Source organism: Hydrogenophaga sp., from assembly GCF_036675665.1.
In the GTDB taxonomy this organism is placed as follows: Bacteria; Pseudomonadota; Gammaproteobacteria; order Burkholderiales; family Burkholderiaceae_C; genus Hydrogenophaga.
This window is the reverse complement of sequence record NZ_JAKFEO010000022.1, coordinates 1-55749: the sequence shown is the minus strand read 5'-3', so window position 1 is coordinate 55749 and position 55749 is coordinate 1. Positions and strand designations below refer to the sequence as shown.

Here is a 55749-nt window from a genome sequence, read left to right as displayed (position 1 = left end):
TCGCTGCCGCCTGTGCGGCCGTGGCGCAAACCGCCTACCCGACCAAGCCGATCACCATGGTGGTGCCGTTCCCGCCCGGTGGCGTGGCCGACACCGTGGGCCGGCCGGTCGCCGAGGCCATGGGCAAGCACCTCAACCAGACGGTGGTGGTGGTCAACCGCGGTGGCGCGGGGGGTGGCATCGGCATGGCCCAGGTGGCCAAAGCCGCGCCCGACGGCTACACGATGTTGATGGCGCTGTCGTCGGTGGTGGTGCTGCCCGAGGCCGACAAGATCTTGAACCGCGCGCCGATGTACGAGCTGGACCAGCTGGTGCCGATCGCCCGCATCACGGCCGACCCGACCGTGCTGGTGGTGCGCGCCGACAGCCCGTGGAAGACCTATGCCGAGTTCATGGCCTACGCCAAGGCCAACCCGAGTCGCGTGACGTTCGGCTCATCGGGCAACTACGGCACCATGCACGTGCCGATGGAGCAGCTCAAGGCGGCCACGTCCAGCTTCATGCTGCACGTGCCCTACACCGGCGCTGGCCCGGCGCTGCTGGGTTTGCTCAGCGGTCAGATCGAAGCAGTGGCCAGCGGCCCGGCCAGCGTGGCGGGCCAGATCAAGGCGGGCAAGCTGCGTGCGCTGGCGCACTGGGGTGAGGGCCGCCTGGCCCTGCTGCCCGATGTGCCGAGCTTCAAGGAACTCGGCGTGCCGATCAGCTATTCGCAGTGGTCGGGCATCTTCGTGCCCGCCGGCACGCCGCCCGACGTGGTGGCCAAGCTGCGTGAGGCCGCTCGTGCGGCCACCAGGGACGAGCGCACCATCCAGATCATGACCACGGCCGGCACGTCCTTCCAGCACCAGGACGCACCGGAGTTCGATCGCTTCGTCAAGGAAGACGCCAGCACCATGCTCAAGGTGGTGCAGCAGATCGGACGCGTCAACTGACGCCTTGTGTTCGTGCTTGTAAAGGCGGCTGGACAGGGTGAATTCCCTAGGTTGAGAAGTTCGTAAGTTCGCTAACAATCACGCCATCGCAAAAGGCAGGTTGGCGGCGTGCAGCAGGCCGACAACACAAGACACAGGAGCACGGATTTCCAGCAGTCCCGCGGGCCGAAAGGCCTGCGGGTTTCTCGTTGGGGATCGACATTCATGAGCAACGAATACATTCTCGAGACGCAGGATCTCACCCGCGATTTCAAGGGATTTGTCGCGGTTGACAAGGTCAACCTCAAGGTCAGGCGTGGCTCCATCCACGCGCTGATCGGCCCCAACGGTGCCGGCAAGACCACCATGTTCAACCTGCTCACCAAGTTCCTGCCCGTGACCTCGGGCAAGATTTTCTACAAGGGTGAAGACATCACCCACCACAAGGCGGCCGAGGTGGCACGCACCGGCATGGTGCGATCGTTCCAGATCTCGGCCGTGTTCCCCCACCTCACCGTGCTGGAGAACGTGCGCATCGGCCTGCAGCGCAAGCTGGGCACCAGCTTTCATTTCTGGAAACCCGAGTCCAGCCTGTACGCGCTCAACGACGAAGCCATGGCGCTGCTGGAGCAGGTTGACCTGGGCAGCTTCGCGCAGACCCAGACGGTGGAGTTGCCCTACGGCCGCAAGCGCGCACTGGAGATTGCCACCACCCTGGCGCTCGACCCCGAGCTGATGCTGCTGGACGAGCCCACGCAGGGCATGGGCCATGAAGACGTGGGCCGGGTGGTCGAGCTCATCCGCAAGGTGGCGGCCAACCGCACCGTGCTCATGGTGGAGCACAACATGAACGTGATCGCCAACCTGTCCGACACCATCACGGTGCTTGCGCGCGGCTCGGTGCTGGCCGAAGGGCCCTACGAAACCGTGTCGAAAGATCCGCGCGTGCTCGAGGCCTACGTGGGCACGGTGGAAGAAGCATGAGCAAGGTATTGCTGAAGGTCGCCGACCTCAACACCTGGTACGGCGAATCGCATGTGCTGCACGGCATCAACTTCGAGATCCGCGAAGGTGAACTGGTCACGCTGCTGGGCCGCAACGGCGCGGGTCGCACCACCACCGTCAAGTCCATCCTGGGCCTGGTGGGCAAGCGCACCGGTTCGATCCAGATCGACGGCGTGGAAACCATCCACATGCCGACCAACAAAATTGCCAGGCTGGGCCTGGGCTATTGCCCCGAAGAGCGCGGCATCTTCTCGTCGCTGAGCTGCGAGGAAAACCTGATGCTGCCGCCCAAGGTGGGCGAGGGCGGCATGAGCGTGGAAGAAATCTACGCCATGTTTCCCAACCTCAAGGAGCGCCGCAACAGCCAGGGCACGCGCCTGTCGGGCGGCGAACAGCAGATGCTGGCGATGGCGCGCATCCTGCGCTCGGGTGCCCGCATCCTGTTGCTCGACGAGATCACCGAGGGCCTGGCACCCGTGATCGTGCAGACGCTGGGCCGCGTGATCCGCGCGCTCAAGGCCAAGGGACTGACCATCATCCTGGTCGAACAGAACTTCCGGTTCGCCGCCCCGCTGGCCGACCGCCACTACGTGATCGAACATGGCCAGATCGTGGCCACGGTCAACAAGAACGAGCTCGAGAGCAAATCCGACATGCTCAATGAGTATCTGGGCGTCTGACGCCCTTCCACCAAGAGGAGACTTTCCATGAAACGCAAACTGATTTCGACCGCCGTCACCACCGCCATTGCCACCGTGCTGGCCGGCGGTGCTTCGTTCGCCGTTGCCCAGCAAGGCAAGTTGACCGGTGATGCCGTGAAGATCGGCGTGCTCACCGACATGTCGGGCGTGTACGCCGACTACGGCGGCCCCGGTGCCGTGGCAGCGGCCCGCATGGCCGTGGCCGACTTCGGCGGCACCATGTTCGGCAAGCCGATCGAGGTGGTCAGCGCCGACCACCAGAACAAGCCCGACATTGCCAAGAACGTGGCCCAGGGCTGGTTCGACCGCGACGGCGTGGACATCTCGGTGGAAAACCTGAACTCCGCCGTGGCCCTGGCCGTGCAGGCCCTGGGCAAGGAAAAGAACAAGATCACGATCACCACCGGCGCCGCCTCGGCCCGTCTGACCAACGCCGATTGCGCACCCGCCACCGGCATCCATTACCTGATGGACACCATTGCCTTGTCCAACGTGGTGGGCAAGGCCATCGTGAAAGACGGCGGTGACAGCTGGTACTTCCTGACCGCCGACTACGCTTTCGGCCACTCGCTGGAGAAAGACACCGGCGACGTGGTGAAGGCCGCGGGCGGCAAGGTGATGGGCGCCGTGCGCCACCCGCTGTCCACCGGTGACTTCTCGTCCTTCCTGCTGCAGGCGCAAACCTCCGGCGCCAAGGTGGTGGGCCTGGCCAATGCCGGTGGCGACACCGTCAGCAGCATCAAGGCCGCGGCCGAGTTCGGTCTCACCAAGAAGCAGAGCCTGGCTGCCTTGCTGATGTTGATCACCGACGTGCACGCCATCGGCCTGCCCACGGCTCAGGGCCTGTACCTCACGGAAGCGTGGTACTGGGACCTGAACCCCGAGACCCGCGCCTGGGCCGACAAGTACGCCAAGGTGATGAACAACCGCAAGCCGAACTCCAACCATGCCTCGGTCTATTCCTCGACCATGCATTACCTCAATGCGGTGAAGGCCGCCGGCACCGATGACACCGATGTGGTGATGGCCAAGATGAAGGCCACACCGATCAACGACATGTTCGCCAAGGGCGGCAAGATCCGCGAAGACGGCCGCATGGTGCACGACATGTACCTGTTCCAGGTCAAGAAGCCTTCGGAGTCCAAGGGCGCGTGGGACTACTACAACCTCAAGGGAACCATCAAGGGCGATGACGCCTTCCTGCCGCTGGCACAGAGCCAGTGCCCTGCCGTGAAGAAGTGATCCGAACGGAGTTGAACTGAGTCGACCGGGCGGGCCGTGATTCACGGCCCGTCCCCTTTCACCGGACTGCAATGACTGAACTATTTGGTGTGCCGATCGCGGCCTTCATGGGGCAACTCATGCTGGGGCTGGTCAACGGCTCTTTCTACGCGATCCTGTCGCTGGGCCTGGCCGTGATCTTCGGCATGCTCAACATCGTCAACTTCGCGCACGGTGCCCTGTACATGGTGGGCGCCTTTTTTGCGTGGATGTTGCTCAATTACGCGGGCGTGAACTACTGGTTTGCCCTGCTGCTCGCGCCCATTGGCGTGGGCGCCATCGGCGCCCTGATCGAGATGACCATGCTGCGCCGCCTGCAGCAGCTCGACCACCTCTACGGCCTGCTGCTCACCTTCGGCCTGGCGCTGATCTTCGAGGGCGTGTTCCGCGAGTTCTACGGCTCGTCGGGCCAGCCTTACGAGCTGCCCGACATCTTCCGCGGCGTCTTCGACCTGGGCTTCATGATGCTGCCCAAGTACCGCGCCTGGGTGGTGTTCGTCTCCATCTTCCTGTGCCTGTTCACCTGGTACGTGATCGAGAAGACCAAGCTGGGCGCCTACCTGCGCGCCGGCACCGAAAACCCCAGCATGGTCCGCGCCTTCGGCATCAACGTGCCCCTGATGGTGACGCTCACCTACGCCTTCGGCGTGGGCCTGGCCGGCCTGGCCGGGGTGATGGCCGCGCCCATCTACCAGGTGAGCCCGCTCATGGGCTCCAACATCATCATCGTGGTGTTCGCCGTGGTCGTCATCGGTGGCATGGGCTCCATCCTGGGCTCCATCCTCACGGGTCTGGCGCTCGGCCTCATCGAGGGCCTCACCAAGGTGTTCTATGCGGAACTCTCGTCCACCGTGGTCTTCATCATCATGGTCATCGTCCTGATGATCCGTCCGGCAGGTCTGTTCGGCCGGGAGAAATAATGTCCAAAGCCACCCGCAATGTATTCGTGGTGCTGTTCCTGGCACTGCTGGCGGCCCCTTTCGTGGGCTACCCCATCTTCCTCATGAAGGTGCTGTGTTTCGCGCTGTTCGCCTCCGCGTTCAACCTGCTGATCGGCTTCACCGGCCTGCTCTCGTTCGGCCACGCCATGTTCTTCGGCTTCTCGGCCTACGTGGCCGGCCACGCCGCCAAGGTGTGGGGCCTCACGCCGGAGCTGGCGATATTGGCCGGCACGTTGAGCGCGGCCTTCATCGGGCTGGTCACGGGCTGGCTGGCGGTGCGCCGCCAGGGCATCTACTTCGCCATGGTCACGCTGGCGCTGGCCCAGATGGTCTATTTCATCTGCGTTCAGGCGCCGTTCACCTACGCGGAAGACGGCATCCAGAGCATTCCGCGCGGCCAGCTGTTCGGCCTGATCGACCTGACCGACGACACGGTGATGTACTACGTGGTGGCGGCCATCTTCGCGGCGGCCTTCGCGCTCATCTACCGCATCATCCATTCGCCGTTCGGGCAGGTGCTCAAGTCGGTGCGTGAGAACGAACCCCGCGCGCTTTCGCTGGGCTACAACGTCGACCGCTACAAGCTGGTGGCGTTCGTGCTCTCGGGCACCATCGCGGGCCTGGCCGGCGCGACCAAGTCGATCGCCTTCGGCATCGCCACCCTCACCGACGTGGGCTGGCAGATGTCGGGTGAAGTGGTGCTGATGACGTTGCTCGGCGGCATGGGCACCATCCTCGGCCCCACCGTGGGCGCGGCCGTGATCGTCACCATGCAGAACTACCTCTCGGGCCTGGGCTCCATGGTCTCGATCATCATGGGTGCGACCTTCGTGGTCTGCGTGCTCATGTTCCGCCGCGGCATCGTGGGCGAGATCGAGCACCGTTTCGGGGCAAAAAAGGGCTGAGGCCTCGCCCCGGGCTGTGCCCGGACAACAAAAAACCGGCCTCGGCCGGTTTTTTGTTGTCTGGCGCTGTCTGTCTCAGGCGGCCGCGGTCTGGTGCGATGCCGCTTCGCGCGAGATGTGCGCCACGGTCTGCTGGGGTGAACACTCCGACCACAGCGCGCGAGCGCAACCTTCACACTGGCCACACTGCGTGGCCACGCCCAGCTCGAGCTGGATGTCGTCAAACCCCATGCCCGAGCGTGCGCAATGGGCAATGGTCTTGTCGCTGATGCGGCGGCAGATGCAGACAATCATGGTGCTGGATGGGTCTCGTGAATCTGAACGAATGATAATGAATCGCATTCAGATCCGCAAGACCGCTCAGCGGACCAACCCGGCCGGCAAAAAGGTCAGCTGACGGAGCCCATCTGGCTTTGCAGGTAGTTCTGCAGGCCCACCTTGTCAAGCAGTTCGATCTGGGTTTCCAGGAAGTCGATGTGCTCCTCGGTGTCGTCCAGGATGCCCTGCAGCAGATCGCGCGAGACGTAGTCGCGCACCGTTTCGCAGTGCGCGATGCCGGCCTTGATGGTGTGCTGCGCGCCGGTTTCCAGTGCCAGATCGCTCTTGAGGATCTCGGGCACGTCCTCGCCAATGCCCAGCTTGCCCAGGTCCTGCAGGTTGGGCAGGCCGTCGAGGGTGAAGATGCGGTCCATGAGCTTGTCGGCATGCTTCATTTCACCGATGGATTCTTCGTATTCCTTGGCCGCCAGCTTGTCCAGGCCCCAGTGTTTGAGCATGCGGTAGTGGACGAAATACTGGTTGATCGCGGTCAGCTCGTTCTTGAGCTGCGCCTGCAGATGCGCGATGGCCTGGGGATCGCCTTTCATGGGAATACTCCTTGTGTTTGGTGTTGTGAAAGGCGTTGATTGTCACCGGCGTGCTGCGATGCGGGAAGTGCAGCCCGGGCGCAGTGCAGGCCATCCAGGGATGGCAGGCGTTTCAGGCACAAAAAAACCGGCCGAAGCCGGTTTTTCCCATGTCCGAGCGGTCGGCTTCAGGCCGAGAGGAAGCCCCGTCCGGCGCCGCCCACGGAGGCTGCGCCGACCTGGCGGCCATAGGTGGGTTGCTGGCCGTGCTGGGGCAGCAAGCTGGTCACGGCGCGCTGGCTCTGGGCGTTGGCGCGCAGCACGGCCTGGCGCAGGCGGGCAAAACGTTCGGCCGCCGTCAGCAGGGCTTGTTGCTGTTCGCTGCCCGGCTCACCCAGGGCGATGGTGGGCGGCGCCTGTTGCAGCACCTTCTGCATGGCCGCACTGGCCAGCGCCACCGCAGGCGCATCGCCACGCAGCAAGGCGGCCTCCAGGGCATCGAGTTCCACCTGCAACGCGCCGATCCAGGGGTGGTAGTTGGTCGAGGAGGTGCTCATGACAGGCCCGGATGGTGGTTGGGGAGAAATCAGGTGCGCGGGCCGAGCATTTCGGCTGCATTGGCCAGCATCTTGTCGGCAATGGCTTCGGCGTTGACCTGGAAGCTGCCGTTGGCGATGGCCGCCTTCATGGAAGCCACCTTGTCGGCGTTGAACACGTCGCCACCCGAGACCGCGCGGGCCTCGGTGGTGGAGGACGAGAGGGTCACGGTCACGCCGGTCTGGGGCTTGGCCGCGCTGGCGGCCGATGCCGCAGCGCTGGCTTCGGCCGCCGCGGGCGCGGTGGCCTTCTGGGGGCCGCCGGCCACAGAACCAATGTACGAATCCGGTGATGAATCGACTTTCATGTCACGCTCCAAACCCCGAAGTCAGGGCCTTGTCCTGACTGTATCGACCCTGATTTCCAGAACTTTAATCAAACGCTTGTGGTGTTCGTCACGATTTCGGGGCCATCTGCACGGGCCTGAGCAAAAAAGGCCTCAATCACAGGGCCAGTTCGACCGTCTGGGCGTCGCGCACCACCCCGGTCACCACCCGTCCGCCGGGCAGTTTGACGCGGGCGGATTCGCCCACCATGCCCGCCGTGAGTGCCCGGCCGGTGGCTGAAACGCTGAAACCACCACCTTCGCCGCTCACCCGCACCTGGGTGCCCGGCGCAAAGGCCTGGGGGGCGCGCACCATGTTCTCGCGCAGCGCCAGGCCGGCGGTCAATGGAAAGGCCGCCAGCTGACCCACCCAGCGCTCGGGCACGGCCAGCACGCCGGAGCGCTGCTCTGCCCAATCGATTTCGGCGACTTCAGCGTCTTCTTGAGTGAGGGTGTCGCCCGCGGCCACCGCATGCTTGAGCACCCAGGCCGGCCCCCAGGCTTTCACGGTGACGGGCACGAACACGTTCCAGCGCGTGGGGCCGTCCACGCAGCGCAGGCCGACGCGGCTGCGTCCCCACAGCCGTGAGCCCTTGGGCAGATGGGGCTCGACCCGGTTGCAGGGCGCCAGCTTCAGGCGCGCGTCGAGCGAGCCCATCACCACCTCGGCGCGCAGCGGCATGGCGGCGTCCTTGGGCAAGGCGGTGGCCAGGGCGGGTGTGAGGAAGTCGTGGGCCATCTTCTCCAGCACAGCCGGCTCGTTGGCCTGGGCGTTCCAGCCGCACAGCGTCAGTGCGGCCAGGGCCATGAGACGGGCTGTGATGGAGGAGAAGAAGGAAGAGGGCAGCAGCTTGGGCATGGCCTGCACTGTAGGGCGCCGCCGGTTGCGGGAAAGCCGGGAAAAGGCGGTCTTAGGGGTCTTTGTTCCGGCCATTGAAGACCCTCAAGATTTCCATAATCCGTTCAACGCCCTGGTGTCCGTGCCCTCTGAGGAAGGCCAGTCACCCGCCCCGCAACCCGTGCCATGAGGTGAACATGCTTGAACAGATGACCGCCCGGCTGGACTTCCATGCCAACGCCCTGCTGCTGCGCTCACAGCGCCAGCAGGTCATAGCGAGCAACATCGCCAACGCCGACACCCCCGGCTACGTGGCGCGCGACTTCGACTTTGCCGCCGCGCTCAAGAACGTCTCGGGCATGCAGGGTGGCGCTGGCGTGAGCGTCACCAGCGCGGGTCACATGCAGTTGGGCACCAGCAGCGCTCAAGACCCCAGGCTGGCCTACACCGTGCAGACCCAGGCCAGCCAGGACGGCAACTCGGTCGACCTGGACCGTGAGCGCGCCAGCTTCGTGGACAACAGCGTGCGCTACGAGTCCACGCTGCGTTTCATCAACTCCCACGTCAAGACCATGCTCAGCGCCATCCAAGGCCAATAGATATGAACACCCCCCGCGTCGCTTTCAGCGCCACCCCCCTCCAGGGGGGCAACACCTGCGGCCTGGCAAAGCCAGTTCCGCGGTGTTCTTGGTTTGCACCTTTTCACGCGATGCGTGGTTGAAAGGAATTCTCATGTCGATGTTCTCCATCTTCGGTGTGTCGGGCAGTGCGGTCAGCGCGCAGTCCCAGCGCCTCAACGTGGTGGCCAGCAACCTGGCCAACGCCGATGCGGTGGCCGGGCCCGATGGCAAGGCCTACAAGGCGCGGCACATCCAGTTCCAGACCATGCCCATGGGCGGCGCGGGCAACGCCGGCGTGAGGGTGAAAGACATCACCGAGAGCCAGGACCCGGGCCGTCGCGTGCACAACCCCACGCATCCCAGCGCCGACGCCGAAGGCTATGTGAACCACTCCAACGTGAACCCGGTGGAAGAGATGGTCAACATGATTTCGGCCTCGCGCTCGTACCAGAACAACGTCGAGGTCATGAACACGGCGAAGTCGCTGTTGCTCAAGACCCTGCAGATGGGCCAGTGAGCCCCTTGATTCACAGGAACTGACCCATGTTCATCCAGCCCATCGACACCACCAGCCTCGGCAACACCGTGGGCAGCACCACCGGCACCGCGGCCAAGAACAACATGGACCCGGCGGCCTCGCAGGACCGGTTCCTCAAGCTCCTGGTCGCGCAACTCAACAACCAGGATCCGCTGAACCCGATGGACAACGCGCAGATGACGACCCAGATGGCGCAGATCAACACGGTCAGCGGCATCCAGGAACTCAACGCCACGCTCAAGGGCATGGCCACGCAGTTCGGCTCCATGCAGGCCTTGCAGGGCACCTCGCTCATCGGCCGCGAGGCCCTGCTGCCCGGTGAATCGCTGGTCTTCAAGGACGGTCAGGGCAAGGCGGCCTTCTCGCTCGAAGGCAAGGCCACCGACGTGAAGGTCGACATCATGGGCACCAACGGCGAGGTCATCAAGACCATCGAGATGGGCGCCCTCAACGGTGGTCTGCACGGCTTCAACTGGGACGCCGAGGGCGTCGATCCCGACACGGTCAAGGGCTTCCAGGTGCGCGCGTTCAGCGGCAGCGAGCGCGTGGACAGCGTGTCGCTGCAGCGCCTCTCGGTCGATTCGGTGAGCTTCTCTGGCGGCTCCATCTACATGCTGCTGCAGGACGGCAGCACCCGCGCCTACAACGACGTGCTCGCGTTCATGTGAAGCGCTGACGCACCGCCTCTCCACACCCCCATTTTCCCCACCCCAAGGACATCACCATGGCATTCCAGCAAGGACTCTCCGGCCTGAACAGCGCCAGCCGCAACCTCGACGTGATCGGCCACAACATCGCCAACGCCAACACGGTGGGCATGAAGAGCTCGCGCGCCGAATTCGCCGAGCTGTACGCGAGCTCGGTCAACGCGGCGGGCGGTGCCAACAAGGGCATCGGCGTGACCGTGGCCACGGTGTCGCAACTCTTCACGCAGGGCAACATCACGGTCACCGGCAACGACCTGGACCTGGCCATCAACGGCAACGGCTTCTTTGAAGTCAGCCAGCCCAACGGCACCATGGCCTACACCCGCGCGGGCATGTTCAAGCTCGACCGCGAAGGCAACATCGTCAACCAGCAAGGCGGCCAGCTCATGGGCTACCCCACCGATGTCGCGGGCAACCGCCTGAGCTTCGACAGCCAGCCGCTGTCACTGCCCACCAGCGCCCCGATCCCCGCGCGCCAGACCAGCGGCATCGTCGCCCAGTTCAACCTGGATGCGCGCGCGCCGGTGGCCGCCAGCGTCACGCCGCCCACGCCGCTGACGACCTACGGCACCTCGGTGGTGGCCTACGACCCGCAAGGCATGGAAGTGCCGGTGGCCCTGGCCTTCACCAAGACCGGCAACAACACCTGGGAGGTGTACAGCAGCGTCAACGGCAGTGCACCCGCCGCGTTCGCGCCGCCCCTGGTGCTGAACTTCAACGCCGACGGCTCGCTCGACCCCGCCTCCATCACACCCGCGCCCACGCTCACGCTGGCCTCGCCCAACGACCCCACCGTCACCTTCCCGGTCACGCTGGACATGACGGCGGCCAGCCAGTTCGGCACCGACTTCGCCGTCTTCGACCTCGACCAGGACGGTTACTTTCCGGGCGAGTTCGTGGGCCTGAGCATCGACGAAGCCGGTGTGGTCACCGGCCGTTATTCCAACGGCGAGACGCGCGCCGCCGGCCAGGTTGCGCTGGTGAACTTCCGCAACTCGCAAGGTCTGTCGCCGTCGAGCGGCGGCAACTGGGGCGCCACCTTCGCTTCGGGCGAGCCGGTGCGCGGTGAACCCGGTTCGGGCAACTTCGGTGGCATCCGCTCCGGCGCGCTGGAAGACTCCAACGTCGACCTCACCGCCGAGCTGGTCAACATGATGACCGCGCAGCGCGCCTACCAGGCCAACGCACAAACCATCAAGACGCAGGACCAGGTCCTCAGCACCTTGCTGAACATGCGCTGATCAAGCGCTGAACCAAACCAAGGAGCCCGCCCATGGACCGCATGATCTACACCGCGATGACCGGCGCCAACGCCGCGCAGCATCGGCAGCAGGTGCTGGCCAACAACCTGGCCAACGTGTCCACGCCGGGCTTTCGCGCCGAGCTCTCCACCTTTCGCGCCGTGCCCGTGCGCGGCGACGGTGCGAGCACGCGCGTGTTCGCACTCGAGGCCACCGCCGGCCACTCCAACACGCCCGGCGCGATCATGTCCACCGGGCGCAACCTGGACGTGGCCGCGCGCGACAACGCCTACTTCGCGGTGCAGGGGCTGGACGGCACCGAGGCCTACACCCGGGCCGGCGCGCTCGAGGTCAATCAGGACGGTTCGCTGGTCAACGCGCAGGGCCTGCCCATGCTGGGTGACGGTGGCCCGATCGTGATCCCCGAAGGTGCCCGTGTGGACATCGCCTCCGACGGCACCGTGAGCACCCGCGTGGGCAACCAGCCTTCACAACAGGTCGGCAAGCTCAAGATGGTCGTGCCCGACGAGGACAACCGCTTGAAGCGCGGCGAAGACGGCCTGTTTCGGGGCGTGCAGGGCGACCCGCTGCCCGCCAGCGACGTGGCCCGCCTGCAGGACGGCGCGCTCGAAGGCTCCAACGTGAACCCGATGGAGGCCATGGTCGGAATGATCGCCGTGGCCCGCCAGTTCGAGGTGCAGATGCGCATGCTGCAGAACGGCGAAACCAACGACAAGACCGCCAGCCAACTTCTCAGCATGAACGGCTGACCCACTTTCCTTTGCGGAGCACACCATGATCAATTCGCTGATGATTTCCAAGACCGGCATGCAGGCACAGCAGATGCAGCTGGACGTGATTTCGAACAACCTGGCCAACGTGTCCACCAACGGCTTCAAGCGCGCCAACGCGGTGTTCGAAGACCTGATGTACCAGAACCTGCGCCAGGTGGGTGCCAACACGGCCGAGCAGGCCGAACTGCCCACCGGCCTGCAGGTGGGCCTGGGCGTGCGCACCGTCGCCACCTCGCGCAACTTCTCGCAAGGCAGCATGCAGCAGTCGGACAACCCGCTGGACCTCGCGGTCAACGGCAACGGCTTCTTCCAGGTGGAGTTGCCCGACGGCACCACCGGCTACACGCGCGACGGCAGCTTCAAGCCCGACGCGCAGGGCCGCATCGTCACCTCCAGCGGTTACCCGCTCACCGCCGGCATCACCGTGCCGGCCGAAGCGCAGAGCATCACCATTTCCAACGACGGCGTGGTCACCGTGAAGCTGCCCGGCAACCCCGCGCCGCAGCAGGTGGGCAACATCGAGCTGGCCACCTTCATCAACCCGGCCGGCCTGGAGCCCATGGGTCAGAACCTCTACACCGAGAGCCTGGCCTCGGGCGCCCCGATCAACGCCGCGCCCGGCACGGCCGGCACCGGCACCGTGATGCAGGGCTTCGTGGAAACCTCCAACGTCAACGTGGTGCAGGAGCTGGTCACCATGATCCAGACCCAGCGCGCCTACGAGATGAATTCCAAGGCCATTCAAACGTCCGACCAGATGCTGCAGCGCCTCAGCCAGCTCTGATCTTGAACGGAGAAACCACCATGTTCCGCCTCGCCATCGCATTGACCCTGGCCGTGCTCGCCACCGGTTGTGAAACCATGAGCACCAAGGTCGATCTGGAGCCGGTGAAGCCCGTGACCTACGCCCAGATGGCGCCCACCGCCAACCCGGTGAACACCATGAGCACCGCGCCCAGTGGCAGCCTGTTCCGGGCCGCCAACTACCGGCCCGCCTTTGAAGACCCACGCGCGCGCATGCCCGGCGACACGCTCACGGTGCAGATCACCGAACGGCTCAACGCCAGCCAGACCTCGTCGGCCTCGATCGACCGCAGTGGCGAGATCTCGGGCGGCGTTTCGGGCTTCCCGTTCCTCAAGGCGCCGCTGCTGGACAAACTCAACCTGGGCGCGCAGTCGGACAACAGCTTCTCTGGCGACGGCAAGAACCAGAACAACAACAATTTCTCGGGCTCCATCACCACCACCGTGCAGGAAGTGCTGCCCAACGGCCACCTGGTGGTGGTGGGCGAGAAGCAGATCGGCGTGAACCAGAACGTGGACGTGTTGCGCTTCTCGGGCACGGTCGATCCGCGCCATATCCGCTCGGGCAACACCGTGGCGTCGACCCAGATGGCCAACGTGCGCGTGGAGTCGCGTGGACGCGGCGCGCAGGGTGAAGCGATGGCAATTGGCTGGTTGGCACGGTTCTTTTTGAGCGTTATCCCCTTCTGAACCCTGACCACAATGGGTCTCGTTCTGCCCACTGAGGAATTTGCGGTGAAGTCATCCCTTTCTCCCCTGCGTCTGCTGGCCCTGGCCCTGGTTTCGCTGACCATGGCCTGGCCCGCCGCCGCCCAGTCCATCCGCATCAAGGAGATCGCGGCGGTGCAGGGCGTGCGCAGCAACCAGCTCACCGGCTACGGCCTGGTGGTGGGCCTGGACGGCACGGGCGACCAGACCACGCAGATGCCCTACACCGCGCAGAGCATGAACAACTACCTGCAGCAGCTCGGTCTCTCGCTGCCGCCCGGTGCCAACATGCAGCTGAAAAACGTGGCGGCCGTGCTGGTCACCGCGCAGTTGCCCGCCTTTGCCCAGCCCGGCCAGACCATCGACGTGACCGTGTCTTCCATCGGCAACTCCAAGTCGCTGCGCGGCGGCACGCTGATCACCACGCCGCTCAAGGGCGCCGACGGTGAAATCTACGCACTCGCCCAGGGCAACCTGCTGGTGGGTGGCGCCGGCGCGTCGGCCGGTGGCAGCAAGGTGCAGATCAACCACCTGAGCGCGGGCCGCGTGCCCGGTGGCGGGCAGGTGGAGCGCGCGGTGGCCACGCCTTTTGCCCTGGGCGAAACCATCGACCTCGGCTTGAATTCGAGCGATTTCCAGACCGCCAGCCGCGTCACCGACGCCATCAACCGCGTCATGGGTGCGGGTGTGGCCAGCGCGATCGACGGCCGCGTGGTGCGCTTGCGCGCCCCGGCCAACCCGGGCGAGCGCGTGGGCTTCCTGGCCAAGGTGGAAGAGATCCGCCTGGACGCCGCGATCCCCATGGCCCGCGTGATCATCAACTCGCGCACCGGCTCCATCGTGATGAACCAGGCCGTGAGCCTGGGGGCTTGCGCCGTCTCGCACGGCAACCTCTCGGTGAGCATCAGCTCCACGCCCGTCATCAGCCAGCCCAACGCCTTGTCCACCGGCGGCCAGACCGTGGTGGCCGAACAGGCCAACATCCAGATCAGCCAGGACAAGGGCTCGCTCATCAAGCTCGACACCGCGCCGCAACTCGCCGACGTGGTGCGCGCCCTCAATTCGCTGGGTGCCACGCCGCAGGACCTGCTGGCCATTCTTCAAGCCATCAAGGCTTCGGGCGCCATGAACGCCGAGCTTGAGGTGATCTGACGTGAACCCGACCAGCGCCCTGTCCAACGGCGGCCTTGCAGCCGACCCCACAGCGCTCAATGCGCTGCGGTACGGCGCGGGCAAGGGCGGCAACGACAAGGCCGCACTCAAGGAAGCGGCCAAGCAGTTTGAATCGCTCTTCATGCGCGAGCTCATCAAGAGCATGCGCGAGGCCACGCAGAAGTCGGGCCTCATGGAAGGCGAGGGCGCCGACCTGGGCACCGACCTGCTGGACCAGCAGTTCGCGGTGCAGCTCTCGGGCCTGCCCGGCGGCTTGTCCGAGGCCATCGAGCGCCAGCTCGGCAAACAGATGCAGAACAACGCGGCCGAGAAGGCCGGTGTCTCCGATGCGCTGCCGGCAGGCAGCGACGCGAGCACCGTGGGCCGCGCCAGCGCGGGCCCGCGCCAGGCCGGTTTTGTGGACCAGCACAGCGAAGCCGCAGCCGCCGTGGCGCGCGAGTCCGGCATACCGGCAAGCTACATGATCGGCCAGGCCGGCCACGAGACCGGCTGGGGCAAGAGCGAGATTCGCCACGCCGACGGCACGCCGTCGCACAACCTCTTCGGCATCAAGGCCACCGGCGCCTGGAAGGGCAAGGTCGCCGAGATCACCACCACCGAATACATCAACGGCGAGCCGCGCAAGGTCACGGCGAAGTTCCGTGCCTACGACTCCTACGCCGACTCGTTTCGCGACTACGCCAAGCTCATCGGCAACAGCCCGCGCTACGACAACGTGATGGACCAGATCGGCTCGGTGCAGGGCTTTGCCTCGGGCCTGCAGAAGGCCGGCTACGCCACCGATCCGCAATACGCCGCCAAGCTCAGCCGCGCCATCAACACCACACTGAGCCTGCAGCGCGCTCAGGGCTGAGGACCACACCACCATGTCATCGCTGAACATCGGCGCCCGCGCCCTCAACGCCAACCTCGCTGCCCTGCAGGTCATCGGCAACAACATTGCCAACGTCAACACGCCCGGCTATTCGCGCCAGAACGTGATCCAGCAGACGTCGGGCTACCAGCAGATGGGCAACGGCTTCTTCGGCAAGGGCATGGAGATCGCCACGGTGGAGCGCTCGCACAGTGCCTACCTCACGCGCGAAGCCCAGATGGCCGGCTCCGTGGCCGCGGCCGACGCCCTGCGCTACTCGCGCCTGCAAGCACTCGAAAGCGCCTTTCCACTGGGCACCGGTGGCCTGGGCGCGGCGCTGAACGACACCCTCAACGCCTGGGCCGACGTGTCTTCGTCGCCCAGCAACCTCACCGCCCGTGTGGTGGTGATCGCCAAGGGCGAGGAGTTCGCCAGCCGCCTGCGCAACACCGCCAGCCAGCTGGATGCGCTGTCCAAGAGCACGCAGCAGCAGGTGAAGGGCTCGGTCGACGTGGTCAACGGCCTGGCGCAGGACCTGGCCAAGGTGAACCAGAAGATCATCGAGACGGCGGGTGATTCGCACACCCCCAACGACCTGTACGACCAGCGCGACCAGTTGCTCGGCGAACTCAGCAAGCACATCCAGACCAGCTCGGTCGCCAACAAGGACGGCTCGGTGAGCGTGTTCGTGGCGGGCAGCCAGCCGCTGGTGCTGGGCCAGAGCGCCAACCAGCTGGCCGTCACACCCGACCCCATCGACAACTCGCGCATTGCCCTGGCCTTCGTGCAGGGCGGCGTGTCGACACCGCTGTCCGACGCCACGCTGGGCGGCGGTGAACTCTCAGGGTTGATGAACTTCCTGAACAAGGACCTGGCAGCGGTGCAGAACCAGCTGGGCCGCATGGCGCTGGCCTCGGCCACCACGGTGAACAACCAGCACACGCTGGGCATCGACATGCAGGGCAATCCGGGCCAGAACTTCTTCATCCCCCCTGCTGCCGCCATCGGCAAAGCCAACCCGGCCAACACGGGTGACGCCGTGGTGAGTTCCAACGTGAGCGACCCGGCCGCCTTGATGGCGTCCGACTACGAGTTGCGCTTCACGGGCACCGACGTGACCGTCGTGCGTCTGTCCGATGGCGACAGCACCACCGTGCCCATCGCCTCCGCCCCGTTTGTCAAGGACGGCCTCACCTTCAACATCGACTCCGGCACGGCCGCCGCTGGCGACCGCATCCTGGTGCGCCCGTTCGAGGCCGCCGCGCGCAACCTGCAAGTGGCCATCGGCTCGCCCGACCGGCTGGCCGCCGCCAGCCCGGTGATGGTGACGCCCGGCGCGACCAACGCGGGTGGCCTCAGCGTCGAAACCCTCTACGCCGTCTCCAACTCGGCCAACCTCACCGACCCGGTGAGCCTGACCTTCCAGGCCGACGGCACCTTTGTCGCCACCGGTCTGGGCCCCGGCAACCCACCGCCCGACAACGTGGGCCCGCCCGCCACCTACAACTTCAAGCCCGGTGAGCCCATCGTGCTCAACGGCTGGAGCCTGACCTTGCGCGGCAGCCCGTCCCCCGGTGACCAGTTCAACATCGACCCGGCGCCAGCCGGCTCCACCGCGCAGAACGCCGGCAACGCCAGCGCCGTGCTCGCCCTGCGCGACCGCCCGACCTTTGAAGGCGTGGCCCTGGCCGACGGTTATGTGAGCCTGTTCTCCGACGTCGGCACCCGCGTGCAGGGCGCGAAATTCGCCACCGAGTTCTCGGCCCAGATCGCCACCACCGCCGAGACCGCGCGCGCCAACGTCTCGGGTGTGAACCTGGACGAAGAAGCCGCGCGCCTGCTGCAGTACCAGCAGGCCTATCAGGCCTCGGCGAAGTTTCTGCAGATCGCGCAGAGCACGTTTGACAGCCTGTTGGCCACCGTGGGCCGGTGAGCCTGAACGTTTGAGGAACACCCCATGCGAATCTCCACCGCGAACAGCTACGACAACACCGTGAGCCTGCTGGCTCGCCGCCAGGCCGAACTGGCGCGGATGCAGGAAAACCTCGCCACCGGCAAGCGGGTGCAGAAGCCCAGCGACGACCCGGTGGCCGCCACGCTGGCCGAAACCGCGCAGAACCGCCTCTCGCGCACGCAGGCCGATCTGCGCTCGCTGGACACGGCGCGCACCAGTTTGCAACAGGCCGAAAGCGGTCTGGCCGAATCGGGCGAGATCATCCAGAAGGTGCGCGACCTGCTGATCAGCGCGGGCAACGCCACCCATGGCCCCAGCGAGCGCGAAGACATTGCGCGCCAGCTCGAAGGCCTGCGCGAACAACTCATTGGCGTGGCCAACCTCAAGGACAACTCCGGGCGCACGCTCTTTGGCGGCCTCGGCGGCGCGACCACCCCGTTTGTGGACACCTACGCACCGCCCGGCGGAGGGGTGATTTTTGGTGGTCAACGCGGCCAGGCCGCCGCCGGCAACACCTCGGTGCCGCAGGCGCTGGACGGCAACGCCATCTGGATGAGCGTGCCCGAAGGCAACGGCCGCTTCACCCTGAGCCTGCCCAACACCAACACCGGCAACGTGAGCACCAGCATGGGTGAAGTCGACAACGGCGTGACGGCGATCGACGACTACCAGATCGACTTCAACGAAGTGGCCGGCGTGATGCAGTTCACCGTGACCAACGTGACCAACCCCGCCGCCAACCCCATGCCCGGTGTCACCGGCGTGCCGTATGAAGCGGGCAAGACCGTGTCGTTCGGTGGCGTGTCGCTCCAGATGAACGGCGTGCCCGCAACCGGTGACCAGATCGTGCTGGAGCAGGCCCAGCAGACCGACATTTTCAGCGTCGTGAGAAACGCCGTGGACGCACTGCGCTACACCGGCGCCAACGACAGCGCCCACCGCACCCAGGAACTCGCGCGCACCATGACCGAGCTCGACGCCGGGCACGATCGCGTGTTGCTGGCCCGTGGCCGCGCCGGCGAATGGCTCAACCGCGCCGACTCGCTCGACGCCCTGATGGAAGACCGAAGCGTGGACCTCAAGGCAGAAAAATCCCGCCTGGAAGACCTCGACCTCGTCCAGGGGATTTCGGACTTCCAGACCCAGCAACTCGGCCTGGAGGCCGCCCTCAAGTCGTACGCCCAGGTGCAGCGCCTGTCGCTGTTCCAGGTGATCAATTGACACCCTTGCCACCATGTTGAGCCACACCGTCCTGGACAGCCTGGCGCTCGGCTACGAGCCGGTGTGGAACCGCGAGCGCCAGCTGGCCGCGGTGCGCCTGAGCGTGCACCCCATCCACGCCGCCGCGGTGGACGCCGCCCACCTCATGCAGGCGCTGGGCGACGACTGGCCCGAGAGCGCGCCGGTGCTCATCATCTCCATTGCGTCACATCATCTGCTGCAACAGGCCCTGGCCTGCGCGCCGGTGCACAACACCTGGCTGGAAGTGCCCGCCGCGCCGTTCGAGGCGCCCGAGACCCTGGCCGCCCTGTCGGTGGCCAACCGGCGCGGGCACCGCCTGATCCGCCGCACCAGCCTGGAGGCGTTTCGGCAAGCCAAGTCACCCGGGTTCGATGTGCGCAACATGCTGCAGCTCAGCCCACAAGAGGCCGCCGACATCCTGCAGACCCAGGCCACACCCGGCCTGCACCTGCGCAGCCAGGGCCTGCCGCCCGCGCAGCTCTACCACGGTGTGCAGACCCGCACCTTCGCCCGCTACCTGCTCGACGATGCCGACGCATGGGGCCTGCTGGGTTGGCCCGACGCCGACGTGCTGCTGGCCCACCGCCACCATCCCATCTCATGCGACCCGCGTGTGATCCGCCAGATCTTGCAGGCCATCAACGACGACTGCTCGCTCGAACGCCTGGAGCGCCTCGTGCGCCAGGACCCGGTGCTGGTCTACCGCATCCTGCTGCTGGTGAACTCGGCCGCCTACGGGGGCCGCCACGAAATCGGGTCGCTGCGCCACGCACTCATGATGCTGGGCTTTCGTGAACTCAGCCGCTGGCTGTTCGAGCAAGCGCCTGGCAGCGAAACCGACAACGACCTGCAACCCGTGCGCGCGGCCATGGTCATGCGCGCGCGCCTGGCGCAGCACCTGCTGGCCACCGGCTCCGAAGACAACCTGCGGCTGGAGGTCTACACCACCGCGCTGTTTGCCCACCTCGACAAACTGCTGCACGCGCCGCTGGGCGAGCTGCTGCACAAACTGCCGCTGTCGGGCCGCCTGTATGACGCCGTGCTGCGCCACGACGGGCCTTACCACCCGCTGCTCGATGTGGCGCGCGCCCAGGGCGAACCCGCCCACCTGCACCGCCTGAGCGCGGTGTGCGATCGCAACGACGTGAGCCTGGAGCAAGCCAACCGCGCGCTCATCCGCATGCTGGCGACGAGTCGCGACCACGCGGGGGTCAGGTCCGAACGAATGGTGTGATCGACCGGGCGCTACCATCGCGCCCATGACCGCCGCCGCCCACCCCAACGCTTCACACAACACCCCGCACCACACCAGCGCCCTCGTGCTGTTCTCGGGCGGGCAAGACTCCACCACCTGCCTGGCCCACGCCCTCGAACGTTTCCCGCGCGTGGAAACACTCGGCTTCGACTACGGCCAGCGCCACAGCGTGGAACTGCAGGCCAGGCCCGTGGTGCTGCGCGAACTGCGCGAACGTTTTCCCGTCTGGGCCGGGCGGCTGGGCGAAGACCACGTGCTCGATCTGGCGGTGCTCGGCAAGGTGAGCGAAACCTCGCTCACGCGCGACATGGCCTTTCGCATGGAAGAAAACGGCCTGCCCAACACCTTCGTGCCCGGCCGCAACCTGCTGTTCCTCACGCTCGCCGCAGCCCTGGCCTACCGCCGCGGCATCCAGGTCATCGTCACCGGCGTCTGCGAAACCGACTTCTCAGGCTACCCCGACTGCCGCGACGACACCATGAAAGCGCTGCAAGTGGCGCTCTCACTCGGCATGGACCACCGCTTCCTCATCGACACCCCACTCATGTGGATAGACAAAGCCGCCACCTGGAGCCTGGCCGAAACCTTGGGCGGCAAAACCCTGGTGGACCTGATCGTGGAACACACCCACACCTGCTACCTGGGCGACCGCGAGCACCGGCATGCGTGGGGGTATGGGTGTGGGAGCTGCCCGGCTTGTGAGTTGCGGGCGCGGGGGTGGGAACGTTACGTGGGCGAAGCCACCAGCTTGTAGCGCGCTTCCCCCGTGGCATCCGGCGTGAACGTCCACTGCGTCCGGTGGAACTCGGCCACCCCCGGCCGGTGGGCGATGGACACCAGCGCGCCGTTGCTCTCTTTCACCAAGGCCTGCAGCCGCGCGTACAGCTTGGCTTCGGCCGCTTCGTCCAGCGCACTGGTGGCTTCGTCCACGAACAACCAGCGCGGCTTTTTCAGCAGGGCGCGGGCGATGGCCAGACGCTGCTGTTCGCCGCCCGACAACTTCTGGCCCCAGGCATCTTGCTCGTCCAGGCGCGTGCTCAGGTCGGGCAGCAGGGCATCCCTCAGGGCGTGTTGCAGGTCGGCGTCGCTGTAGCGGTCGGCGGGTTCGGGATAGGCCAGGGCGTCGCGCAGCGAGCCCAGCGGGAAGTAGGGCCGCTGCGGCAAGAACATCACCTTGTCGGCAAAGCCCGCAGGCGTGCGCAGGCTGCGCTGCGCCCAGGGCCAGATGCCCGCGAGGCCGCGGAACAGGGTCGATTTGCCGCTGCCCGACGGGCCCTTGACCAGCACGGTGTCGCCCGGTGACACCTTCATGCCGCTCACCGTCAGCAGCGCCACGCCACCGGGCAGCGAGAGCCGCAGCTTGTCGAGGGCCAGCGCGTCTTCGGTGTTGGGCGCAGGGGCGGCCAGGTGCTCGGCGGCTTCCAGTGCCTGGAAGCTTTCTTCAAAGCTGGTGATGCGGTCGGTGGTGGCGCGCCAGGCGGCCAGGCTGCTGTAGTTCTCGACAAACCACGAGAGCGAGTCCTGCACTCGGCCGAAGGCCGACGAGATCTGGATCAGTTCCCCGAGCTGGATGGCGCCGCTGAAGAAGCGCGGCGCGGCCACGACGAAGGGAAACACCACGGCGGCCTGGCCGAAACCGACCGTGAACCAGGTGAGGCGCTTCTGCGCGTTGATCAACTTGAAATAGTTGGACAACACGTCGGTGAAACGCAGACCGAGTTGCTGGCGCTCCACCGGCTCGCCCTTGTCCAGCGCGATGGATTCGCTGTACTCGCGCACGCGCACCAGGTGGTGGCGGAAGTCGGCTTCATAGCGCTGTTGCTTGAAGTTGAGCGCGATCTGCGGGCGGCCCAGGTAGTGGGTGATCACGCTGCCGAGCGCGCAGTAGAGCACCGCCATCCACACCATGAAACCGGGGATGGTGTATTCGCTGCCGTTGAACGAAAAGGCGAAACTGCCCGAGAGCACCCACAAAATGCCGACAAAGCTCACCAGCGTGACCACCGCGTTGAGCAGGCCCATGGTCAGGCTCACCGTGAAGTTGGTGAACAGGTTCATGTCCTCGGCAATGCGCTGGTCCGGGTTGTCGGGCGGGGCGTCTTCACCTTGGGCAAACCGCGCGAGTTCGAGGTGGTAGAAGGCCTTGTGGGAGAGCCAGCGGTCCAGGTAGCGGCCGGTCATCCAGGCGCGCCAGCGCATCTCCAGCAACTGCGTGAGGTAGAAGCGGTAGACCGCGATGATGATGAAACCGAAGGCGAGGTAGGTGAAACGGCCGAGTTCGCGCCAGAACACCACAGCGTCCTTGTTCTGCAGGGCGTCGTAGAACACGCGGTTCCACTCGTTGAGCAGCACCAGCATGTAGACCGAGCCAAGATTGAGCGCCACGATGGCCGCGAGCAGCGCCCGTGCCTTCCACTTTTCTTCGGACTGGAAGTAAGGGATGGTGAGCCGGCCCACCTTGCGGGCGAACACGCGAAAGCTCTGGAATTTTTCGCTCAAGGTCATGGGTTCACCTGTTCAGGGGTTCGAGACGCCGCTGGCCACATGTCCCGAGGGCACGTGGCGAGAGGCCGATTCGATGTGGCCGGTCTGGTCGTCGAAGAAGAAGTCGGGCTCGAACTCGCGCAGGAACTCGCCCTTGGGCAGGCCGCCGAGGAACATGGCCTCGTCGACCTCGATGTTCCAGTTCATCAGCGTGCGGATGGCGCGCTCATGCGCGGGAGCGCTGCGCGCGGTGACCAGCGCGGTGCGCACACGCATCAGCGGCGTGCCTTCGCTCTGCAGGCGGTGCAGGGCTTCGAGCAGAGGCTTGAACGGGCCGCCGGCGAGTGGCAGGCCGGCATGTGTGGCCTCGTGCGCCTGAAAGGCCGAGAGGCCTTCGGCCTGGTAGACCCGCTCGGCCTCGTCGGAAAACAGCACGGCGTCGCCGTCGAAGGCGATGCGCACCTCGTGCGGGTGCGCATCGCTGGCGTGCACCGAGTGCGGGTACACCTGCGCGGCGGGCACGCCGGCATCGAGCGCGGCGCGCACGTCGGCCAGGTGGGTCGAGAGGAACAGGTTGGCGCGCAGCGGGCGCAGGTAGCGCCAGGGCGGCTGGCCGCGCGTGAAGCTGCCGCGCTGGATGGGCAGGCCGTAGTGCTGCGCCGAGCGGAACACCCGCATGCCCGAGACCGGGTCGTTGCGCGAGAGGATCACCACCTCCACCCGCTGCGCATGCGCGTCGTTGAAGGCGAGCAGCTTGTGCACCAGCGAAAACGCCACGCCGGGTTGCGCGGGCGTGTCCAGGCGGTCGAGCTGCAGCTTCATGTAGGCGCGGTCGTCACCGGTTTCAAACAGCCGGTTCTCTTCTTCAAAATCGAACAGAGCACGGGAAGAAATGGCAACCACGAGTTTGCCGTCGAGAGTGACACCCATGTTCAGGACACCAGTTGATTCAATTGGATGATGGGCATGAGCACCGCCAGCACGATGAGCATGACCACCACGCCCATGCCCACGATGAGCAGCGGCTCCAGGATGGTGGCCAGGTGCATGGCGCGGCGCTGCACCTCGGCGCTCAGCTGTTCTGCCGCGCGCTCCAGCATGGCGGGCAACTGGCCGGTCTGCTCGCCCAGGCGGGCAAACATCGACACCAGCGGCGGAAAACGTTTCTTGCTGGCGAGCGCGGAGGCCAGCGGCGCGCCTTCGCGCACCAGCACCAGCGCGTCCAGCGCGTCGGCGCGCATGGCCTGGTTGTTCAGGGTTTCGGCGGCGGTCTGCAGCGCCCGAAGGATGGGCACGCCCGCGCCCGCGAGCATGGCCAGCGTGGCCGCAAAGCGCGCCGCGTTGAAGCCACGCGCCAGGCGCCCCACCAGCGGCAGGCGCAGCCAGGCGGCGTCCATGCGCAGGCGCAGCGGCGCGTTGCGCCGCGCCATCACCAGCGCGCCGCTGCCCGCCACCAGCGCGGCCAGCATGAGCCAGCCATAGCTGCGCACGAAGCTGCTCAGGCCCAGCATCATCACCGTGAGCAGGGGCAGGGCGCGCTTGCTGCCGGCAAACACGCTGGCCACCTGCGGCACCACGTACGACACGAGGAAGACCACGATCACGATGGCCACGAGCGTGACGATGGCGGGGTAGAGCGACGCGGCAACCAGCTTGTTCTTGAGCGCCTCGCGTTCTTCCAGGTCGTCGGCCAGGCGCTCCAGCACCGTGCCCAGTTGCCCGCTCTGTTCGCCCGCGGCGATCACCGAGGTGTAGATGGACGTGAACTCGCGCGGGTGCTGCGCCAGCGCCTGCGCGAAGGGCGATCCGGCATTGACCTCGGAGCGCAGCGAGGCCATGAGGTTGCGCTGTTGGTCGTCCTCGGCCTCTTCGGTCAGGGCCGAGAGCGCGCGCTCCAGCGGCAGCCCCGCGGCCACCAGTCCGGCGATCTGCCGGGTCCACACCGCGAGCGAGGTGGCGCTGAACACGCGTCCGCCCCACAGCGTGACGTTGAGCCCGCTGCTCTTGATCTGCGTGCCACCGCCGGTGGCGGGCTCCACCTGCAGCGGCACCAGCGCGCGTGCGCGCAACATGCTGCGCGCCGAGCGAGCGGTGTCGGCATCGATCAGGCCCTTTTGGGTGGCGCCCTGGGCGTCGAGGGCTTCGAAGGTGTAGGCGGGCATGTCGGATGGGGATCAGTCGCGCGTCACGCTCATCACCTCTTCTAGCGACGTGATCCCCGCATCGATCAACCGCTGCCCATCGGCGCGCATCGACTGCAGCCCGCCGGCCTCGGCCGCCGCGAGGATCTGGCTTTCTGCCGCCCGGTTGTGGATCAGCGCGCGGACCTGTTCATCGGCCACCATCAGCTCGTAGATGCCGGTGCGGCCCTTGTAGCCGGTGTGGTTGCAGTGCGCGCAGCCCACCGGGTGCCACAGGCCCTGGTCGTCCTGGCGGCGGCAGTGCACGCACAGTTTGCGCACCAGCCGCTGCGCCAGCACGCCCAGCAGCGACGAGCTGAGCAGGAAGGGCTCCACGCCCATGTCGGTGAGGCGGGTCACGGCGCTGGGTGCGTCGTTGGTGTGCAGCGTGGCCAGCACCAGGTGGCCGGTGAGCGAAGCCTGAATGGCGATCTGCGCGGTCTCGAAATCGCGAATTTCGCCGATCATGATCACGTCGGGGTCCTGCCGCAGGATGGCGCGCAGCGCCTTGGCAAACGTGAGGTCGATGCGGGCATTCACCTGCGTCTGGCCCACGCCCGGCAGCTCGTATTCGATCGGGTCTTCCACCGTCATGATGTTCTGCGTGCCGGCATCCAGCCGCTGCAGGCCCGCGTAGAGCGTGGTGGTCTTGCCCGAGCCGGTGGGGCCGGTCACGAGGATGATGCCGTGCGGCTGGCCGATGAGCTTGCGAAAACGCGTGAGCACATCGCCTTGCATGCCCACCGATTCCAGGCTGAGCTTGCTCTCGCTCTTGTCGAGCAGGCGCAACACGGCGCGCTCGCCGTGGGCGCTGGGCAGGGTGGACACGCGCACGTCCACCGCGCGCGTGCCGATGCGCAGCGAGATGCGGCCGTCCTGCGGCAGGCGCTTCTCGGAGATGTCGAGCTCGGCCATGATCTTCAGGCGCGAGATCAGCGCGGCGTGCAGCGCACGGTTGGGTTGCACCACTTCACGCAGCGTGCCGTCCACCCGAAAGCGCACGCTGGAGGTGCGCTCGAAGGGTTCGATGTGGATGTCGCTCGCACCGTCTCGCGCGGCCTGCGTGAGCAGGGCATTGAGCATGCGGATGATGGGCGCGTCGTCGGCCGTCTCCAGCAGGTCTTCGATGGCTGGCAGCTCCTGCATCATGCGGCTCAGGTCGGCGTCGCTTTGCACCTCGCTCACCACGGCCGCCGCACTCGACTCACCTTGCGAATAGGCCACGCTGATGCGCTGCCTGAGGCTGTCGCCATCTTCCCATTGCAGGTCCTGCACCGGGTGGCAGCGCAGGATTTCAGACAGGGCCGAGAGACGGCGGGTCTGCGCGGTGGCATCCCCGGCGGGCGTGCTGCTGCCCAGCAAGGTTTGCGAGGCGCCGTCGTCCTCGATCAACCAGAGGTGTTCGCGCGCGAAGGCGTAGGGCAGCGGGTACTTCACGGCCCGGGCCTCACTGCTGCGGTGCGGGTGTGGGTGCCGCCGGCGCCGCCGGTGGGTTCAGCGGAGGCGACGACTGGGGGTTGGCCAGCGAAGGCGCCTGCGGCGTGAGTGTCATGCTGGCGGGTGAGAGCGGTGCGGGCATGACCGGCGCTTCGTTGATGCCCAGCACGCCGCTGGGTTTGGGCTGCGAATCCTGCTGCACCGAGCGCATGAGTTCGTAGCGGTCCAGCGCCAGGGTGCTGGTCTCGCGCGCATCGCGCACCACCACGGGTCGCAGGAACACCATCAGGTTGGTTTTGCGACGCGAGCGGCTTTCGCTTCTGAACAGGTTGCCGAACACCGGCACGTCGCCCAGGCCGGGCACCTTGTCCTGGTTGGCGGCGAATTCGTCTTGCAGCAAACCACCCAGCACCACGATGGCACCGTCGTCCACCAGCACGGTGGACTCGATGGAACGCTTGTTGGTGATCAGGCCCGAGGCCGAGTTGATCGACGAGGCCTGCACGCTGCTGACCTCCTGGAAGATGGTCAGCTTGATGGTGCCGTTCTCGCTGATCTGCGGCTTCACCCGCAGGGTCAGGCCGACGTCCTTGCGCTCGATGGTCTGGAACGGATTGACCGAGCCGTTGTTGCTGCCGGTGTTGGTGAACTGGCCGGTGACGAAGGGCACGTTCTGGCCGATCACGATCTTGGCTTCTTCGTTGTCCAGCGTGAGCAGGTTGGGGGTCGAGAGGATGTTGCCCTCGCCGTTCTGCTGCAGGAAGCGTGCAAGGAAGCCCAGCACATAGACACCGTTGGTGCGCCGGGCCACACCCACGTTCAGGCCCGGTGTGGGCGTGGCGTTGCCCTGGGCGAGGTCAATGATGTTCTGTCCGCCGGTGCCGAAGTTGGTGCCCAGCAGGCCGATGAGCGAGTCGCCCGATTTGCCCAGCGCGCCTTGCCACTGAATGCCGAACTCGGCCGCCTTGTCGGCATTGACCTCGGCGATCAGGCTCTCCACATACACCTGTGCGCGGCGCGAGTCGAGCTGGTCGATCACCGCGCGCAATTGGCGGTACTGCGGCTCGGGCGCGGTGATGATGAGCGAATTGGTCGCCGGGTCGGCCTGGATCTGGCCACCGGTGGACGGCTGCGCGCTGGCAGCCACCGGGGTGCTGGCCGGGCTGGTGGCCGGGTTGGCGGAACCCGAGCTGGCCGCGGTGGTGAACGCGCGGACGCTGCTGCCGTTGCCGCCGTTGCCGCCGTTGCTGCCCGTCGCCGCGGACTCGCCCGCCAGGGCCGCCCTCAAGGTGGAGGCCAGCGCCACCGCATCCGCGTTCTTGAGGTAGACCACGTGGATGTTGCCGCTGACGTTGGCCGACGAAGGCTGGTCGAGGCGGGCCACCAGAGAGCGCACCAGCGCCAGCCGGGCGGGGTTGGCCGCGCGCAGCACCAGGCTGTTGCTGCGCGGCTCGGCGATCAGCGTGGTCTTGTACGTGGCCTCGGGCTGCCCGGCGCCGCCAGCGGCCACGGCCGGGTCGATCAGGCGCGTCACCAGAGCCGCGAGATCGGCCGCCACCGCGTGCTGCAGCGGAATCACCTCCACATCGGTCGCGCCCGAGACGTCCAGCGCCGTGATGATGCGGCCGATGCGTTGCAGGTTGTCGGCGTAGTCGGTGATCACCAGCGAGTTGTTGCCGGGGTTGACGTTGATGGTGTTGTTGGGCCCGATCAGGGGGCGCAGCACCGGCACGAGGTTGTTGGCCGACTCGTGGTTGAGGCGGAAGATCTGCGTGACGACCTGGTTGGAGGTGGGCAACGCGTTCACCGAGCCTGCGTTGACCACATTGCCCTGCAGCTTGGCGTCTGCCTCGGGCACGATCTTGTAAAGCCCCCCGGTGTCCACGATCGAGAAGCCCTGCAGGCGCAGCACGGCGGCGAACTGGTTGAGCGCGGCGGTGGGTGACACCGGGCGCTCCGTGGCCAGGGTGATGGTGCCCTTGACGCGTGGATCGACCACCACGTTGCGGCCCGTGATGGTGGCCATGGTGCGCGCCACCGACTCGATCTCGGCCCCCACGAAGTTCAGCGTGACGGGCTCGCCGTTGCGGTTTTGCGCCTGCGCGGTCGACACGGAGAGCCCGAGCGCCAGCAGCGCGGCCAGGGCCATGGTCGTCAGGGTCTTGGCCGGTGCGGCAGCGGTGGAGCTCGGTTTCATGGCGCGATCGTAAGGGTAAGTGGGGTGCTGAAACATCGGAGATGTCAGCCAATGTTGAGCAGTGAGCGCAGACCCTGCCGGCGCCCGATGATGTTGAGCAGGTTGGCCAGGGCGGCCTCGCTGTCAGGTGCGGCCTCGGCCACCCCCTGAAAGCGCAAGCGCCCTCCCACCCACTGGCCCTGGCCCTGCAATTGCAGGCGCCCGCTGAGGGTGTGCAGCGACAGGGAGGTGTTGTTGCCACCGGCGTCGGTGCGCAGGTCCATGCGGTAGCTGCCCAGCGGGCGCAGCGTTGACAGGCGCGACGCCATGTCTTGCGCCTCCAGCGCCAGGGCGCCTTGCAGGCTGCTCCCGCTGCCGTGCCAGCGCAGCGTCAACCCCTCGGTCTGCAGGCTCAGCAGGCCTTCCATGCGCAGGGTGTTCCACGGCGTGCCCAGACCGGTCAGCAGGTCGGCAGGCCAGCGACTGCTGAAGGCGGCCAGGTGGATTTCCGCGCCGCCGAAGCGGGGCCTGAAAGTGAATGCCATGGGCTGTGGCGTGCAGCACGGCGCGCCAAGCTGCAGTGCCATGGCGGGCACGCCGGCCCACAGCGTGGGTGACAAACGCCATTGCACGCCTTGGGGCAGCGATGTCTGTGTCTGGCTGCCCTGGCCGCCGGTGAGCAGCACATCGGCCTGGCCGCGCCACACCGTGCCACGCGCATTGACCAACTGGAGTTGCCCACCCGTGGCCGAGGTGATGGCGTGCGCCAGCCAGCGCGCTGGCGCGAACAGCAGCAGGGCGGTGGCGAGCCCGAGCAGGGCGCCCAGCCAGGCCAGGCGGGTGGGCCAGCGAGCGTTCATTTCATTGCTCCATGGTCCTGAGCGCCTTGCGCAACGCGTGAGGCGGTGCCCACAAGGGACACCGCGGGTCCGGCTCCGCCGGCCCCAGGTGTCGCCCCCCTCCCGCCGAAGGCGAGAGAGGGGGGAGGCGCCGAAGGCGACGCGGGGGGTGTTTCATTCATCCACCCAAACCGGGCCCGGTGAGCACCACAGTGCCGTTCCAGCCACCGGTGGCGGCGTCGCGTGTGAGCCGCGTCTCCAGCGGGAGCAGCCGGGCGTTGATGCGCACCTGTGCCAGCCATTGCGCCAGCGCTGCCGGCGCTGTGCCACGCAGGGTGGCGGTGGCGCGGTCACCCAGCACCGAGAGCTGGACCGTGGTGCCCAGCGGGGCGGTGGCGGCTTCGAGCGCGCGCAGCACCGCGTCGCGTCCCGGCGGCTGGGCATCGCTTTCCGAGCGCAGCGCGTTGGCGGTGGCCGCCATGCGCTGCATCTGGCTCAGCTGGACGTCCAGCCGGGTGTGTCGCTCGGGGGCTTCGCGCAGTGTGGCGAGGGCGGGTGCCACCGCCAGCCACCACACCAGACCCAGACCCACGACCCAGCCGGCGATCAGCACGGCCTTGCGCTCGCGGGGGGACAGGCGATCCAGCGCGGCCGACAGCGGCGCTGCGAAGCGGGCCAGCGGCGACGCGGGAAAAGGGGTGCGGTTGCGGGTGGCCATGGGGTTCAGGGTGCCGGAGGATTGATGGACATCTCGTCGCCGTCCAGGCGCGCGCGCCAGCCACCGCGTTCCAGCGCCTGCTGCAGCGCGCGCAACTGGTCTTCGGTGGCGCGCCAACCCGAAAAGCGCCCGTCGCCCGGTGTGTAGGCGATCGTGGCCGGCAGGAAGCTCTGGCCGCCGGAGGCCTGGTCGATCGCGCCCAGCAGCGTTTCCAGGTCGCCGGACGACAAGGCCCCGCTGGCTTGCTGCAGACGCGCCAGCTCGCGCTGCATCTGCACCGGGGCGTCGAGCACCAGCGTGACCTGTGGAAAGGTCTGCTGCAGCGTCTGGCGCACGGCTTGTTGTTTCGCGGCGAGCATGCTGCGCTCGTGCCAGGCGGCGGTGTTGAGTCCCACCAATTGGACTGCCACCAGCGCGGCCACACCCCAGCGGGCGGGGCGCCATTCGGGTGCGCTGAGCCAGCGCTGAAGGCTGCGCCGCCAGCGCTGGCCGCGCCGCGCGCCGGCGGACAGGCTGAGATCGAACTGCGCCAGGTTCCAGTCGGATTGGGCGCAGCGCAGCAGCCACTGTGGCAATGCCACGAGCTCGAAGCGTTGGCTCAGCACCCGCTCGGCGACGGCGGCCACGCCGGGGTCTGCCAGCCAGATGTCGTGCTCCCCGGGCTCCCCCGGGAGATCGGGTGGGGAGGGCATCAAGGCCTTGACGGCGGCAGAACTGGTGCTGCCGCCCAGGCTGCTGCTGGCTTCGAGCAGCGGTGTGCAGCTCACGCCGAGTTCGCTGGCACTGCCCAGCCAGGCCTGGTCGCCTTCGTTGTGTGCCCAGTGAATGGGAGCGGGCACGTCGAGTTCGAAGCTGCGTGAAGCGCCGGGCTGGGCCAGCGGTGCTTCGGCCTGGGTCAATGGCCACATCGCGGGCACGATGCGGGTGACGGGTCGGCCCGCGCCTTCCAGGACTTGCAGCCAGCTGCGCAGCCAGACCTTGTTGCAGGCCGCCACCCACACCGCCTGGCCCGACTTGCCGCCCGGCTCCAGCGCGAAATGCAGTTCGGTCACGTCGGTGAGCAGGCGGTCTTCCAGCATTCCCTCGAGCGCGGCTCGCAAGCGGTTGGAGGCCACCTTGGGCAGTGCGACCCGGTGCCACGACAGCGCGCGAGGCGGCAAGACCAGAACCACGTCGTCGTCGCGGGGGAGCAGCGATGCGCCGCATTGGCCGGAGTCGTTGATCTGCTGGCCATTGGCCGACCCGGCCCAGTCGAACAGGGCCGACGCGGGCGCGGGTGTGGCAACGGAAAAGTCCGACGGGGTGACGATCAGCACGATGACACGACTGGCGTGGCGCACGGCCACAGAGCGGACCATTCTAGAGAGCCTGCGCGACAAGTGCGCATGCAGCGGAAGGCGGCGCGAGGCCGGTTGTTGGCTGTGGGTGTCACGGGCGGGCAAATCGCTCGCGCCAACGCACACGCACATCCAGGTTGTTGCGCACGACCAGCGACCGCTCTTCGATCACCGCGTTCTCCAGCCGCAGGCGCCCCCGCACCTCGAAGTAGCGGCTGCGGGTGCCATGGGCCTGATCGGTGAGGTTGCCGGCGGTGGCCGGCACGGCCGTGAGCACGTCGCCCAGTGCCTTGAACGGATTGCGCTCGCGCGCGGTCACCATCTCGCGTGCCTGGGCCAGGTCCAGCCCGGGAACGATGGCAAGGATGGCCTCGGGGCTGGCGGTGTTCAAGTTGAGGGCGGTGCGTTCGGGCAACACGGTGACATGTGGCTCCAGCGCGGCCAGGCTGGCGCGGCTGATGCCCAGCCAGCCCAATTGCGAGAGCTTGTGCGGCACCAGCGCGGTCCGCGAGGGCAGGGGGTCGGTGAGCGCGAGCTGTGTCGTGTTGCGCAGTTCCTCGGTGGCGTTGATGAGCTCACTCAGTGGCAAGCCGAGTTGCTCGAAAAGCCGCGTGAACGCGAGCAGATCGGCCTCGGATGTCTCCACTTTGGCCGTGGCGCCACCCCCGGCGGTACGCAGGAGGTTGTTGAAGTTCAGACGCGACTGCATGTCGATGATTTCGCCGGAGAGAAAGGCCTGCAGGGTGTCGTTGTCGGCGTTGTTGGCCTTGTCGGCGGCCAGAAAACTGGAGAGGCGCGCTTCCTCCAGCGGCAACGCCCAGGGTTCACCCAGGTGGTCGGCGTTGCCGCTGCTCTGGTTGCCACGCGCGTCTTCGCGCAGGATCAGCCGTGCCCAGTCGAGTGCGCCGGTCAGGATCCAGCCGGCCTGCACGCGCTGGCGCTCGGCCTGCTCGATCTCGGTGGAACGCCACTGCTGCCAGAGCGCTGCCGAGGCCAGCGTGGCCACCAGCGTGACGGTGAGCATCGCCAGCAGCAACGCCGCGCCGCGTTGCCTGGAGCGTGGGGGCAAGGTTTCGCCGCCGGGCCGCCCCCAGGCGAAACAGCCCCCTCGGGGGGCAGCGACCCGCGCAGCGGTGGAGCGTGGGGGCAAGGTTTCGCCGCCGGGCCGCCCCCAGGCGAAACAGCCCCCCCGGGGGGCAGCGACCCGCGAAGCGGTGGAGCGTGGGGGCAACGTCATCGGCCCGCTTCCAGAGTGGGGCGAACCCAGTCCCGGACCAGATGCCCGCTCAGAACCTGGCCGGTGGCGATCGTGAGTTCCAGCCGAACGCCGTCGGGCATGCTGCCGACGCCTGCAGTCTCGGTGCCCACTGAGGAGAGCGGATTGCCCCAGGTTTCGCCTCGGTGGTAGAAGATCTGCCATTGGTCAATGGCGATCAGGGGCAGTGAACTGTCGGCCCCCGCGTCAACGGCAGTGACGGACACCGAGGGCCTGGACGATGCGGCGCCGCGGCCCCAGTCGGCTGCCCGCTGCCAGGCCCGCGCCAGCTCATCGCGCTGCAGCAGCGGCCCCGATTGCCAGCGCGACCATTGCCTGCCCGCCGCCGTGGGCTGCAGAGCCCAGGCCACCACCCGCACACCCCGGCTGTCCAGACCTGTTTCGGCACTGTCGCGTCGGGTGATGCGCAGTGTCTGCCCGTTGAAATCCACCGGCGTGACCTCACCCGTGTCGAACACCGCATCCAGATCGGCGACCCATTGGCCCACCGCCGATTGCAGCCGCAACAGACCGTCGGAGCGCTCCTGCGTGAAGGTCTGCGTGCGGGTCATGCCGTCGATGGAGCGCCAGCTCAGCAGCGCCAGCATGGCCATGACCGAGATCGCGACCAGCAGCTCGATGAGGGTGAAGCCGTGGGGGCGCTTGTCCATTTCAGTATCGCCCCAGGATCGTGGAGAGCGATAGAAGTCGCACCGTGTTGCCGTCCACATCGCCTTGCACGACCGCATCGATGCGCCGGAAGTTGGGGTTGGGCGTGGGCAGCACCGCCACCCGGACCAGCATGTCCCGACCGGCTTGCGAGCAAGGCACCTCGCTGTCGCCCGTGCCCGGCAACTGGCGCAGCAGGCGCAACCGGGTGAGCTCGTTTTCAGCGCAGATCTGGGCCAGCCACTGGTCGCTCTGCCGGGTTGCTGCCCGTGTGAGTGCGCCGGTGGCCTGCAGTCCGGCGGCCAGGGTGATGGCGATCACGGCGAGCGCCACCAGCACCTCGATCAGTGTGAAACCCCGCTGTGCCGTCATGGCGTCTCGGGCACGACGGCAAAGGGCGAGAGGCCATCGGTGGCCAGGGTCAAGCGCCGATCACCCTGTTGCAGCATCACGCGCTGCGCGGCAATGAGGGGCTCGGGTCCGAGCACCAGGGTCAACGCCCCCGGGGGCTGGATCACCTGCGACCGGGTGTCCGGACTGAGCCAGCTGCGCGGCCTGTCGAGGCTGTCGGAGTTGGCGGCTGCGCCGTTGCGCGGGGGAGGCAGTCCGACGAACTCGAAGCCCTGAGGCAGGCTGCGCCACACCACCGGCAGTCCGCTGGTGCGCGATTGCGCTCGGGCCGACTCGATGAGCGCCGACAGGCGCAGCGCCTCCCGTTCCAGCCGCGTCGAGCCGTCGTCGCGCAGGGAAAGCGTCACGCCGGCGGTGGCCAGCGCCACCAGCGCCACCACCACCATGAGCTCGATCAGGGTGAAGCCGTGGTCGCGCTGCATGAGATGGCTTCAGGCGACCCGCGCAGCGGCGGAGCGTGGGGGCAAGGTTTCGCCGCCGGGCCGCCCCCAGGCGAAACAGCCCCCTCGGGGGGCAGCGACCCGCGCAGCGGCGGAGCGTGGGGGTACCAGCTTCACTGCCAGCTGCCTACATCGGCGTCGCGGTTCTCACCACCGGGTTGACCGTCGGCACCCAGCGAGAGCACGTCCACCTCGCCCTTGAGACCCGGGTTGAGGTACTGATACGGACGGCTCCAGGGGTCTGCAGGCAGTTTGTCGAGGTATGGGCGCCAGTTGGGCGGCACCGGGCTGGCGGTCGGCTTGACCACCAGCGCGTTGAGACCTTGTTCGCCTGTGGGATAGCGCTGGTTGTCCAGGCGGTAGAGCTTGAGCGCCTGCATCAGGTTGTTCACGTCGGTCTTGGCGGCGGTGACCCGCGCATCGTCGGCGCGGTCGAGCACGTTGGGCACGATCAGCGCGGCCAGCACGCCAATGATGACCAGCACCACCATGAGTTCGATCAGGGTGAAACCACGCTGGAGCGCGCGCGAGACGGGTTGGAGGCGCGAGCTGCCCCGAGACGTGTGTTGGCTGTGGCTTGTCAAATCGAACTCCCGGAAACTGGCATCTGTGCATGGCCGCAAAAGTGGATCTGCAGGCTTGTTGCCCCGCCTCATCGGCAGGGGCCAAAAGATCATAATCCGGTCGTATGAACAAGCACCCCACGTTCGGTCATTCCGGATTTCCGATGGAAAGCCCGGCGGCGCTCCAAGGCGCCAGCCGCCGCGCGCCGGCATGGGTGGCGGGCCTGTTGTGGTTGGCCGCGGGCCTCAGTGCTGGCTATTGGATCTTGCTCGCCGCAGGGCGTTCCCCGGTCACGCCGCTCAGCGTTGCAGCGTCGTCAATCAACCCGGTGGACACGGCCGCCGTGGCGCGTGTGCTGGGGGCATTGCCCGAAGCAGCACAACTGCCTGGCACGCCCGTTGCCACGGGCACCGAATACAGCCTGTTGGGAGTGGTGGCCGCCAACGCACCGGATGGCGCGGCCCTCATCGCCGTGAATGGCCAGCCCGCCAGACCCTACCGGGTGGGGGCCTCGCTGGAAGGCGGACTGGTGCTGCAAGCCGTCTCGCGCCGGGGTGCGCGGCTGGGCGCATCGATCAACGGGCCGGTCACTGTCGAATTGACCATGCCCGAGACCAACCCCGATCCCTCCTGATATCAAGGGCCATCACGTCCCGGGGGGGTGACCTACCGCTCCAGCAGACTCTGCGCGGCCAGCAGCATCGGCCACGCCATCAAGGCACCCGTGCCCTGACCGATGCGCAAGCCCATGTCGAGCAGCGGTTGTGTCTGCATGTGGATGAGCAACAGGCGGTGCCCGGCATCGGCTGCGCGGTGGGTGAACACCAGATAGTCCACCACGTCCGGACACAGGCCACGCGCCACCAGGGCCGCGGCCCCGGCCACGTAACCGTCCACGAGCACCACACGGCGCTCGCTTGCGGCCTGCAGCATGGCGCCAGTCATCATGGCGATCTCGAATCCGCCGAGCGCCGCCAGGGCTTCAAACGGGCCAATGGCGTTGCGGTGCCGTGCGGCCGCCGCAGAGAGCTTCTCCACCCGCTGCACATGCAGTGTGTCGTCCAGGTTGCCGGCCTCGGCATCGTCGCGGCTGAATGCGTCCACCAGCGGCACGCCACACAAACGCGACAGCAGCAAGGCCGCGCTCACCGCATTGGCCACGCCCACATCGCCCAGTGCGATCACATTGCCCGGCAGGTGGCGCACCACGTCCATGCCGGCATGCACCGCTGACACCGCCTGTGCAGTGGACATGGCTGGCCCGAGCAACACATTGCGCGTGCCGTAGGCGATCTTGCGCAGCAGCAGGGAACCACGCAGCCTGGTGTCGTTGGGCGGCGAGATCGGCTTGGCCATGCCGGCGTCAACCACGGTGAGATCAAAACCGTGCAGCGCGGCGAGTGCGTTCACGGGCGCCTGACCGCGCAACAGCTGCATGACCATCTGTTCCGTCATGGACGCGCCCATCGACGACATGCCTTCGTCGGCGATGCCGTGGTCGGCGGCAAACACCACCAGCTGCGGCGAGTCGAAGGCCAGCAGATCGAACTCGATGGACATGCCGTTTTGCGCGCGCGCCAGCTGCAGCACCAACGACTCCATGCGACCCAGTGCGTGCTCCGGCAAGCCTTGCGGTGTCAGGCGCTGGCGCAGTGCGAACTCCAGCATGGTGTCTGACGTACCCGCCACCATCGGCAACCGCAGCGTCTCGGGCAGCGCCGCCGAACGTTTGAAGATGGGTGCGAAGATGGGGTCTTGTGCCATGGTGCGCTCCGTCCCTTTCAACTCCGCAGGAACAGGCGGTAGACCGGATTGTTGGTCTCTTCCACGCAGGGGTAGCCGAGGGTTTCCAGAAACTTGTCGAAGGCCTTGTGGTCCTGGGCCGGCACCTGCAGGCCCACGAGGATGCGCCCGTAGTCGGCACCCTGGTTGCGGTAGTGAAACAGGCTGATGTTCCAGCCCGGTCGCATCAGGCTCAGGAACTTGAGCAGCGCGCCCGGTCGCTCCGGAAACACGAAGCGCAGCAACCGCTCGTCATGCGCCAGAGGCGAATGCCCGCCCACCATGTGGCGAATGTGTTCCTTGGCCAGGTCGTCATGGGTCAGGTCCAGCGTCAGAAAACCGTGCTTGATCAGGTTTTTGGCGATCTTGGCCGATTCGCCCTTGCCCTGCGTGGTCAGCCCCACGAACACATGGGCCTCGCTGCCGTCGTGAATGCGGTAGTTGAACTCGGTCACGTTGCGCGCGCCGCCCGGCAAATCGCCAATGAGCTCGCAGAAACGCCGGAAGCTGCCGCGTTCCTCGGGAATCGTCACCGCAAACAGTGCTTCGCGTTCCTCACCCACCTCCGCGCGCTCAGCCACGAAACGCAGGCGGTCGAAGTTCATGTTGGCGCCACACAGGATGGCCGCGTAGGTCTGGCCGCGTGTCTTGTGGGTGGCCACATATTGTTTGACGGCCGCCACCGACAACGCGCCGGCCGGCTCCACGATGCTGCGCGTGTCCACGAACACGTCCTTGATGGCCGCGCACACGGCATCCGTGTCCACGGTGATGAATTCGTCCACCAGGCCGCGGGCAATGCGGAAGGTCTCCTCGCCCACCAGCTTGACCGCCGTGCCGTCCGAAAACAGCCCGACGTCGGCCAGCGTGGTGCGCTCGCCCTCGCGCACCGAACGGATCATCGCGTCCGAGTCGTTCATCTGCACGCCAATCACCTTGATCTCCGGGCGCAGCGCCTTGATGTAGTTGGCCACGCCCGAAATGAGGCCGCCGCCACCGATGGCCACGAACACCGCATCCAGGTGGTCGGAGCCCAGGCTCTGCAACTGCCGGAGGATTTCCATGGCGATCGTGCCTTGTCCCGCGATCACGTCCGGATCGTCGAAAGGATGCACAAAAGTGAGTCCCTGCTTCTTTTGAAGCACGATCGCGTGGTTGTAAGCGTCCGTGTAGCTCTCACCGTGCAGCACGACCTCGCCACCAAAGCCGCGCACCGCATCGATCTTGACCTGCGGCGTGGTGGTCGGCATGACGATCACCGCCCGTGTGCCCAGCTTGCGCCCGCTCAGCGCCACTCCCTGGGCATGATTGCCGGCCGAAGCGCAGATCACGCCGTTCTTGAGTTGCTCGGGCGTGAGGTGCGCCATCTTGTTGTAGGCGCCGCGCAGCTTGAAACTGAAGACCGGTTGCTGGTCTTCGCGCTTGAGCAGCACCGTGTTGTGCAGCCGCTCGCTCAGGTTGCGTGCCGGCTCCAGCGCAGACTCCACCGCCACGTCATACACGCGAGCGGTCAGGATCTTTTTCAGGTAGTCGGCCGGCCCCATGGTGGTGACGGGGGACGGTGTCGGTTGAGGCGGTTTTTGAGGCTTGGCTGCGCGGGCGGTCATGAATTTTCTCCAACCGCATCATATCGATGGCGAAAAAAAGCCCGGACTGGCAGAACCGGTCCGGGCTTGAATCCACCCAGGGAGGGTAGAGGAGACAACCTTACATACAATGCCGCGAGTATATCGAAGTCATGTTGCGACGCAACATGTGCCGTCGTTTTTTGGCGCTTTCTAGGGCGCTGCCCCCAACTCTGTTGACTATTTCACGACTGGACACCTTCCATGGAATGCACCGTCACCTGGACCGGCGCGGCCGGCACCCGTTCCCACATGGGTTTTGTGGCAGAAACCGGCAGTGGACACGTGATCACCATGGACGGCGCTCCCGACACCGCCAAGCCTGAAAACGGCGGCGCCAACATGGCGCCGCGCCCCATGGAAACCGTGTTGGCCGGCACCGGCGGTTGCACGGCCTACGATGTGGTGCTCATCCTCAAGCGTGGTCGCCACGATGTGCGCGGCTGCAGCGTCAAGCTCGAGACCGAACGCGCCGAAGCCGATCCGAAGGTCTTCACCAAGATACACATGCACTTCACCGTGAGTGGCAAAGCCATCCCGCCCGTTGCGGTGGAGCGCGCCATCGCCATGAGTCACGACAAGTACTGCTCAGCCAGCATCATGCTGGGCAAGACGGCCGCCATCACCACCAGCTTCGAGGTTCTGGAAGCCTGAGTCCCACCGCTTCAGATGCGGTGCGCCACCGTCGTCATGACTTTGGCCGCCATCTTCATCATCCCCTTCACCGGCGCGGGCAACTCCACCGCGCCCGCTTCCCGGGCTTCGCGCGCATGCCGGGCTTCGTCCTGCTTCATTTGCGCCACGATGGCGCGCGAAGCGTGGTCGCCTGCTGGCAGGCGCTCCATGTGTTCGGCCAGATGCGCCTCCACTTGCCGCTCGGTCTCCACCACGAAACCCAGGCTCACCGCTGGCCCCAGGCGCCCCGCCATCAGCCCGAGCCCGAAGGCCCCCGCGTACCACAGCGGGTTCAGCAGCGAAGCACGCGCTCCCAGCTCGTCCAGCCGTGTCTGGGTCCAGGCCAGGTGATCGGTTTCTTCCTTGCATGCAGCTTCCAGCTGTGCCGCCAGGGCTGTATTCGGCTGGCCTGAACGCCTGGGCCAGCGTGCCGTGAGGGCCTGCGCCGTGTACAGCGCCTGCGCGCACACCTCGCCCACATGGTTCACCCGCATCAGGGCACCAGAAAGGTGTTTGTCGGCCTCGCTGAGCTCGTGGTCGCCGGCTCGCTCGGGCACCGTCGGACAGTCTCGTGAGGCCCTGGGGCTCACGAACAAGGTTCGCAAAGCCGAATCAGCGGCATTGATCAAGGCGTCGGTGGCTGTGGTCATGAATGGATTGTGATCAGTAGCGAAGAAGAGATGCTGCCACGATCTGTCAGATATGGGCTTGTCGAAGCTCAAGCTCGAAGAATCGCCGTGAGGACATTCCGAGTGGCGGGACGTCGTGTCCGTGAACAAATCCCTACGGGTTACTACCAAGTGCGTCGCGGTGGTGCAACAGAAGCACCGCCATAGGGCAGAAATGCGGCCTTCACCGTGGCGCCCTCCATTACTTTCTGATGCAATCCATTCAGCTTCCTGATGGAGGTCGGCTCGGCGGCACAGACCACCAGTCCCTATTCAACCCTTGGAGAACCCTTCCATGAAAAAGACCCTGATCGCTCTGGCCGCTGTGGCAGCCACCAGCGCTGCATTCGCACAATCCTCCGTGACCCTGAGCGGTACCGTTGACGTCGGCCTGGAAGACGTGGGCGGCCCCAACGGCGTCCTGTCGCTGACGTCCAGCCGCTACGGCACCAGCAACTGGACCGTGTCCGGCACCGAAGACCTCGGCGGCGGCCTGAAGGCAATCTTCAAGGTGTCGACCTCGTTCGACGCCAGCAACGGCACCACCACCGGCAACGTCTTGGGCAACAACGACATGTTCGTTGGCCTGCAAGGTGGCTTCGGCTCCCTGAAGATGGGTCGTTCGTTCAACACCACGTTCATCAACTCCCTGACCGCCAACAGCACCAAAGGCGTGACTGGCTACAACACCCGCGCAAACACCCTGGAAACCGACGGCGTCTACGTCTCCAACCAGGTGCTGTACACGTCCCCCAACTTCGGTGGCTTCTCCGGTCAGCTGTCGTACGCTCCGTCCGAGGTGCCTGGTGCAAGCGCTCACCGTGGCGCGGCTCTGCTGTATGCAAACGGCCCCCTGGCTGTGAACTACGCGTACTCGAAGCTGGCTGCTACCGTCCCAGGCGCGACCGTGAACGCCCTGAACATGATCGCTGCGTCCTACGACTTCAGCGTGGCCAAGCTGCTGTTCACCTACACCGATCGCTCCAACACGGCCTCGGATGCTGACAACAGCTTGGCACTGGGTGTGACCGCTCCCGTGGGTCCTGGCCAACTGTGGGCTTCTTATGACCGCAGCGAAGTGGGTGCCGGCACCACGCGCGTGATTCACGGTGGTTACAAGTATTTCCTGAGCAAGCGCACCACCGCCTACCTGAACGTGGGTAACAAGAAGAATGCTGCCCAGAGCTTCAACGGCGCTGCCGTCGGCAAGGCCGTCACCGGCTGGGGTGTGGGTCTGGCTCACAACTTCTGATCCATTCGCTGGCCTGAGGCCAGTTGAATCAGTGGTTCAAACCGCCTGTTCGCGAGAGCAGGCGGTTTTTTTCTTTGCCCCTGGCATCTGCAACAGGTCAGAAGCGACGAAGCCTTGCTGTTGCAGCAAGGCAACGAACTGCCTGCGATTCCGCCCGTTTTTTAGGGGATACCCTTATCCATGCCGCTGTTCGCCCATAACATCCACATGTCGGTTTTATTAACTCGTGGTGTTGTACCGCGGTATTTTTAAGGAAATCTCCATGAAAAAATCCCTGATTGCCCTGGCAGTTCTCGGTTCGGTTGCTGGTGTTGCTCAAGCTCAATCCACCGTGAACCTCTACGGTATCGTGGACGTGTGGGCTGGCCGTACCAAGGCTGAAATTCCTGGTGTGGGTTCTGCCTCTGTTACGGAGTTGAATTCTGGTGGCTTGGCTTCCAGCCGTTGGGGTGTGCAAGGTTCTGAAGACCTGGGTGGCGGTCTCAAAGCCATCTTCAAACTGGAGCAGGGCTTTGACGCCTCCAACGGTACCGCCAACGTCGGCGCCGGTGGTGCTAGCAGCGCGTTCAACCGCCAATCTTGGGTTGGTCTGGAAGGTGGCTTCGGTACCGTTCAGTTCGGTAACGTGTGGTCGGCCTTCGACGACATCTTCTACATCGGCAACTCCATCTTTGACGCAGGCGCGTTCTCTCCTGCTTATGCAGTCATGAGCGTTGCCGCATACAACGACAAGCCACGCAATGCGCTGCGTTACACGACGCCCAACATGGGTGGGTTCAGTGCTGCCGTGTCTCACGGCCTGGACGAAAGCGCTGCTGTCAGCCAAGACCAGACCGACTTCAACCTGCAATACGCTGCTGGTCCTCTGACCGCTGCTTTGGCTTACCAAGTGCAGTCGGACGCTGCAGGTGTTGGCGCAGATGCCAAGTTCACCTACCTGACCGCGGCATATGACCTCGGCGTTGCAACCATCAAAGGTGGTGTTGGCACGACCCGCAATGTGTTCGCAACCAAGACCAATGACTGGCAAATCGGCGCTGACTTCCCTCTGTCGTCGGCTCTGACCCTGTCGGCCGGTTACGCCGCATCGAAAGACAAGGATGGCTCGGACACGGAACGCAGCGGCTACTCCGTCGGCGCTCTGTACGCACTCTCCAAGCGCACCTCGACCTATGCCGCTTTCACGAAGGCGAAGGAAGAAGTCGCTGGCAACACGGTGCTCAAAGGCACGGTGTTCGGCGTCGGCATCCAGCACAAGTTCTGATCTCGGTTCTCCGGAACTGCAATCAGCCAAAAAGCCACCCGGCGTGCCGGGTGGCTTTTTTCATGGGCGTGACCGTGCCTTCTCGATCACTTGGCGGCCGCAGCGGCCTTCTTGTCTGCTGCCTTTTTCTCGACCATGGGCTTGTCCACCGCTTTGAATGCTTCACCGTTCACGGTCAGGCCTTCCGAGGACAGCTTGGCTGCGCGTTTGTCACCAATGCCGGGTACCCTCTGAATGAGATCCCCCCAGTCTTTGAACGGTGACGTCTTGCGCTCGTCGAGGATCTTGGTGGACGTGCTGGGGCCGATGCCTTTGATGCTGTCGAGGTCGGCCGGGGTGGCCTTGTTGATGTCGACGGCAGCGAAGCTGGCTGCTGCGAGCAATGCCAGCGAGCTGGCCAGAAATTTCTTGAACATGAGTCCTCCGTTTTTGAAGTGGTTTGAACGCGCCAGACTCGAACGGTTGGTTTGCAATGTCGGATCTGCCACGGAAGCCTGATGGCAGGCTTCGGCTTTGAAATTTAAATCAAAACAATTACAAAAAAGCAGAACGTCTCGATATTTATTGGGTCTTTTTGGCCCATTTGCAACATGCGCCATCGCCTGCCTTTTTCGTGTCCCACCACCCTTGTTCGCGTATTCATGCAAGGGCGTTGGTTGGGGGTGCTTGTTCTCGCCCTGGGTGTCATCGCCTGCGCGGTGCCGCCCGAAGGGGGCGACAGCGACACCGAGGCGGTTGCTTCAGGGCGCCAGTCGGCGTTGGACCAGGCAGCAGAGCGGCTGTTGATCACTCCGCACAGCGCATTGGCGTGGCAGCCGTTTGCCCTGCCGGGCAAGCGCTACGTGGCCTATGAGCCGGTGGATGTCTTGGCGCGGCCGTCGTTGCGCGTCAAGGCGGACAACTCCGTGAGCATCTTGCGGCGCAGGTTCGAGCCCGCCTTGCTCGCGCCGGGGCGCTTGGCCTTTTCGTGGCGGGTGGATGCATTGCCCTTGGCGGCCGATCTGGCGAAGGCCGACGCATCTGACTCACCGGTGGGCATCGTTCTGGGGTTTGAAGGCGACCGCACGCGCTGGACGCCCAAGATGCACAGACTCTCGGAATGGAGTCGCCTGCTCACGGGCGAGGAGTTGCCCTACGCCACGTTGATCTATGTGTGGGGCAACAAGGAGGTGCCAGGCACCGTGGTGGTGAATCCGCGCACCGATCGCATACGCAAACTGGTGCTCGACAGCGGCCCAAGTCAACTGGGTCGTTGGCGCGACCATGTGCGCAACGTGCAGGCAGACTTCAAACACGCCTTTGGCGAAGAGCCAGGGCCATTGCGTGTGGTCGCCCTCATGACCGACACCGACAACACCGGCAGCGCACTCACCGCCTGGTACGGTGCGCTGACGCTGGAGAGCGTGGCACCAGCTCGTTGATCCGAGATGTGTTGGCGTCATCGATTCGGGTAACCCCGGTTCGGAGGCGGGAACGTTTGTTGCATAGTCCCAGCCTGTTCTTTCAATCTGGGGTTTCCTCATGAATTCACGTGTCTTGAATCTGCGCCTCGCTGTTCTGTCTGCCGCGCTTGCCATGGGGGTTGGTGGGCTGCAGGCGAAGACCTTCAAATGGACCAGCGCCAGCGACATCCCGACCTGGGACATTCACTCGCAGAACAACGCCCTGGCCAATGGCATTCACGCGTCGGTGTATGAGTCGCTGGTGTACTACAACAGCAAGACCTTCAAGCCCGAGCCGATCCTGGCCACGGCCTGGAAACAAGTCACGCCCACGCAGCTGCGCATCAATCTGCGCACCGGCGTGAAGTTCCACGATGGCTCCGCCTTCTCGGCCGACGACGCGGTGTTCTCGATCGAGCGAGCGATGAGCAAGACTTCGAACTTCGGCATCTACGCTCAGGGCATCGACAAGGTGGTCAAGGTGGACGCCAACACCATCGACATCTTCACCAAGGATGCCAACCCGGTGCTGCTGAACCAGCTCACCGAGCTGCGCATGATGAGCAAGGCCTGGGCCGAGAAGAACAACTCCACCTCGCCCAAAGACATCAAGACCCAAGAGGAAAACTTTGCCCACCGCAATGCCAACGGCACCGGACCGTTCATGTTGAAGGAATGGCAGCCTGACCAGAAACTGGTGCTCACACGCAATGCGAACTGGTGGGGCAAGGCTGAAGGCAACGTGACCGAGGTGATCTACACCCCGGTGAAGGCCGTGGCCACGCGCATGGCCGCGTTGCTCTCGGGTGAGGTGGATTTTGTGTTGGATCCCAGTCCGCAGGATCTGCCGCGCGTGCGTGCAGAGGGAAACCTCAAGGTGATCGATGGCATCGAGAACCGCACCATCTTTTTCGGCATGGACCAGTTCCGCAGTGAATTGCCCGGCAGCAACATCAAGGGCAAGAACCCGCTGAAAGACCAGCGCGTGCGCAAGGCGCTCTACCAGGCCATCGACATGAACACCATTGCCCGCGTGACGCTGCGCGGTCTGGGTCAACCCACCGGTGCGCTGGTGGCGCCGCAGGTCAATGGCTGGACGGACGCGGTGCACAAGCGCTATCCGTTCGATGTGGGTGCGGCGCAAAAGCTGCTGGCCGATGCCGGCTACAAGGACGGCTTCGAGGTGGACTTCGCCTGCCCCAACAACCGGTACATCAACGACGAACAGATCTGCCAGGCGGTCACAGCCATGTGGGCGCGCATCGGTGTGAAGGCCAAGCTGCGCACACTGCCGCTGGTGACCTACTTCCCGATGATTCAGCGCTATGAAGCCAGCATCTACATGCTGGGCTGGGGCGTACCGACGTTTGACGCGCTGTACAGCCTGCAGTCGCTGGTGCGCTCGGTGGGCGCGGGCGGCGACGGCAACTACAACGTGGGGCGCTACAGCAACCCGCAGATGGATGCGCTGGTGGAGCGCACCAAGAAGGAAACCGACTTGAAGCTGCGCACCGAACTGCTGACCAAGGCGCTGGCCCTGCAGAACGAAGACGTGGCGCACATCCCGCTGCACAACCAGGTCATTCCGTGGGCAATGAAGAAGAACATTGACGTGGTGCACCGCGCTGACAACCGGCTGGATTGGCGCCTGATCAAGGTAAACTGATTTCAGCCCATCTGCAGAGGGTCGCTCACCTAGGGTCGCGACCCTCTCTTCATTTGTACCCACGATGTTTGCATTCATTCTCCGGCGACTGGCGCAAGCCGTGATCGTCATGATCAGCGTAGCGCTGATCGCGTTCATGTTGTTTCAGTACGTGGGCGACCCGGTGGTGTTCCTGCTGGGGCAAGATGCCACGGCGGATCAGATCCGCGAACTGCGGGCCGACCTCGGTCTCGATCAGCCCTTCTTCGTGCAGTTCTGGCATTTCCTTGCCAATGCAGTGCAGGGCGAATTCGGCCTGAGCTTGCGCCAGGGTGCCAAGGTGTCGCGCCTGATCACCGAGCGGTTCCCGGCCACGCTGGAGCTCTCCATGGTTGCCGCCGTGCTGGCACTGGCCGCTGGTATCCCGATGGGGGTTTACGCCGCGCTCAAGCGAGGCACGTTCATGAGCCAGCTGTTCATGACCGTGTCACTGCTCGGTGTGTCGCTGCCCACCTTCCTGATCGGCATTCTGCTGATCCTGGTGTTCGCCGTGAACCTGGGCTGGTTCCCAAGTTTTGGCCGAGGCGACGTGGTCCAGCTGGGCTGGTGGTCCACCGGACTTCTCACCGCCAAAGGCTGGCTGCACATCACATTGCCCGCGATCACGCTGGCGATCTTCCAGCTCACGCTGATCATGCGGCTGGTGCGAGCCGAGATGCTGGAGGTGCTGCGCACCGACTACATCAAGTTTGCTCGCGCCCGAGGACTCACCGACCGCGCCGTGCATTTCGGCCACGCGCTGAAAAACACGCTGGTGCCGGTGATGACCATCACGGGCCTGCAGCTCGGCGGTCTGATCGCGTTTGCCATCATCACCGAGACGGTGTTTCAGTGGCCGGGCATGGGCTTGCTGTTCATCCAGGCGGTCACGTTTGCGGACATTCCGGTGATGGCCGCCTACCTGTGTCTGATCGCCTTGATATTCGTGGTGATCAACTTGATCGTGGATCTGCTCTACTTCGCCGTTGATCCGCGCTTGCGCGTTGAAAAATCCGGCGGTCACTGAACCTGCAACGACATGCTCACTTCCCGCATCAAGGCCCATGGGCGCGCGTTTGCGCACATCGCAGCTTTCCACCCCGATCTCACTGCGCTGCGGCGCGATCTGCACGCCCATCCTGAAATCGGCTTCGAAGAACACTACACGGCACAACGCGTGGTGGAGTCGCTCAAAGTGTGCGGTGTCGACGAGATCCACACCGGCATCGGCAAGACCGGTGTGGTGGCTGTCATTCACGGTCAGCACCGCGAGAGCGGCCGCATGATCGGTCTGCGCGCCGACATGGACGCGTTGCCCATGACCGAGCACAACGACTTTGCCTGGAAGTCCACCAGGCCCGGAATGATGCACGGCTGCGGGCACGACGGGCATACCACCATGCTGGTGGGTGCCGCCCGCTACCTGGCAGAAACCAGGCAGTTCGATGGCACGGCGGTGTTGATCTTCCAGCCCGGTGAAGAAGGGTTTGCGGGCGCCAAGGCCATGATCGAAGACGGGCTGTTCGAGCGCTTCCCGGTGCAGTCGGTCTACGGCATGCACAACTGGCCGCAGATGAAACCAGGCACCGTGGGTGTGAACCCCGGCCCGATGATGGCATCGGCCGACCGCATCACCATCGAGATCACCGGCAAGGGCGGCCACGGCGCGCATCCCTACCAGACGGTGGACCCGGTGCTGGTCTCCGCGCACATCATCACCGCGGTGCAGAGCATCGTCTCGCGCAACGTGCGCGCCATCGACAGCGCGGTCATCAGCATTTGTGCCATGCAGGCCGGGGACATGGGTGCCTTCAGCGTGATGCCGGGCAACGCCACGCTGGTGGGCACGGTGCGCACCTTCAACGCCGAAGTGCAGAACATGATCGAGCAGCGCCTGCAAGAGGTGTGTTCGGGCGTGGCGCTGGGTCTGGGCGCTGCGGCCCATGTGAAGTACGAGCGCATCTACCCTGCCACGGTCAACAGCGCCGCCGAGGCGCGCTTCGCGGCCGACGTGGCGCAGAAACTGCTGGGCCACGACCACGTGGACCGCAACATGGACCCGAGCATGGGCGCCGAAGATTTCTCGTTCATGCTGCAGGCCAGACCCGGCGCCTATCTGCGCCTGGGGCAAGGCCTGGAGAGCGGCATGGGTGGGTGCTACCTGCACAACAGCCGCTACGACTTCAACGACGAGGTGCTGCCTCTGGGTGCCGCGCTGCACGCCGGCCTGATTGAGCATGGCATGCCCTTGGCCGACGCACACGCCAAGCCTGCTCAAATGGCTTCCACAGTTTCCAACCACGCAAGGAGTGATGCATGAAGTTCAACAAGACACTGGTCAGCGGTCTGGTGATGTCCGCGGTCTTCGCCGTGGGCTCGACCAGCGCACAGACCATCCGCATCGGCAACCAGGGCGATGCGCTCTCCATGGACCCGCATTCGCTCAACGAATCGCTGCAACTCAGCGTGACGAACAACGTGTACGAGCCACTGGTGGGGCGCGACCGGAACCTCAAGCTGGTGCCCGCACTGGCCACGAGCTGGAAGCAGACCTCGCCCAGCGTCTGGCGCTTCGAGTTGCGCAAAGGCGTGACATTCCACGACGGCGCGCCGTTCACGGCCGATGACGTGCTGTTCACTTTCGCTCGCGCGTCTGGCGAAGGCTCGGACATGAAGAGCTACACCAACGATGTGAAGGAAGTCCGCAAGGTCAATGACTTCACGGTCGACATCGAAACCAAGGGACCGTTCCCCATCCTGCCCGACGTGCTCTCGCTGCTGTTCATCATGAACAAGAAGTGGTCCGAAGAGAACCAGGCCACGCGCCCGGTGGATCGCCGCAAGGGCATCGAGAATGCCGCTTCGTTTCGTGCCAACGGCACCGGACCTTTCCGCCTGCGCGAGCGCCAGCCCAACATCAAGACCAGCTTCGTGCGCAACGGCAACTACTGGGGCAAGATCGAAGGCAATGTGATCAACGTGGAGTACACGCCCATCGGCAACGACTCCACGCGCGTGGCCGCGCTGCTGTCGGGCCAGGTCGACGTCATCGAGCCGGTGCCGCTGCAGGATGTGGCGCGCATCAACGCCAGCGGCAAGAGCAAGGTGATGCAGGGCCCCGAGCTGCGCACCATCTTCCTCGGCATGGATCAGAAACGCGACGAACTGCTGTTCTCGAATGTCAAGGGCAAGAACCCGTTCAAGGACAAGCGCGTGCGCCAGGCTTTCTACCAGGCGATCGACATCAACGGTATCCAGCGCACGGTGATGCGCGGCGCCTCGAAACCCACCGCACTGCTGGTGGGCCCGGGCATCAACGGCTTTGACGAGTCGATGAACACGCGCCTGCCTTACGACCCCGACGCGGCGAAGAAGCTCCTCACCGAGGCAGGCTATCCCAACGGGTTCGAGGTGGCCATGAACTGTCCGAACGACCGTTACGTGAACGACGGCGCGATCTGCCAGGCTGTGGCGGCCAACCTTGCACGGGTGGGCGTGAAGATCCTCCTGCAAGCCGAGACCAAGGGCACCTATTTCCCCAAAGTCCTCAAGCGCGACACCAGCTTCTACATGCTGGGCTGGACCCCGGGCACCTACGACTCGCACAACGCCCTGAATGCGCTGATCCGCTGTGTGGACGACAAGGGCAGCGGCCAGTTCAACCTGGGTGCGTACTGCAATCCCAAGATTGACGAGTTGACTGTGCAGATCCAGTCGGAGACCGACAAGGCCAAACGCGACGCCTTGATCAAGCAGGCCTTCAAGCTGCATTCCGACGACATCGGCCACCTGCCTCTGCACCAGCAGGCGCTGGCCTGGGGTGTGGCAAGCAACGTGACCCTGGTCCAGCTGGCCGACAACTTCATGCCGTTCCGCTACATGTCCGTGAAATAGAGGCCCCCCTGCGCCGCCTGCGGCGGCTTCCCCCCGGTGGGGGGACGCACGCTGGGGCCGGCGGAGCCGGACCCTCGCGAGCTCTGGTTGGGCCCTCTCTTTCCTCGTTGCATTTCCAAGGACTTTCCGTTGACTTCTCTTCTGCACCGCTGGTTCGACAGCGATGTCGGCCACAGCTTCCGCACCTCACCGACTGCCATCGTGGCGGCGGTGATCGCGTTCATCTGCATTTTCTGCGCCGTGTTCGCGCCCTGGGTGGCACCACACAACCCGTTCGACCTGGCCACGCTGGAACTGTCCAACGCGCGCCTGCCGCCGGCCTGGAGTCCTGAGGGTTCGCGCAACTTCCTGCTGGGCACCGACGACCAGGGCCGCGACATCCTCTCTGCACTCATGTACGGTGCGCGCATCTCGCTGGCGGTGGGGCTGGCTTCGGTGGTGCTTTCGGTGGTGATCGGTGTGTCGTTTGGCCTGGCCGCCGGTTTTCTGGGTGGATGGGTCGACAGCCTGCTCATGCGCTTGTGCGACGTGATGTTGTCCTTCCCCCCCATCCTGGTGGCCTTGTTGATTGCCGGTGTGGGTCGTGCCTTGTTTCCCAATGCGCACGAGGCGCTGGCTTTCGGCGTGCTCATCATCTCGATCACGCTCACCGGCTGGGTGCAGTACGCGCGTACCGTGCGGGGCTCCACGCTGGTGGAGCGCAACAAGGAATACGTGCAGGCGGCTCGCGTGACCGGCGTGGCACCGTTGCGCATCATGCGCAGCCACGTGCTGCCCAACGTCATGGGTCCGGTGCTGGTGCTCGCCACCATTCAGGTGGCCACGGCCATCATCACCGAGGCCACGCTGTCGTTCCTGGGCGTGGGCGCGCCGCCCACGTCGCCGTCATTGGGCACGCTCATCCGCGTGGGCAACGACTACCTGTTCTCCGGCGAGTGGTGGATCACCATTTTTCCGGGCGCCATGCTGGTGCTGATCGCACTCAGCGTGAACCTGCTGGGCGACTGGCTGCGCGATGCATTGAACCCACGACTGCGCTGAACATGAGCCTGCTTCAAGTCAAGAACCTCGTCGTCGAATTTCCCGGCCGCCGCGGCACGCTGCGTGCCCTCGACGACATCTCGTTCGACATCGCACCGGGCGAAATCCTCGGTGTGGTGGGCGAATCCGGCGCGGGCAAGTCGCTTACCGGTGCTTCCATCATCGGCTTGCTCGAGCCGCCGGGCCGTGTGGCCTCGGGTGAGATCCTGCTGCATGGCCGGCGCATCGACAACCTGCCACACGAAGAGATGCGCAAAGTGCGCGGGCGCAAGATCGGCGCGATCTTTCAGGACCCGCTGACCTCGCTCAATCCGCTGTATTCGGTGGGCCGCCAGCTCATCGAGACCATCACCACCCACCTGCCTGTCACGCAGGCCGAGGCGCGCAAGCGTGCCATCGAACTGCTCAAGGACACCGGCATACCGGCGGCCGAGCAGCGCATCGACCACTTCCCGCACCAGTTCAGTGGCGGCATGCGCCAGCGGGTGGTGATCGCCTTGGCGCTCGCCGCCGAGCCGCAACTCATCGTGGCCGACGAACCCACCACAGCGCTCGACGTGTCGATCCAGGCGCAGATCATCACGCTGCTCAAGACGATCTGCAAACAGCGCGGCGCGGCGGTGATGCTCATCACGCACGACATGGGGGTGATCGCCGAAACCTGCGACCGCGTGGCCGTGATGTACGCCGGACGCATCGCCGAGATCGGGCCGGTGCACGAGGTCATCAACCACCCCGCCCACCCTTACACCGCAGGTCTGATGGCCTGCATTCCAGACATGAGCATGGATCGCGAGCGACTGCACCAGATCGATGGCGCCATGCCGCGTCTCAATGCGATCCCGACAGGATGCGCCTACAACCCGCGCTGCGAGAAGGTGTTCGACCGCTGCCATGTGGACCGCCCCGATCTGCTGGCGGCCGGCGCCACGCGCGCCGCCTGCTGGCTGCACGCCACCGCGGGTGTCGCTGCATGAGCGCCGACATGTTCGAGCGGGCCGTGCAGGCCCAGGCCATCCAGTCGCAGACCGCGCAGACACACGCTGCCGTGTCCGCCGCCACCACCGAGGCCGCCACCAGCGCACCGCTGGTGCGCGCCACCGACCTGGCCAAGACCTTCGATGTCTCGGCGCCTTGGCTCAACCGCGTGATCGAGCGCCAGCCGCGCCAACTGCTGCGCGCGGTGGACGGCGTGTCGTTCGACATCCCGCGCGGCCAGACGCTGGCGCTGGTGGGGGAGTCGGGTTGCGGGAAAAGCACTGTGGCGCGATTGCTGGTGGGCCTGTACGAACCCACCCGCGGTGGCTTCGAGTTCGACGGGCAGGACGCGCATGCGGCGTTCAAGACACCCGAAGGGCGCAAGCTGCGCCGCCGCATCCAGATGATTTTCCAGGACCCCTACGCCAGCCTGAACCCGCGCTGGCGCGTGGAAGACATCATTGCCGAGCCACTGCGCGAACACGAGATCGAGACCGAGCCGGACGCCTTGCGTGCTCGGGTCGACGACTTGCTGAGGTCGGTCGGCCTGTCGCCCCTGGACCGCGTGAAGTACCCGCACCAGTTCTCGGGCGGCCAGCGCCAGCGCATCTCGATCGCGCGGGCGCTGGCCACGCAACCCGAGTTTCTGGTGTGTGACGAGCCCACCAGCGCGCTGGACGTGAGCGTGCAGGCCCAGGTGCTCAACATCATGAAAGACCTGCAACGCGAGCGCGGTCTGACGTATCTCTTCATCAGCCACAACCTGGCGGTGGTGCGCCACGTGAGCGACCAGGTGGGCGTGATGTACCTCGGCCGCCTGGTCGAGCTCGCGCCCAAGCACACGCTGTTCGACAGCCCGCGCCATCCCTACACGCGCATGCTGCTGGATGCGATTCCGAAGATGCACGACACGGGCAGGGCGCGTACGCCGGTGTCCGGCGAAGTGCCCAACCCGCTGAACCCACCCAGCGGCTGCGCCTTCAACCCGCGCTGCCCGCACGCGAACGACCGCTGCCGCAACGAGCGCCCGAACCTGCTGGACCTCGGCGGCATCCGCATCGCGTGTCACGCGGTGGAAGAGGGCAGGATTTAGACCCGCTGCTTCCGGCGCAACGTGCCTGAGTCCAGGATGCCGTGGAACCGGCTCTGCCGGGCCACAGGCATCGTCCCCCTCTGGGGGAAGCCGCGTCAGCGGCGCAGGGGGACGCGTGATCTTTGCGCAACGCGCATGGTCACGCGTATCGTTTGCTTTTCAGATTGTTCTTCATTTCCTTCAGCAGCGGCTGCAGTTTGGTGCCACCGATGCGCAGCGCCAGGCAGGTGGCCACGATGTCGATCACCATCAGATGCATCAAACGGGAGGTCATCGGGCTGTAACGGTCGTAGCCCTCGGGGTGGTCGGCAGAGAGGTGGATGTGGCCGGCCTGGGCCAGCGGTGTGCCGCTGGTGGTGATGGTGATCACGGTGGCGCCGTGCTTGCGCGCGATGTCGGCTGCGTCCATCAGGTCGCGCGTGCGGCCCGAATTGGAGACGATCACCACGCAGTCGCCGGGGCCAAGCAGTGAGGCGCTCATCACCTGCATGTGACCGTCGCTGTACGCAATGGCGTTGATGCCCAGGCGGAAAAACTTGTGCTGTGCGTCCTGCGCGACGATGCCGGAGTTGCCCGCGCCGTAAAACTCGATGCGGCCCTTGTGCTTGTAGGTCGCCACCAGCGCGTCCACCACCTTCTCGATCGCGTGACTGGAGGCGTCGTTGCGGTACTTCAGGAACGCCGCCACCGTGTTGTCGATGACCTTGACCAGCACGTCGCTTGTCTTGTCGTCCACGTCCACGCTGCGGTGGATGAAGGGCACGCCCTCGCTCACGGTGCCGGCGAGTTTGAGCTTGAAGTCGGACAGGCCGTCGTAGCCCATGCTGCGGCAGAAGCGCACCACAGTGGGCTTGCTCACGTGGGAGCGCTCGGCGAGCTCGGTCACCGGAAGGCTGGCAAAAGTGCGGGGGTCCAGCAGCACGAGCTTGGCAACACGTTGCTCGGCGGGCGCCAGCGAAGGCAGGGAGGCTTTGATCCGGTCGAGCATGGGGAGTACCTGGTGACAGCAAGGAATGAAATTTTATTACCAAGTTTGTCGGATAATCCGTTCCATGAACCAGCTCGACGCCCTCAAACAATTCACCACCGTGGTGGCCGACACCGGCGATTTCAAGCAGATCGCCGCGTTTGCCCCACACGACGCCACGACCAATCCATCGCTCATCCTCAAAGCGGTGCAAAAGCCCGAGTACGCCCACCTGCTGAAAGACGCTGTTGCACAGCACGGAGACCAGGGGCTGGACGAGGTCACGAACCGGTTGCTGGTGCGTTTCGGCTGCGAGATCCTGCAGCTGATTCCGGGGCGCGTGTCGACCGAAGTGGACGCCCGCCTGAGTTTTGACACCGAGGCCACGGTGGCCCGTGGGCGCCGCATCATCGAGCTGTACCAGAGCGAGGGTGTGTCTGCGGAGCGCGTGCTGATCAAGGTCGCCTCCACCTGGGAAGGCATCCAGGCCGCGGCGCAACTGGAGCGCGACGGCATCCACACCAACCTCACGCTGCTGTTTTCATTTGCCCAGGCGGTGGCTTGCGGGCACGCCAAGGTGCAACTGATCTCCCCATTCGTGGGCCGCATCTACGACTGGTACAAGAAGAGCGCCGGTGCCGCCTGGGACGAGGCCGCCATGGCCGGTGCCAACGACCCTGGTGTGGTGTCGGTGCGCGCCATCTACAACTATTACAAAAAGCACGGCATCCCCACCGAGGTGATGGGTGCGAGCTTTCGCAACGTGGGCCAGATCACGGCGCTGGCCGGTTGCGATTTGTTGACCATCAGCCCCGACCTGCTGGCCCAACTGGCCGCCAACGAGGCGCCCTTGAGCCGCGCGCTCGATGCCAAAGCTGCAAAAGCCATGGACATACCTGTCGTGACCCACGACGAAGCCAGCTTCCGCTTTGCTCTGAACGAGGATGCGATGGCGACCGAGAAACTGGCTGAAGGCATCCGGGCGTTTGTGGCTGACACCATCAAGCTGGAAGCTTTGATGCGCTGAGTGTTTGCTCTTTGGCTTGGAGCGCGTGCGTGCCCGGCTTGGCCGGACGGCTCATCAGCCGCTTCGCGTCAGCAAATCGCCGTCCGGCCAAGCCGGGCACGCACGCTTTGGGTGCGCGAACAGCGAAGCAGAAATGAAAAAACCCCGCGAGTTGCCTCGCGGGGTTTTTTCTTGGGGTTCCCTGTCGGCCTGCAGTGATGCATTCCGACGCAGCATGAGGCGCCAGGCCAAGGCGCAAGGGCGTAGACAGTGGCAGCGCCACGGCAAGCCCTTGCAACGCCGGCATGGCGTCTCAGGCAAGGAGCAATTACATGCCCATGCCGCCCATGTCGCCCATGCCCATTCCACCACCACCCATGGCAGGCGCGTCATCCTTCGGGGATTCGGCCACCATGGCTTCGGTCGTCAGCATCAGGCTGGACACCGAAGCGGCGTTCTGCAGCGCGGTGCGGGTCACTTTCGTGGGGTCCAGAATGCCCATTTCGATCATGTCGCCGTAGGTGTCGTTGGCAGCGTTGAAGCCGTAGTTGCCTTTGCCAGCCAGGATGGCATTGACCACCACCGACGGCTCGCCACCGGCGTTGGCCACGATCTCGCGCAGAGGCGCTTCGATGGCTTTCAGCACCAGTTTGATGCCGGCGTCCTGGTCGGCGTTGTCACCTTTGATGGTGCCAGCGGCCTGACGGGCACGCAGCAGAGCCACGCCACCACCAGCAACGATGCCTTCTTCCACTGCGGCGCGCGTGGCGTGCAGGGCGTCTTCCACGCGGGCTTTCTTTTCCTTCATCTCGACTTCGGTGGCAGCACCGACTTTGATGACAGCCACGCCACCGGCCAGCTTGGCCACGCGCTCTTGCAGCTTCTCGCGGTCATAGTCGCTGGTGGCTTCTTCGATCTGCACACGCACTTGCTTGACGCGGGCTTCGATGTCAGCAGCAGCGCCGGCGCCGTCGATGATGGTGGTGTTTTCCTTGCCCACTTCGATGCGCTTGGCCGAACCCAGATCGGCCAGGGTCACTTTTTCCAGCGTCATGCCGACTTCTTCGGCGATCACTTTGCCGCCGGTCAGGATGGCGATGTCTTCCAGCATGGCTTTGCGGCGATCGCCGAAGCCAGGAGCCTTCACAGCCACCACTTTCAGGATGCCGCGGATGGTGTTGACCACCAAGGTCGCCAGGGCTTCGCCTTCGACGTCTTCGGCAATGATCAGCAGCGGACGGCCGGCCTTGGCCACCTGCTCCAGCGTGGGCAGCAGGTCACGGATGTTGGAGACCTTCTTGTCGTACAGCAGCACGAAGGGGTTGTCCAACAGGGCCGACTGCTTCTCGGGGTTGTTGATGAAGTAGGGCGAGAGGTAGCCACGGTCAAACTGCATGCCTTCAACGACGTCGAGCTCGTTCTGCAGCGATTTGCCGTCTTCCACAGTGATCACGCCTTCTTTGCCCACTTTGTCCATGGCGCTGGCAATGATGTCGCCGATGCTGGTGTCGCTGTTGGCGGAGATGGAGCCGACCTGGGCGATTTCCTTGCTGGTCGTGGTGGCCTTGGAGGCCTTCTTCAGCTCGGCGATCAGGGCTTCCACAGCCTTGTCGATGCCGCGCTTCAGGTC

Annotated in this window: 56 protein-coding genes (1 of these 56 only partly in view); 32 read left to right on the top strand and 24 right to left on the bottom strand. The window is 65.5% G+C overall.

Annotated features, from left to right (window positions below):
- The 6 genes from V6M63_RS09915 to V6M63_RS09890 form a co-directional block, all read left to right on the top strand.
- Positions 1-932, top strand: the 3' portion of a protein-coding gene (locus V6M63_RS09915) for a tripartite tricarboxylate transporter substrate binding protein (RefSeq protein ID WP_332741417.1). 43 nt of this gene lie to the left of the window's left edge; only the last 932 of its 975 coding nucleotides appear in the window; its start codon lies beyond the left edge, outside the window; its stop codon occupies positions 930-932.
- A 204-nt stretch (positions 933-1136) separates the two neighbouring features.
- Positions 1137-1895, top strand: a complete 759-nt coding sequence (locus V6M63_RS09910) for an ABC transporter ATP-binding protein (RefSeq protein WP_332741416.1) — start codon at positions 1137-1139, stop codon at positions 1893-1895.
- Positions 1892-2596: an ABC transporter ATP-binding protein gene (locus tag V6M63_RS09905; protein WP_332741415.1), complete on the top strand. Its 705-nt coding sequence runs from the start codon at positions 1892-1894 to the stop codon at positions 2594-2596. The genes V6M63_RS09910 and V6M63_RS09905 overlap by 4 nt, the downstream gene beginning before the upstream one ends.
- A gap of 27 nt (positions 2597-2623) precedes the next feature.
- A complete protein-coding gene (locus V6M63_RS09900) occupies positions 2624-3859 on the top strand; it encodes an ABC transporter substrate-binding protein (RefSeq protein WP_332741414.1) in 1236 nt (411 codons plus the stop codon).
- A gap of 71 nt (positions 3860-3930) precedes the next feature.
- Positions 3931-4818, top strand: coding sequence for a branched-chain amino acid ABC transporter permease (locus V6M63_RS09895; protein ID WP_332741413.1), 888 nt, complete (start codon positions 3931-3933; stop codon positions 4816-4818).
- Entirely contained in the window at positions 4818-5744 is a 927-nt protein-coding gene (locus V6M63_RS09890) for a branched-chain amino acid ABC transporter permease (RefSeq protein WP_332741412.1), read from the top strand. The genes V6M63_RS09895 and V6M63_RS09890 overlap by 1 nt, the downstream gene beginning before the upstream one ends.
- 75 nt (positions 5745-5819) lie before the next feature.
- Here V6M63_RS09890 and V6M63_RS09885 read toward each other — a convergent pair whose 3' ends face one another.
- From V6M63_RS09885 to flgA, 5 genes are all read right to left on the bottom strand, one after another.
- Positions 5820-6038: a (2Fe-2S)-binding protein gene (locus tag V6M63_RS09885; RefSeq protein WP_332741411.1), complete on the bottom strand. Its 219-nt coding sequence runs from the start codon at positions 6036-6038 to the stop codon at positions 5820-5822.
- A gap of 95 nt (positions 6039-6133) precedes the next feature.
- Positions 6134-6610: a bacterioferritin gene (gene bfr, locus V6M63_RS09880; RefSeq protein WP_332741410.1), complete on the bottom strand. Its 477-nt coding sequence runs from the start codon at positions 6608-6610 to the stop codon at positions 6134-6136.
- Between the two features lie 167 nt (positions 6611-6777).
- Complete coding sequence (locus V6M63_RS09875; protein WP_332741409.1) at positions 6778-7146, bottom strand: hypothetical protein; 369 nt, start codon at positions 7144-7146, stop codon at positions 6778-6780.
- A gap of 29 nt (positions 7147-7175) precedes the next feature.
- Positions 7176-7493 carry a flagellar biosynthesis anti-sigma factor FlgM gene (flgM, locus tag V6M63_RS09870; RefSeq protein WP_332741408.1) on the bottom strand — a complete coding sequence of 106 codons (318 nt, stop codon included), beginning with the start codon at positions 7491-7493 and terminating at the stop codon, positions 7176-7178.
- A 136-nt stretch (positions 7494-7629) separates the two neighbouring features.
- Complete coding sequence (flgA, locus tag V6M63_RS09865; RefSeq protein WP_332741407.1) at positions 7630-8370, bottom strand: flagellar basal body P-ring formation chaperone FlgA; 741 nt, start codon at positions 8368-8370, stop codon at positions 7630-7632.
- Positions 8371-8546: 176 nt separating this feature from the next.
- On the opposite strand from flgA, the gene flgB reads away from it, so the two are divergent.
- The 13 genes from flgB to queC all read left to right on the top strand — a co-directional run bounded on the left by flgB (position 8547) and on the right by queC (position 20992).
- Positions 8547-8948, top strand: coding sequence for a flagellar basal body rod protein FlgB (gene flgB, locus V6M63_RS09860; protein WP_332741406.1), 402 nt, complete (start codon positions 8547-8549; stop codon positions 8946-8948).
- 133 nt (positions 8949-9081) lie between these two features.
- Positions 9082-9486: a flagellar basal body rod protein FlgC gene (flgC, locus tag V6M63_RS09855; protein WP_332741405.1), complete on the top strand. Its 405-nt coding sequence runs from the start codon at positions 9082-9084 to the stop codon at positions 9484-9486.
- Between the two features lie 26 nt (positions 9487-9512).
- Entirely contained in the window at positions 9513-10175 is a 663-nt protein-coding gene (locus tag V6M63_RS09850) for a flagellar hook assembly protein FlgD (RefSeq protein ID WP_332741404.1), read from the top strand.
- A 56-nt stretch (positions 10176-10231) separates the two neighbouring features.
- Positions 10232-11455, top strand: coding sequence for a flagellar hook protein FlgE (gene flgE / locus V6M63_RS09845; protein ID WP_332741403.1), 1224 nt, complete (start codon positions 10232-10234; stop codon positions 11453-11455).
- 32 nt (positions 11456-11487) lie between these two features.
- Complete coding sequence (gene flgF / locus V6M63_RS09840; RefSeq protein ID WP_332741402.1) at positions 11488-12225, top strand: flagellar basal-body rod protein FlgF; 738 nt, start codon at positions 11488-11490, stop codon at positions 12223-12225.
- A gap of 25 nt (positions 12226-12250) precedes the next feature.
- Positions 12251-13033 (top strand): flagellar basal-body rod protein FlgG, encoded by a 783-nt coding sequence (flgG, locus tag V6M63_RS09835; RefSeq protein WP_332741401.1) that lies wholly within the window; start codon positions 12251-12253, stop codon positions 13031-13033.
- 20 nt (positions 13034-13053) lie between these two features.
- On the top strand, positions 13054-13743 hold the full coding sequence (locus tag V6M63_RS09830) for a flagellar basal body L-ring protein FlgH (protein ID WP_332741400.1): 690 nt from the start codon (positions 13054-13056) through the stop codon (positions 13741-13743).
- A gap of 12 nt (positions 13744-13755) precedes the next feature.
- On the top strand, positions 13756-14913 hold the full coding sequence (locus V6M63_RS09825; protein ID WP_442909569.1) for a flagellar basal body P-ring protein FlgI: 1158 nt from the start codon (positions 13756-13758) through the stop codon (positions 14911-14913).
- 1 nt (position 14914) lies between these two features.
- Entirely contained in the window at positions 14915-15787 is an 873-nt protein-coding gene (flgJ, locus tag V6M63_RS09820; RefSeq protein WP_332741399.1) for a flagellar assembly peptidoglycan hydrolase FlgJ, read from the top strand.
- A gap of 13 nt (positions 15788-15800) precedes the next feature.
- Positions 15801-17720, top strand: coding sequence for a flagellar hook-associated protein FlgK (gene flgK / locus V6M63_RS09815; RefSeq protein ID WP_332741398.1), 1920 nt, complete (start codon positions 15801-15803; stop codon positions 17718-17720).
- 24 nt (positions 17721-17744) lie between these two features.
- Positions 17745-18962, top strand: coding sequence for a flagellar hook-associated protein FlgL (gene flgL / locus V6M63_RS09810; RefSeq protein WP_332741397.1), 1218 nt, complete (start codon positions 17745-17747; stop codon positions 18960-18962).
- Positions 18963-18975: 13 nt separating this feature from the next.
- A complete protein-coding gene (locus V6M63_RS09805; protein WP_332741396.1) occupies positions 18976-20217 on the top strand; it encodes an HDOD domain-containing protein in 1242 nt (413 codons plus the stop codon).
- A gap of 25 nt (positions 20218-20242) precedes the next feature.
- Positions 20243-20992 carry a 7-cyano-7-deazaguanine synthase QueC gene (gene queC, locus V6M63_RS09800; RefSeq protein ID WP_332741395.1) on the top strand — a complete coding sequence of 250 codons (750 nt, stop codon included), beginning with the start codon at positions 20243-20245 and terminating at the stop codon, positions 20990-20992.
- Here the strand turns inward: queC and V6M63_RS09795 are convergent.
- The 13 genes from V6M63_RS09795 to gspG all read right to left on the bottom strand — a co-directional run bounded on the left by V6M63_RS09795 (position 20965) and on the right by gspG (position 34768).
- Complete coding sequence (locus V6M63_RS09795; RefSeq protein WP_332741394.1) at positions 20965-22743, bottom strand: ABC transporter ATP-binding protein/permease; 1779 nt, start codon at positions 22741-22743, stop codon at positions 20965-20967. The genes queC and V6M63_RS09795 overlap by 28 nt on opposite strands.
- A 12-nt stretch (positions 22744-22755) precedes the next feature.
- Complete coding sequence (locus tag V6M63_RS09790; protein WP_332741393.1) at positions 22756-23652, bottom strand: 5'-nucleotidase; 897 nt, start codon at positions 23650-23652, stop codon at positions 22756-22758.
- A 2-nt stretch (positions 23653-23654) separates the two neighbouring features.
- Positions 23655-24884: a type II secretion system inner membrane protein GspF gene (gene gspF, locus V6M63_RS09785; RefSeq protein ID WP_332741392.1), complete on the bottom strand. Its 1230-nt coding sequence runs from the start codon at positions 24882-24884 to the stop codon at positions 23655-23657.
- A gap of 12 nt (positions 24885-24896) precedes the next feature.
- On the bottom strand, positions 24897-26339 hold the full coding sequence (gene gspE / locus V6M63_RS09780; protein WP_332741391.1) for a type II secretion system ATPase GspE: 1443 nt from the start codon (positions 26337-26339) through the stop codon (positions 24897-24899).
- 10 nt (positions 26340-26349) lie between these two features.
- The gene (gspD, locus tag V6M63_RS09775; protein WP_332741390.1) at positions 26350-28536 is read right to left on the bottom strand and encodes a type II secretion system secretin GspD; all 2187 of its coding nucleotides are present in this window, start codon (positions 28534-28536) and stop codon (positions 26350-26352) included.
- A 44-nt stretch (positions 28537-28580) separates the two neighbouring features.
- The gene (locus tag V6M63_RS09770; RefSeq protein WP_332741389.1) at positions 28581-29375 is read right to left on the bottom strand and encodes a type II secretion system protein N; all 795 of its coding nucleotides are present in this window, start codon (positions 29373-29375) and stop codon (positions 28581-28583) included.
- A gap of 157 nt (positions 29376-29532) precedes the next feature.
- Positions 29533-30072 (bottom strand): type II secretion system protein GspM, encoded by a 540-nt coding sequence (gene gspM / locus V6M63_RS09765; RefSeq protein WP_332741388.1) that lies wholly within the window; start codon positions 30070-30072, stop codon positions 29533-29535.
- A 5-nt stretch (positions 30073-30077) separates the two neighbouring features.
- Positions 30078-31430, bottom strand: coding sequence for a type II secretion system protein GspL (gene gspL, locus V6M63_RS09760; RefSeq protein WP_332741387.1), 1353 nt, complete (start codon positions 31428-31430; stop codon positions 30078-30080).
- A 70-nt stretch (positions 31431-31500) separates the two neighbouring features.
- A complete protein-coding gene (gspK, locus tag V6M63_RS09755; RefSeq protein ID WP_332741386.1) occupies positions 31501-32478 on the bottom strand; it encodes a type II secretion system minor pseudopilin GspK in 978 nt (325 codons plus the stop codon).
- Positions 32479-32642: 164 nt separating this feature from the next.
- Positions 32643-33335 (bottom strand): PulJ/GspJ family protein, encoded by a 693-nt coding sequence (locus V6M63_RS09750; RefSeq protein ID WP_332741385.1) that lies wholly within the window; start codon positions 33333-33335, stop codon positions 32643-32645.
- 1 nt (position 33336) lies between these two features.
- On the bottom strand, positions 33337-33705 hold the full coding sequence (gspI, locus tag V6M63_RS09745) for a type II secretion system minor pseudopilin GspI (protein ID WP_332741384.1): 369 nt from the start codon (positions 33703-33705) through the stop codon (positions 33337-33339).
- Positions 33702-34166 (bottom strand): prepilin-type N-terminal cleavage/methylation domain-containing protein, encoded by a 465-nt coding sequence (locus tag V6M63_RS09740; RefSeq protein WP_332741383.1) that lies wholly within the window; start codon positions 34164-34166, stop codon positions 33702-33704. The genes gspI and V6M63_RS09740 overlap by 4 nt, the downstream gene beginning before the upstream one ends.
- A gap of 131 nt (positions 34167-34297) precedes the next feature.
- Positions 34298-34768, bottom strand: a complete 471-nt coding sequence (gene gspG / locus V6M63_RS09735) for a type II secretion system major pseudopilin GspG (RefSeq protein WP_332741382.1) — start codon at positions 34766-34768, stop codon at positions 34298-34300.
- Positions 34769-34872: 104 nt separating this feature from the next.
- Here gspG and V6M63_RS09730 point away from each other — a divergent pair, with 104 nt between their 5' ends.
- Positions 34873-35382 carry a type II secretion system protein N gene (locus V6M63_RS09730; protein WP_332741381.1) on the top strand — a complete coding sequence of 170 codons (510 nt, stop codon included), beginning with the start codon at positions 34873-34875 and terminating at the stop codon, positions 35380-35382.
- A 32-nt stretch (positions 35383-35414) separates the two neighbouring features.
- Here the strand turns inward: V6M63_RS09730 and V6M63_RS09725 are convergent, their stop codons facing one another.
- Both V6M63_RS09725 and ilvA read right to left on the bottom strand, forming a co-directional pair.
- Positions 35415-36512: a nicotinate-nucleotide--dimethylbenzimidazole phosphoribosyltransferase gene (locus V6M63_RS09725; protein ID WP_332741380.1), complete on the bottom strand. Its 1098-nt coding sequence runs from the start codon at positions 36510-36512 to the stop codon at positions 35415-35417.
- A 17-nt stretch (positions 36513-36529) separates the two neighbouring features.
- Positions 36530-38074 (bottom strand): threonine ammonia-lyase, biosynthetic, encoded by a 1545-nt coding sequence (gene ilvA / locus V6M63_RS09720; protein WP_332741426.1) that lies wholly within the window; start codon positions 38072-38074, stop codon positions 36530-36532.
- A 285-nt stretch (positions 38075-38359) separates the two neighbouring features.
- Between ilvA and V6M63_RS09715 the strand changes: the two genes are divergently transcribed.
- Entirely contained in the window at positions 38360-38809 is a 450-nt protein-coding gene (locus tag V6M63_RS09715) for an OsmC family protein (protein WP_332741379.1), read from the top strand.
- A gap of 11 nt (positions 38810-38820) precedes the next feature.
- Here the strand turns inward: V6M63_RS09715 and coq7 are convergent, their stop codons facing one another.
- Positions 38821-39480 (bottom strand): 2-polyprenyl-3-methyl-6-methoxy-1,4-benzoquinone monooxygenase, encoded by a 660-nt coding sequence (gene coq7, locus V6M63_RS09710; protein ID WP_332741378.1) that lies wholly within the window; start codon positions 39478-39480, stop codon positions 38821-38823.
- Positions 39481-39793: 313 nt separating this feature from the next.
- Here coq7 and V6M63_RS09705 point away from each other — a divergent pair, with 313 nt between their 5' ends.
- Together V6M63_RS09705 and V6M63_RS09700 are read left to right on the top strand one after the other, a co-directional pair.
- Positions 39794-40750, top strand: a complete 957-nt coding sequence (locus V6M63_RS09705; RefSeq protein ID WP_332741377.1) for a porin — start codon at positions 39794-39796, stop codon at positions 40748-40750.
- 262 nt (positions 40751-41012) lie between these two features.
- Positions 41013-42014 (top strand): porin, encoded by a 1002-nt coding sequence (locus V6M63_RS09700; protein ID WP_332741376.1) that lies wholly within the window; start codon positions 41013-41015, stop codon positions 42012-42014.
- 86 nt (positions 42015-42100) lie between these two features.
- Here the strand turns inward: V6M63_RS09700 and V6M63_RS09695 are convergent, their stop codons facing one another.
- Positions 42101-42661: a ComEA family DNA-binding protein gene (locus tag V6M63_RS09695; RefSeq protein WP_332741375.1), complete on the bottom strand. Its 561-nt coding sequence runs from the start codon at positions 42659-42661 to the stop codon at positions 42101-42103.
- 15 nt (positions 42662-42676) lie between these two features.
- Here V6M63_RS09695 and V6M63_RS09690 point away from each other — a divergent pair, with 15 nt between their 5' ends.
- The 8 genes from V6M63_RS09690 to V6M63_RS09655 all read left to right on the top strand — a co-directional run bounded on the left by V6M63_RS09690 (position 42677) and on the right by V6M63_RS09655 (position 52146).
- Positions 42677-43435, top strand: coding sequence for a DUF3047 domain-containing protein (locus V6M63_RS09690; protein WP_332741374.1), 759 nt, complete (start codon positions 42677-42679; stop codon positions 43433-43435).
- A gap of 100 nt (positions 43436-43535) precedes the next feature.
- The gene (locus tag V6M63_RS09685; protein WP_442909568.1) at positions 43536-45122 is read left to right on the top strand and encodes an ABC transporter substrate-binding protein; all 1587 of its coding nucleotides are present in this window, start codon (positions 43536-43538) and stop codon (positions 45120-45122) included.
- A 64-nt stretch (positions 45123-45186) separates the two neighbouring features.
- Positions 45187-46167 carry an ABC transporter permease gene (locus V6M63_RS09680; RefSeq protein ID WP_332741373.1) on the top strand — a complete coding sequence of 327 codons (981 nt, stop codon included), beginning with the start codon at positions 45187-45189 and terminating at the stop codon, positions 46165-46167.
- A 12-nt stretch (positions 46168-46179) separates the two neighbouring features.
- Positions 46180-47460, top strand: a complete 1281-nt coding sequence (locus V6M63_RS09675) for a M20 aminoacylase family protein (protein WP_332741372.1) — start codon at positions 46180-46182, stop codon at positions 47458-47460.
- Positions 47457-49034 carry an ABC transporter substrate-binding protein gene (locus V6M63_RS09670; protein WP_332741371.1) on the top strand — a complete coding sequence of 526 codons (1578 nt, stop codon included), beginning with the start codon at positions 47457-47459 and terminating at the stop codon, positions 49032-49034. The genes V6M63_RS09675 and V6M63_RS09670 overlap by 4 nt, the downstream gene beginning before the upstream one ends.
- Positions 49035-49163: 129 nt before the next feature.
- Positions 49164-50075 (top strand): ABC transporter permease, encoded by a 912-nt coding sequence (locus V6M63_RS09665; protein ID WP_332741370.1) that lies wholly within the window; start codon positions 49164-49166, stop codon positions 50073-50075.
- Positions 50076-50077: 2 nt separating this feature from the next.
- Positions 50078-51052: an ABC transporter ATP-binding protein gene (locus tag V6M63_RS09660; protein WP_332741369.1), complete on the top strand. Its 975-nt coding sequence runs from the start codon at positions 50078-50080 to the stop codon at positions 51050-51052.
- Complete coding sequence (locus tag V6M63_RS09655) at positions 51049-52146, top strand: ABC transporter ATP-binding protein (RefSeq protein ID WP_442909567.1); 1098 nt, start codon at positions 51049-51051, stop codon at positions 52144-52146. The genes V6M63_RS09660 and V6M63_RS09655 overlap by 4 nt, the downstream gene beginning before the upstream one ends.
- Positions 52147-52285: 139 nt before the next feature.
- Here the strand turns inward: V6M63_RS09655 and V6M63_RS09650 are convergent, their stop codons facing one another.
- Positions 52286-53134, bottom strand: a complete 849-nt coding sequence (locus V6M63_RS09650; RefSeq protein ID WP_332741368.1) for a MurR/RpiR family transcriptional regulator — start codon at positions 53132-53134, stop codon at positions 52286-52288.
- Positions 53135-53198: 64 nt separating this feature from the next.
- Here V6M63_RS09650 and tal point away from each other — a divergent pair, with 64 nt between their 5' ends.
- Positions 53199-54140 carry a transaldolase gene (gene tal / locus V6M63_RS09645; protein ID WP_332741367.1) on the top strand — a complete coding sequence of 314 codons (942 nt, stop codon included), beginning with the start codon at positions 53199-53201 and terminating at the stop codon, positions 54138-54140.
- 307 nt (positions 54141-54447) lie between these two features.
- Here the strand turns inward: tal and groL are convergent.
- On the bottom strand, positions 54448-55749 hold a 1302-nt coding region (gene groL, locus V6M63_RS09640; protein ID WP_332741366.1), incomplete at its 5' end, for a chaperonin GroEL.

Bases quoted from the DNA above. Each gene is read 5' to 3' on its own strand.
- V6M63_RS09910 (WP_332741416.1), top strand. From the start codon at position 1,137: ATGAGCAACGAATACATTCTCGAGACGCAGGATCTCACCCGCGATTTC.
- V6M63_RS09905 (WP_332741415.1), top strand. From the start codon at position 1,892: ATGAGCAAGGTATTGCTGAAGGTCGCCGACCTCAACACCTGGTACGGC.
- V6M63_RS09900 (WP_332741414.1), top strand. From the start codon at position 2,624: ATGAAACGCAAACTGATTTCGACCGCCGTCACCACCGCCATTGCCACC.
- V6M63_RS09895 (WP_332741413.1), top strand. From the start codon at position 3,931: ATGACTGAACTATTTGGTGTGCCGATCGCGGCCTTCATGGGGCAACTC.
- V6M63_RS09890 (WP_332741412.1), top strand. From the start codon at position 4,818: ATGTCCAAAGCCACCCGCAATGTATTCGTGGTGCTGTTCCTGGCACTG.
- V6M63_RS09885 (WP_332741411.1), bottom strand. From the start codon at position 6,038: ATGATTGTCTGCATCTGCCGCCGCATCAGCGACAAGACCATTGCCCAT.
- bfr (WP_332741410.1), bottom strand. From the start codon at position 6,610: ATGAAAGGCGATCCCCAGGCCATCGCGCATCTGCAGGCGCAGCTCAAG.
- V6M63_RS09875 (WP_332741409.1), bottom strand. From the start codon at position 7,146: ATGAGCACCTCCTCGACCAACTACCACCCCTGGATCGGCGCGTTGCAG.
- flgM (WP_332741408.1), bottom strand. From the start codon at position 7,493: ATGAAAGTCGATTCATCACCGGATTCGTACATTGGTTCTGTGGCCGGC.
- flgA (WP_332741407.1), bottom strand. From the start codon at position 8,370: ATGCCCAAGCTGCTGCCCTCTTCCTTCTTCTCCTCCATCACAGCCCGT.
- flgB (WP_332741406.1), top strand. From the start codon at position 8,547: ATGCTTGAACAGATGACCGCCCGGCTGGACTTCCATGCCAACGCCCTG.
- flgC (WP_332741405.1), top strand. From the start codon at position 9,082: ATGTCGATGTTCTCCATCTTCGGTGTGTCGGGCAGTGCGGTCAGCGCG.
- V6M63_RS09850 (WP_332741404.1), top strand. From the start codon at position 9,513: ATGTTCATCCAGCCCATCGACACCACCAGCCTCGGCAACACCGTGGGC.
- flgE (WP_332741403.1), top strand. From the start codon at position 10,232: ATGGCATTCCAGCAAGGACTCTCCGGCCTGAACAGCGCCAGCCGCAAC.
- flgF (WP_332741402.1), top strand. From the start codon at position 11,488: ATGGACCGCATGATCTACACCGCGATGACCGGCGCCAACGCCGCGCAG.
- flgG (WP_332741401.1), top strand. From the start codon at position 12,251: ATGATCAATTCGCTGATGATTTCCAAGACCGGCATGCAGGCACAGCAG.
- V6M63_RS09830 (WP_332741400.1), top strand. From the start codon at position 13,054: ATGTTCCGCCTCGCCATCGCATTGACCCTGGCCGTGCTCGCCACCGGT.
- V6M63_RS09825 (WP_442909569.1), top strand. From the start codon at position 13,756: ATGGGTCTCGTTCTGCCCACTGAGGAATTTGCGGTGAAGTCATCCCTT.
- flgK (WP_332741398.1), top strand. From the start codon at position 15,801: ATGTCATCGCTGAACATCGGCGCCCGCGCCCTCAACGCCAACCTCGCT.
- flgL (WP_332741397.1), top strand. From the start codon at position 17,745: ATGCGAATCTCCACCGCGAACAGCTACGACAACACCGTGAGCCTGCTG.
- V6M63_RS09805 (WP_332741396.1), top strand. From the start codon at position 18,976: ATGTTGAGCCACACCGTCCTGGACAGCCTGGCGCTCGGCTACGAGCCG.
- queC (WP_332741395.1), top strand. From the start codon at position 20,243: ATGACCGCCGCCGCCCACCCCAACGCTTCACACAACACCCCGCACCAC.
- V6M63_RS09795 (WP_332741394.1), bottom strand. From the start codon at position 22,743: ATGACCTTGAGCGAAAAATTCCAGAGCTTTCGCGTGTTCGCCCGCAAG.
- V6M63_RS09790 (WP_332741393.1), bottom strand. From the start codon at position 23,652: ATGGGTGTCACTCTCGACGGCAAACTCGTGGTTGCCATTTCTTCCCGT.
- gspF (WP_332741392.1), bottom strand. From the start codon at position 24,884: ATGCCCGCCTACACCTTCGAAGCCCTCGACGCCCAGGGCGCCACCCAA.
- gspD (WP_332741390.1), bottom strand. From the start codon at position 28,536: ATGAAACCGAGCTCCACCGCTGCCGCACCGGCCAAGACCCTGACGACC.
- V6M63_RS09770 (WP_332741389.1), bottom strand. From the start codon at position 29,375: ATGAACGCTCGCTGGCCCACCCGCCTGGCCTGGCTGGGCGCCCTGCTC.
- gspM (WP_332741388.1), bottom strand. From the start codon at position 30,072: ATGGCCACCCGCAACCGCACCCCTTTTCCCGCGTCGCCGCTGGCCCGC.
- gspL (WP_332741387.1), bottom strand. From the start codon at position 31,430: ATGGTCCGCTCTGTGGCCGTGCGCCACGCCAGTCGTGTCATCGTGCTG.
- V6M63_RS09750 (WP_332741385.1), bottom strand. From the start codon at position 33,335: ATGGACAAGCGCCCCCACGGCTTCACCCTCATCGAGCTGCTGGTCGCG.
- gspI (WP_332741384.1), bottom strand. From the start codon at position 33,705: ATGACGGCACAGCGGGGTTTCACACTGATCGAGGTGCTGGTGGCGCTC.
- V6M63_RS09740 (WP_332741383.1), bottom strand. From the start codon at position 34,166: ATGCAGCGCGACCACGGCTTCACCCTGATCGAGCTCATGGTGGTGGTG.
- V6M63_RS09730 (WP_332741381.1), top strand. From the start codon at position 34,873: ATGAACAAGCACCCCACGTTCGGTCATTCCGGATTTCCGATGGAAAGC.
- V6M63_RS09725 (WP_332741380.1), bottom strand. From the start codon at position 36,512: ATGGCACAAGACCCCATCTTCGCACCCATCTTCAAACGTTCGGCGGCG.
- ilvA (WP_332741426.1), bottom strand. From the start codon at position 38,074: ATGGGGCCGGCCGACTACCTGAAAAAGATCCTGACCGCTCGCGTGTAT.
- V6M63_RS09715 (WP_332741379.1), top strand. From the start codon at position 38,360: ATGGAATGCACCGTCACCTGGACCGGCGCGGCCGGCACCCGTTCCCAC.
- coq7 (WP_332741378.1), bottom strand. From the start codon at position 39,480: ATGACCACAGCCACCGACGCCTTGATCAATGCCGCTGATTCGGCTTTG.
- V6M63_RS09705 (WP_332741377.1), top strand. From the start codon at position 39,794: ATGAAAAAGACCCTGATCGCTCTGGCCGCTGTGGCAGCCACCAGCGCT.
- V6M63_RS09700 (WP_332741376.1), top strand. From the start codon at position 41,013: ATGAAAAAATCCCTGATTGCCCTGGCAGTTCTCGGTTCGGTTGCTGGT.
- V6M63_RS09685 (WP_442909568.1), top strand. From the start codon at position 43,536: ATGAATTCACGTGTCTTGAATCTGCGCCTCGCTGTTCTGTCTGCCGCG.
- V6M63_RS09680 (WP_332741373.1), top strand. From the start codon at position 45,187: ATGTTTGCATTCATTCTCCGGCGACTGGCGCAAGCCGTGATCGTCATG.
- V6M63_RS09675 (WP_332741372.1), top strand. From the start codon at position 46,180: ATGCTCACTTCCCGCATCAAGGCCCATGGGCGCGCGTTTGCGCACATC.
- V6M63_RS09670 (WP_332741371.1), top strand. From the start codon at position 47,457: ATGAAGTTCAACAAGACACTGGTCAGCGGTCTGGTGATGTCCGCGGTC.
- V6M63_RS09660 (WP_332741369.1), top strand. From the start codon at position 50,078: ATGAGCCTGCTTCAAGTCAAGAACCTCGTCGTCGAATTTCCCGGCCGC.
- V6M63_RS09655 (WP_442909567.1), top strand. From the start codon at position 51,049: ATGAGCGCCGACATGTTCGAGCGGGCCGTGCAGGCCCAGGCCATCCAG.
- V6M63_RS09650 (WP_332741368.1), bottom strand. From the start codon at position 53,134: ATGCTCGACCGGATCAAAGCCTCCCTGCCTTCGCTGGCGCCCGCCGAG.
- tal (WP_332741367.1), top strand. From the start codon at position 53,199: ATGAACCAGCTCGACGCCCTCAAACAATTCACCACCGTGGTGGCCGAC.